Here is a 47,637-nt window from a genome sequence, read left to right as displayed (position 1 = left end):
ACGAAGCTGCTCGCGCACCGTCCGTAGCTCGCCCGGCCGAGGGCGCATTCACATCCCCATTCGCTATGCGCTGGGGCACCTTCCACAAGGGCATCGACATCGCCAACTCTCCCGGCACCCCAATCCTTGCCGTCATGGACGGCACCGTCATCGACTCCGGCCCAGCTTCCGGCTTTGGCCAGTGGATCCGCATCATGCACGATGACGGCACCATGACCGTCTACGGCCACATGCAGACCCTTGACGTTGCCGTGGGCGAGCACGTCCACGCCGGCCAGAAGATCGCTGGCATGGGCTCGATGGGCTTTTCCACCGGCTCCCACCTCCACTTCGAAGTTCACCCGAACGGTGGCGAGGCAATCGATCCGCAACCTTGGCTGGCTGAGCGCGGCATCGATATCTAAAGAGCCGCACACCGACTACCTTCTTGTTGAGCGCTGCAGAGAACTTCTCTGCAGCGCTTTGTCATGCCCACAGATACTCTCCCGTCACCTAGTGCACTCGCCCGGAAGATAGGATTGCATCAACTGCGCTCCAGACCGCCCCAAGGGCGCACTACACCGCGCTTGGCGCCGCCTGAGTACTCCGCTGCCACTAGCGAACACAGCACCAGCTAGACCCTCACCACGACCCCATAAAGGCGCCAGAAGCACATTCAGGCAAGTCCAGTGCGCAGACTTGTCGCAGGTGAGTGGATATTTTTAGCTTGCAGCCGCCGATACCGCACGAGACGGCAGCCCCAAGCCTTGGGCGCCACCCCCAAGGTCCACCCCCAGACCCTAAACCAGTACTTTACAGACGCCACTCCAATCACATTGGTAACACGCGCAACAAGCTGGCATGTTCGAATAATTTCGAATTATTTCCACCTCTACCAGCGTTTTTTAAGATTGCGCGGGCCGTTCGGGCGGGCTAACTTTTAACTCGTTGCCACAAGCGATTTCGGACGCAAGCATTTCAGCTTTCGGCGTGTCGCGGTTGGCAGTTGCAAGACGCCGCCCTCACTAGGGCACAAGCGTCCCGAGACCATGCACAGCCATGAAAAGGACTTAAGATATGAAGCGCATGAACCGCGCACGCAAGAACGTGGCGCTGAGCATCGTTACACTCGGCACCGTACTTGCTACCGGCACCACCGCTTTTGCTGCAGAGCCAGTGGCTAGCGTGGACGTATCGGACGGCTCCTCCGAGCCCACCGCTACCAATGTAGATAACGCCGGAGTGGTCGACGCCCTTGTTGGCCTAGCCACCACCTCGGTTGGCCTGCTCAACGGCGAGGCTACCCCGCAGGTAGATGGAAACGAATCCGGCGGAGTAAATATCGTCTTGGATCCTGGATCTGTACCGGGATTGAAGGAAGCATTCGCTCCACAGGGAAATCACTCCGGACTCACCACGAAGCGCGGCAAGGACTCCGCGGGCAATACCGTGGTCTTTCCTACCTCCGGCACACTTACTTCTGGCTTTGGCCAGCGTTGGGGCACGATGCACAACGGAATCGACGTAGCTAACCCGGTGGGCACCCCGATTCACGCGGTTATGGACGGCACCGTCATCAACTCCGGCCCAGCGCAGGGCTTTGGCAACTGGATCCGCATCCAGCACGATGACGGAACCATCTCCGTCTACGGCCACATGCCGGCAGACCAGCTCAAGGTAAATGTGGGCGAGCGCGTGACCGCGGGGCAGGAAATCGCCGGCATTGGCAACGAGGGCCACTCCACTGGCCCGCACCTCCACTTTGAGATTCACCCAGGCGGAGGCGCCCCCGTTGACCCAGTTTCCTGGTTCAACGAGCGCGGCATTTCGGTCTAAAGCTTTTCCATCGGCACTCCGCCGATGAGCATCAGCCGGACCTTACCGGAAGAACCAAAGTCCACGGTGACCGTGGCGCGCTTGCCGGAGCCGGACGTCTCAATGACAGTTCCGAGCCCGTACTTAGCGTGATTGACGCGGTCACCCACGGCTAGGTTGAGGTTATTGTTCTTAGGCATCGAGGTCGCCGCCGGCTTGCTGGTGCGCTGCGATGGGGAAGACGCAGCGCGCCCTGCACCGCGCGCCCCAGACCTGGAACCACCACTGCCCCACCCGGACCAATCGCGGCCGTAGGAGCGACCATATTGGTAGTCGTCCTCGCCCCACGCTCCGGTCAGGGAGCTATCGGAGTCTTCGCGCCGCCAGTTGATGAGGTCTTCTGGGACCTCGCCGAGGAAGCGGCTGGCGGGATTAGTCACCGGATTGCCCCACGCCGAGCGCAAAATGGCGCGGGTAAGATACAACTGCTCGCGAGCGCGGGTAATACCTACATAGGCGAGGCGGCGTTCCTCGCTTAATTCCTTCGGGTCACCCAGTGAGCGCATATGCGGGAATTGGCCATCCTCCCAGCCGGTCAAAAAGACCACGGGGAACTCAAGGCCCTTTGCGGTGTGCAAAGTCATCATGGTGACCACACCAGTCTCGGAATCAGGGATCTGGTCAGCATCAGCCACCAGCGATACCTTTTCCAGGAATGTCTGCAGCGAACCGGGCGAGGCTTCGCCCTCCTCTACTAGCTCAGAGGGGTCCACTGCATCCGCACCGGATGCAGCAAGCTGGTTGGCCGCCTCCGAGGTGAATTCGCGCGCCACCGATACCAACTCGTTGAGGTTATCTAGACGCGCGCCATCTTGCGGATCGTTGGAGTTTTCCAATTCCGCCTTGTATCCCGTGGCATCCAAAATGGCGGAAAGCAACTCGCCCAAATCCGGTTGGCCGGTAACCTCATCGCGCATGGACGGGATCTGATTACGGATACCCTCCATCATGTCGTTGAATTTGGTGACTGCGTTAATCGCCCGGGTGCCAAGGCCAGGGACGTCGCCCCGGGGGACATCGGCAAGCGCCTTGCCAAAACTAATGCCGTGGTTTTCCGCATGGAGGGCAATATGCCCCTGCGCCTTGTCACCAATGGCACGCTTGGGCACGTTGATGATGCGGCGCAGACTTACCGTATCGTCCGGGTTATCCAAGATGCGCAGGTAGGCCACCATGTCGCGGATTTCGCGCCGCTCATAAAAGCGCGTGCCACCCACCACCTTGTACGGAATTCCGGAGCGAATGAAGATATCTTCCAGCGCACGGGAGGCGTTGTTGGTGCGGTACATGACCGCGATATCGGAATAGCTGCGGCCCCTATCCGCCAAGGAGTCGATTTCAGAGGCGATGAAGCGCGCCTCGTCGTGCTCATTATCGGCAACGTAGCCTACGATCTGCTCGCCCTCACCGTGGGCGGTCCACAGGTTCTTTTCGCGGCGGTTCTCATTCTTGGCAATCACGGCATTGGCCGCGTTGAGAATGGTCTGCGTGGAGCGATAGTTCTGCTCCAGCAAGATGGTGTGCGCCTGCGGGTAGTCGCGCTCGAATTCCTGAATATTGCGGATGGTGGCCCCGCGGAAGGCATAAATGGACTGATCGGAATCGCCCACGACGCATAGCGCCGGCGCATCCGGACCGAGCTCTCCCCTGCCTACGAGCGCGGCAACTAGGGCGTATTGGGCGTGGTTGGTGTCCTGGTACTCGTCGATAAGCACGTGCTTAAAGCGCCGGCGATAGAAATCCACCACCTGCTGGTGCTGGGTGAAAATCCGCACCACCTCACCGATGAGATCATCAAAGTCCACGGCATTGGCCGCGCGCAGGCGGCGCTGGTATTCGGCATAGACCTGGGCCACGGTGGTCTCAAATGGATTCTTGGTCTGCTGCGCCTTCTCCAGCGCGGATTCGGGGCCGATGAGCTCGTTTTTGTGGTTAGAAATCTGATTGGCCAGCACGCGCGGGGTGTACTTCTTCAGATCCAGCTGCATGTCCTTGGCAATCATGGACAATAGCCGGCGGGCATCATCGCCATCGTAAATGGTGAAATTGGTATTAAGACCCGGCACCAGCTGCGCATTTTGGCGCAGGATGCGCACACAGATGGAGTGGAAGGTAGATACCCACATGCGCTCGGCCACGGGGCCTACTAGCCCGCCCACGCGCTCCTTCATTTCCGCAGCGGCCTTATTAGTAAAGGTAATGGCGAGGATCTCCCACGGATTTACCCCGCGATGGCGCATGAGATAGGCAATGCGGCGGGTAAGCACGGCGGTCTTGCCGGAACCGGCGCCGGCCACGATGAGCAGCGGGCTGCCCGAGTGGGTAACGGCCTCCAGCTGCTGTGGGTTGAGGCCCTCGGTCAAGGCATCGGGGGATTCGGATTGCGGGCTCGCTTCACGCGGTGCGCCGAAGCCGCCAAAGGGGCTAGGGTTCGAGGCACCGTCGGTGGACGGGGAAGGGCTAAAAGGAGAGTTTTCGTTCATAATGCCTTCCAACCTACTAGCCCCACCGGACACGCCCCGTATCCGCCGTGCGAGCTGCTATTTCCTTTTGCGCGGGCGGGTGGCACAATATGGTCTTATGACCGCAGAAGATAACAAGGACATCGTCGATAACGGCCTGGACATCCGCACGCCTTCGGGCACGGATGATCCCCTATCTGATGCGGAGATCCAACAGTATCGCGAAGAAATCAACCGCATGGACCGCATCATCTTGGATGCCGCTAAACGCCGCACGGAAGTCTCCCAGGCCATTGGCCGCACCCGCATGAACTCCGGCGGCACCCGCCTGGTCCACACCCGCGAGATCGCCATTTTGAATCAGTTCCGCGATGAACTCGGTGAGGAAGGACCCACCATCGCCTCGGCGCTGCTGCGCATGGGCCGCGGCCGGCTGGGTTAGCCGAATAATTACTGGCCAGCCGATACTATGCAGTACCCTGAATTAGCATGAATGCAGTTCTCGTCGCCGTCATTGTCATGCTCGTGCTCGCCCTCCTGCGCGTGCATGTGGTGGTAGCGCTCTTCCTAGGCGCCATCGTCGGCGGGCTCCTGTCGGGCATGGGGCTTGATGCCACCATGGTCGCCTTCCAAGACGGCTTGGGCGGCGGCGCCAAGATTGCCCTAAGCTATGCCCTCTTGGGCGCTTTTGCCATGGGCGTGGCCTCGGCCGGGCTGCCACAGGTCCTGGCTAACTTCCTCATCCGCAGGCTCGGCGGCAGCGGCGAAGCAGACCCTAAGACCGCCCTGGCCACCAAATGGATGCTCATCCTCGGGCTCATCGCCATGTCCGTGATGAGCCAGAACCTCATCCCAGTCCACATTGCCTTCATTCCGCTCATCATCCCGCCGCTACTTACGGTGATGAATAAGCTGCGCCTGGACCGCCGGCTGATTACTACCTGCCTGACCTTCGGCCTTATCACCACCTACATGTTCATTCCGGTGGGCTTCGGCTCCATTTACTTGAACGATATCCTGCTCTTTAATATCCAGCAGGCGGGGCTTGATACCTCCGATATCAATATCATGCAGGTCATGGGCGTGCCGGCGCTCGGTATGCTGGCCGGCCTACTCATCGCTATCTTCTTTAGCTACCGCAAGCCGCGCGACTATGAGAACCTGCCCATCACGGCTGAGGAGCACCAGGAAACCCCTTCCGCCTATAAGGTGTGGGTTTCCGTCGTGGCCATCATTGCCACCTTTGCGGTGCAGATCGTCATGCAGGCGCTCGACTTCGAATCCGATGGCCTCATGGTCGGCGCGCTGACCGGCCTGGGTATTTTGCTGCTTACCGGCGCGGTGGACTGGAAGCACGCGGACGATGTCTTTACCAATGGCATGAAGATGATGGCGCTCATCGGCTTCATTATGATCACCGCCCAGGGCTTTGCCTCGGTTATGACGGCCACCGATGAGGTCGGCCCGCTAGTCGATGCCACTGCCAACCTCTTTGGCACCAATAAGGTCCTCTCCGCCGGCGCGATGCTGGTGGTAGGCCTCGTGGTCACCATGGGCATCGGCTCGTCCTTTTCCACCCTGCCCATTATTTCCGTTATCTATGTGCCGCTGTGCATGTCGCTGGGCTTTAGCCCCGCGGCCACCGTGGCGCTTATTGGCACCGCAGGCGCGCTTGGCGACGCCGGCTCTCCCGCCTCCGATTCCACCCTCGGCCCTACCGCGGGCTTGGGCGCGGATGGCCAGCACGACCACATCCGTGACTCGGTTATTCCCACCTTTATTCACTTCAATATTCCGCTGCTTATCGCTGGCTGGGCAGGCGCGCTCATCCTCTAGAAGGCCCCGACGCGGTTGCCCTTTCTGGACTACGGTGGGAGGGGTACATGTTGCCAATGCGCTAGTTGCCAGAAAGGCCTACCACCATGGATATCACCGCATCTGCCCAGTGGAGCGAGCTCGCGAAGGTATATGAGGATAAAAGGGACCTCAACCTCCGCGAGCTTTTTGCCGCCGATGCAGACCGCGCCCGCAACTTCACCTTCGACGCCGCCGGTTTGCACGTCGATCTGTCGAAGAACCTGATCGACGGGGACATCGTCAAGCAGCTGGTTGAGGTAGCCAAGGCCGCCGACCTTGAGGCCCGCCGCGATGCCATGTTCGCCGGCGAGCGCATCAATAACACCGAGGATCGCGCCGTGCTGCATACCGCGCTGCGCATCCCGGCCGAAGATGACTTGAGCGTTGATGGCCAGGATGTTGCCGCCGATGTCCACGAGGTCTTGGGCCGCATGCGTGATTTTGCCACCGCGCTGCGCTCCGGCGCCTGGCTGGGGCATACCGGCCACACCATCAAAAAGGTGGTCAACATCGGCATCGGCGGCTCCGACCTTGGTCCGGCCATGGCGGCCAAGGCACTGCGTTCCTATGAGGTCGCCGGCATCTCTGCCGAGTTCGTCTCCAACGTGGACCCGGCCGATATGGCCGCCACGCTCGATGGCCTCGATGCAGAATCCACCCTGTTTATCATCGCCTCCAAGACCTTTACCACCCAGGAGACGCTAACCAATGCACACGCGGCGCGCCGCTGGCTCATCGAGCAATTCGATGGTGATGAATCCGCCGTGGCCAAGCACTTCGTCGCCGTGTCCACCAATGCGGAGAAGGTAGCCGAGTTCGGCATCGATACCGAGAACATGTTCCCATTCTGGAACTGGGTCGGCGGCCGCTACTCCGTGGATTGCGCCATCGGCCTGTCCCTCATGTGCACCATCGGCCCGATGGACTTCATGCGCTTCCTCGAGGGCTTCCACGCCATGGACGAGCACTTCCGCACCGCGCCACTGGAAGAAAACGTCCCAGCGCTCATGGGCCTCCTCGGTGTGTGGTACACCAACTTCTTCGGCGCCCAGACCCACGCCGTGCTGCCCTACTCGCAGGACCTCGGCCGCTTCCCGGCCTACCTGCAGCAGTTGACCATGGAATCCAACGGTAAGTCCGTGCGCCGCGATGGCACCGCGGTTACCGCCCCGTCCACTGGTGAAATCTACTGGGGCGAGCCGGGCACCAATGGCCAGCACGCCTTCTTCCAGCTCATGCACCAGGGCACCCGCCTCATCCCGGCGGACTTCATCGGCTTTGCTCGCCCGAAGCAGGACTTCCCCACCGCCGACGGCTCCGGCTCCATGCATGACCTGCTCATGGGCAACTTCTTTGCCCAGACCAAGGTGCTGGCCTTTGGCAAGACCGCAGAGGAAATCGCGGCCGAAGGCGTAGACGAGGCCGTCGTGCCGCACAAGGTCATGCCGGGCAACCGCCCGACCACCACCATCCTGGCCGAGGAGCTGACCCCTGCCGTGCTCGGCGCACTCATCGCCCTCTACGAGCACATCGTATTCACCCAGGGCGTTATCTGGGATATCAACTCCTTTGACCAGTGGGGCGTGGAGCTCGGCAAGCAGCAGGCCAATGACCTGGCCCCGGCCGTCTCCGGCGCTGAGGCCGCCGATTCCGGCGACCAGTCCACCGATGAGCTCATCGGTTGGTACCGCTCCAACCGCTAATGGCCCACTTTTAGCCGCGTTATCCCCGCCCAACCACTCGGCGGAGCGGATAACGCGGCCGCTTTTTGGCCTCGCTTGCCACACGGCTATGTAAAACAAGCACGTTCCGCCCAAAATCAGCGCGAAATCGGGCGAAACGTGCTTGTTTTGTCAGCGGAATGTGGTTTAGAGCTTGACCATCGGCTCCCAACCGAATGGGATATGGTCAGAGTCCACAATCTTGCGGCCGAACGGGAAGCAGGTAACCGGGATCATCTTCAGGTTGGCCAGGGCTGCCGGGATGCCCACGATGGTCACTACCTGTGCCGCCGCGGTGGTGACGTGGCCAATGGCCAGCCACAGGCCGGCGACCACGAACCAGACGACGTTGGAGAAGGTGGACATGGAGCCACTCCCCTTTACCGGCTGCACCACCGAGCGGCCGAATGGCCACAGGGCGAAATTAGCCATGCGGAACGACGCCACGCCCGCTGGAATGGTGACGATAAAGATGCAGGCGATAATGCCAAAGAGGAAGTAGGCCAAGGCTAGGAGGAACCCGCCGGTGATGAACCAAATGATATTGAGAAGGGTACGCATAGCCCCCACCCTAGCGGCCTACGCCGAGCGGTGAAGCGGCTGGCAATGCGGGCACCACCAGATGATGCGCTCGAGTTCGCCTTCGTCGCCGCCCAAGTCCACACCGCCGAGCGCGCCCTTGGTAATGAACGTGCCGCAGCGGCGGCAGCGCTTGCGATTGCGGCCGAAGACATAGGTGGTCTCCCCGGCGCGGCGCACACCGGTGGTCACGCGCACCGGGGAGGTGCGGTTAGCCCACATGATGCGCCGGGAAATATCGAGGATGCGGGCGGTATCGACCTCGGCTACTGGAGTGGCGGGATGCACGCCGGCGAGGAAACAAGCCTCGGCGCGGTATTCATTGCCGATGCCTGCAACGACCTTCTGATCGAGCAATGCCGCGCCGATGGCGCGCTGCGGCCGGGAGTTGAGCCGGCGCAGGGCTTCCTCGCGGTCCCAGTGGGGGTCGAGGATATCCGGACCGAGGTGCGCGATGCGCTGGTGGTAGTGGTCGGCGGGATAGATGTCCACGAAGCCTAGCTGGTGGCCGACGACCTCGATATCGCGCGGGGAGTTGGCCAGCTGCAGTACGATGCGGGCGGTATGCCCAGGCTTGCGCCAGCGATCGCCTGCGTAGTGGATGGCCCAGGTGCCCTCCATCTTGAGGTGGGTGTGCACGATGGTCTGGTCGAATTGCATGAACAGGTGCTTGCCGTAGGGCCAGACGCGCTCGCACACCATGCCGTCGAGGTGAACGGTGGCGTAGCGCGGCACGCGCACGGAACAGCCGGTGACCTCGCGGCCGGCCATAAACTGCAGGCGGTTGGATAGCTGCAGGACGGAATCGCCTTCGGGCATAACACCTCCTGTGGATCTTTAGCGGCGGTACCCGCCGCGCGGGTGGAAACCACCATTATTGCGCGGAGCGGGCGGAGGATCATCAAAGCTGAGTTCTTCGATGGCATCGGCGGCCCGGCGGCCTGCCCGCGGGGTGCGGGGAGCGGCGGCGCGAGCGGAGATGCGCACGCCCTTCGGCGTAATCCCGGCGCCGGCGTCGCGCAGGTGGGCCGCCACATCGGTTTTGTGGATGGGGCTGCCATTGCACTTTTCGACGACCAACGGGGACAACACTCCCCTTGCCACCATGTCCGTGAGCGCAGAGACCAAGCGGGGATAGACCTCAGCCGGGTCGATGCCATCGGGCAGCGATTCGATAAAGGTGGTGAGGGTTTTGCCGCCGCGGGTGAGGTGGGCGATGGGCAGGCCGTCGATAAGCACCACCAGCGCACCGGCCGAACGGGTGGGGCCGCCGGTGGCCTTGCCGTCGGCGTCGTCGCGCTGCGGCCAGGGCAGGGCCGCGCCGTAGGGATTAGCAGGGTCGCAGGCGGCGAGGACATAAGTCTCGGGCTCGGTGGTGCCAGAGGGCCAGCCGGTCACGTCCGGGGAATCGGCCAGCCCACGCAAGCGGTCGATGATGGCGGGCGTGGAAAATTGGGCGGCGCCCAGCCCATCGATGACGTAGCCGCGCATGGCCTTGCCGGATTCCTCGAAGCCGGAGAGCACCTTATAGGCCAGCGCGAAACCGCCGAGCACGTCCTCGGCCACGACGGAGCCGCGGGTGAGCACGCCGTAGCGGTCGAGCCAGGCCTCGCCGTGGGCGACGGAGCGGGAAGTGGCATCGGTGGCGGCAGGGACGGCGAGCGACCACCGGCCCATGACATCGGGCGGGGTCCCGGCGCCCGCGGCGTTCTGCGCTTGGGCGAAGGAGGTGCGCCCCATGCGCAGGCGGGAGCGGGTAGGCCGGCGCTTCGAGCGGTGCGCGGTGCGGCCTGAGCGCGAGCCGCCGGATGACAGCCGGGTGCGGATCGGCGCGAAGGAATCGGGGCTTACCAGGCCCATCTCCACTAACCCCCAGAGGGCCTCGCGGGTCTCCTCGGTGGTGCCGGGGGCCTCGGCGGCGATATCGGCAAAGAGGAAGCCACCGCCGCGGCCGAGGACGTCGAGGATGGCGCGCTGCAGCAAGCTGACCCCCTCGGCATCGGTTTCCGGGGCGAGTTGGGCGGCATAGTCCGAGGGCAGCAGCATGATCCAGGGGTCGGCCGCACCGGCCTTGCCGGCGCCTAGGATGAGCACCTCGCCATTGGAGGTGAGCTCATCGAGCATGGTGGGCGAATAATCGCCCACGCGGGCGGGCAGGATGAGCGATTCCCACGCGGAGGCGGGCAGGCGCACCCCGGCGAGCTGCTCGATGACGGAAAAGACGCCATCCGCCCCGCGCAGCGCGGGGCGCTTTCCGGCCGGGGCGATGCTATGCCACTCCGGCAAGAAGCGGGCGAAGGTAGCGCCCGAGACCGGCTCGGTGGCCGCCCTAGCTGCGGCGAGCGAGCGCGAACGAATCGTCTTCAGCACCGCGGCGGCGCAATACTCCTGCTCCTCCACTCCCTGGCGGTAGCGGCCTTCTACCACCCCATCGAGCGCGCCGAGGACGGTGTGCGCGGCGGAGACCGAAATGCCGAAGGCCTCGGTGAGATCGCGCAGCACAAACGGACCGCGGGTGCGCGCCCAGCGCGAGACCAGCTGTGGCAGGGCATCGGAAATGGTGGCCACTTGGGCGGGGATGCCGGGAGGGATGGGGATGCCCAGGGCGTCGCGAAGCAGGGGTGCATCCTGCGCTTGGGCTAGGTGCTCGCGGCCGCCAATGCGCACGCGCATAATCCGGGTGCCCAGCTGGTCCAGGGCGGAGAGAGGAACGTCGGTGTGCTCGCCCAGCTCGTCCACGGGAATCGGACCGAGCACGCGCAGCACGTCCGCCACCTCTTCGGTGGTGCGTGCCCGGCGCGAGGGATCGGTGCGTTGGAGCTGGGCGTGGACCTCGGCGATGATCTCCGGATCGAGCAGCTCGCGCAGCTCTACCGTGCCGAGCAGCTTGGCCAAAAGCGCTGGGTCGAGGGCCAAGGCGGCCGCGCGCTTTTCCGCCAGCGGGGAATCGCCCTCGTACATAAACGCGCCTGTGTAGTTAAACAGCAGCGAGGAGGCGAAAGGCGAAGGCTGCTCGGTGGTGACCTCCGCGATGCGGATGCGGCGGTGGCCCAGCTCCCGCATGACCTCCGTGAGCGCAGGAACATCGTAGACGTCCTGCACGCACTCGCGCACCGTCTCCAAGATGATGGGAAAGGACGGGTACTTGCGGGCAACGTCCAAAAGCTGCTCGGCGCGCTGGCGCTGCTGCCACAGCGGCGCGCGCTTGCCTGGATTGCGCCGAGGCAATAACAACGCACGCGCCGCGCACTCGCGGAAACGGGAGGCAAAGAGCGCGGAATTGCCCACTTGCTCGGCCACGATATCGGCGATCTCATCGGCGTCGAAGTCAAAGATGGATCCATCGGGCTCGGATTCTGCCTCCGGCAGGCGCAGCACGATGCCGTCATCGCCGGCCACGGCCTGCGGATCCATGCCGGTGCGCTCGCCTACCCTGGCCCCCACCGCCAACACCCACGCGGAGTTGACCGGCCGGCCAAACGGAGTATGCAGTACCACGCGCCAATCGCCCAACTCATCGCGGAAGCGCTCGAGCACCAAAGTCTTTTCATCCGGGATGACACCAGTGGCCTCGTTCTGCTCCTGCAGATAGGCCACGATATTGGAGCGCGCATTATCATCGGCATCCGCAATGATCTCCGGCGAGGAAAAGACCTCGCGGCGATACTCACCTAGCGCCTTGCCCAACTCATAGGGGCGGCCCGCGCCATCGCCATTCCAAAATGGCAGGCGCCCGGTATGCCCCGGCGCGGGCGTGACCAATACCTGGTCGCGCGTGATGTCTTCGATGCGCCAACTGGTAGCACCCAAGGTGAACACATCGCCCACCCGGGACTCATAAACCATCTCCTCATCCAGCTCGCCCACCCGGCGCGGAGCGCCACCGGAGCCCTCGCCCGAGCCGGTATAGAGGAATACTCCGAACATGCCCCTATCCGGAATCGTGCCACCGCTGGTCACGGCCACGCGCTGGGCGCCAGGCCGCGCAGTCATCACTCCCGTCACGCGGTCATAGACCACGCGGGGCTTGAGCTCGGCAAAATCCGTGGACGGGTACACGCCGCTGACCAAGTCCAGCACGGAGTCATAGACTTCGCGCGCCAGATCGCGGTAAGGCCAGGCCCGGCGGACCATCTCGTACCACCCATCGGCATCGAGCCCATCGTCCCCGGCCGCGGCCACGGCCGCCACCGTCTGCTGCGCCAGCACGTCCAACGGGTTGCGCGGGGTATGCATCTCTTCAATGAGCCCGGCGCGCATGCGCGCTACCGTCAGCGTGGACTGCACCAGATCCGCGCGGTGCTTGGGGTAAAAGGAGCCGTGAGAAACCGCGCCCACAAAGTGCCCGGCGCGGCCAACTCGCTGCAGGCCGGAGGCCACGGAGGGCGGCGATTCCACCTGCACCACCAGCTCCACTGCACCCATATCGATGCCCAGCTCCAGCGAGCTCGTGGCCACCACGGCCTTGAGCGTGCCCTCTTTCAGCATCGTCTCGGTCATGGCGCGCTCGTCCTTGGATACCGAGCCGTGGTGGGCGCGGGCGATGACGGCTGGGGCCTTGCCGGCGACGTCGACCTGCTTCATCAGTTGGGCTGGGTCGCGGCGGGTCTCCGGCGAGAGCGATTCCGGATCGTGTTCGGCCGCATAGAGCTCATTGAGCCGGCTGGTCAGCCGCTCGGCGGTGCGGCGGGAATTGACAAATACCAACGTGGAGCGGTGCGCCATGATCTCCGCATAGAGGTCATCCTCTATATACGGCCAGATGGACTTGGCCGTGGGCAGCGCGGATTCATCCACGGAAGGCGCGCTAATCCCGATGGCATCATCCACGGTCATCTCCCCGATGGTGGAGCCCTGCTCCGGCGTGGGGAGATCGGACATATCCTCCACGGGCACGTGCACGTCCAGCTGCCACTTCTTTTCCGCGGCTGGGGCCACGATCTCTACCGGCCGGTTGCCACCCAAGAAATTCGATACCGCAGACAGCGGCCGCACGGTGGCGGAAAGACCGATGCGCTGGAAGTCCCCCGCCACCTGCTGCAGGCGCTCCAAGGTCAGCGCTAGGTGCACGCCACGCTTGGTGCCGGCCAAGGCGTGGATCTCATCGATAATGACGGTATCCACCGTCTTCAAAATCCCCGCCGCCTTGGAGGTCAGCATCAGATAGGCCGACTCCGGGGTGGTGATCAAGATATCCGGCGGCTTGCGCACCTGCCGCGCACGCTCAGCAGACGGCGTATCGCCCGAGCGCACGCCTACCGATATATCCGGCACGTCCAGCCCTAGGTTCTCCGCGGTGCGCGCAATACCGGTCAGCGGGGCGCGCAGGTTATTTTCCACGTCCACGCCCAGCGCCTTGAGCGGCGAGATATACAGCACCTTCACCCCGGCGGCGGATCCAGCAGTCCCTGAGCCCACCGGCAGCGCCAGCTGGCCTTCGCGCTCGACCAAATTATTCAGCGCCCACAAGAACGCGGCGAGCGTCTTACCGGAGCCGGTAGGGGCGACTACGAGGGCGTGCTCGCCGCGGGAAATCTTCTCCCAGGCCTGCGCCTGCACGGCAGTGGGGGCGGCAAATACATCCCGAAACCACTGCGCTACTTGGGGCCGGAAGCGGTCGAGGATGTTTTCTGGCATGCCCACACTCTAGTCCGCGTTGTAATGTGGGCACCATGACCGTCGAGATTTCTGATTCCCGCCTGACCAATTCCCTCGCCCAGGGCTGCGGTGAGATCCTTAAGGGTGTGCGCAACGGGGGCCTGCTACGGGGCCTTTCGCTTGGCGACGCCGGCGATGAGGCCGCCCAAGAATGGATCGCCCGCGTCCTCGAGCAGCACCGTCCCCAGGACGGCATGCTCTCTGAGGAAGCCTCCGATGACCTGGCCCGTTTAAAGAAGGACCGCGTGTGGATCGTGGACCCGCTCGACGGCACCAAAGAATTTGCCACCGGCCGCCAGGACTGGGCCGTGCACATTGCCCTAGTAGAAAACGGTATCCCCATCCACGCGGCGGTGGGCCTGCCGGACAAGGGCGTAACCTTCAAATCCTCGGACGTACGCGCGGTCACCGGCCCGCTGTCCAAGAAGTTCGTCATCTCCCGCAACCGCCCGCCCAAGGTAGCTAGCTACATTGCGGAAAAGATGGGCTATGAAACCGTAGGCGTCGGCTCCGCGGGTGCTAAGGCCATGCACGTGCTGCTCGGTGATTATGACGGTTATATCCACGCCGGCGGCCAGTACGAGTGGGATCAGGCCGCCCCAGTGGGAGTCGCCCAAGCCTCCGGCCTGCACTGCTGCCGCCTCGATGGCTCCGAGATTCGCTTCAATAATGAGGACACCTTCATCCCGGATATCCTCATCTGCCGCCCCGAGCTCAAGGATGAAATCTTAGAGCACGCCCAGGCCTTTGCCGAGGAGAACGGCGGCTTCTAAACTAGTGCCCATGATTGAGACCCCGTATGAGGATCTGCTGAAGAAGGTCCTAGAGACCGGCACCCCCAAAGGCGATCGCACCGGCACCGGCACGCGCTCCATCTTTGGCGCGCAGCTGCGTTATAACCTGGCCGAGTCCTTCCCGCTGCTGACCACCAAGAAGGTCTATTTCCATGCGGTGCTGGGCGAGCTTTTGTGGTTCCTCAAGGGCGAGTCCAATATCAAGTTCCTGCAGGACAACAAGGTCCGCATCTGGAATGAGTGGGCGGATGATAACGGCGAGCTAGGCCCGGTCTACGGCGTGCAATGGCGCTCCTGGCCCACCCCGGACGGCCAACACATTGACCAGATCCAGCAGGCGCTCGACACTCTGAAGAATAACCCGGATTCTCGCCGCAATCTGGTCTCTGCATGGAACGTCGCGGAGCTAGATAAGATGGCGCTGATGCCCTGCCACCTGCTCTTCCAGCTCTACGTGGCCGATGGCACCTTGTCCATGCAGGTCTACCAGCGCTCGGCCGATATGTTCCTCGGCGTGCCCTTTAATATCGCCTCCTACGCGGCGCTGACCCACATGTTTGCCCAGCAAGCCGGCCTCAAGGTGGGCGAGCTCATCTGGACTGGCGGCGATTGCCATATCTATAACGACCACGTGGAGCAGGTCAAAGAGCAGCTTTCCCGCGAGCCGCGCCCCTACCCGCAGCTCAACCTCCACAAGGCGGAGGACATGTTCTCCTATGACTTCGCCGATTTTGAGATTGAAGGCTACGACCCCCACCCCACCATCAAGGCGCAGGTGTCCGTTTAATGTTGGGCGCAATCTGGGCGCAGTCTTTGGACGGCATCATTGGCGATGGCGAGCAGATGCCCTGGCACGTGCCGGAGGATCTCAAGCACTTTAAGGACGTAACCATGGGCGCGCCTGTCATCATGGGCCGCAAGACCTGGGAGTCCCTCAACCCCAAGTTCCGCCCACTTCCCGGCCGCGAAAACTACGTGCTCTCCTCCCGCACCCCCGGCCAGTGGTCCGCCGGCGCCCAGGTGCTCACCGCAATGCCCTCGCTTTCCGACGCCTGGGTTATCGGCGGCGGCCAAATCTACACCGCCACCTTGGACCAGGTGGACCGCATTGAGGTCACCCTCATGGGCGTTAATATCGGTAGCACCTACGGCGATAAATCGATCTACGCCCCGGCCATCCCTGATGAGTTTGGGCTTGCCCACAGCACCGACTGGCTCACCTCCGCCAAGGGCCACCTGGCCCTGCCAGATAAAGAGGCCAGCGATCTCCCCATCAAGTACCGCTTTTTAACCTACGACCGAAAGGATGCAGCCTAATGACTGTACAAACCCCCGAAACCACCGCTGACGTCACCATTTTCTACGCGGACTGGTGCCCTTTCTGCGCCAAGCTCATCAAGAACCTGGACCGCACCGAAACCCCGTACGCGCTTGTCGACGTCGAGGGCGACAACACCGACGACATCAACGCCTGGATTGAATCCGTCAACGACGGCAACCGCATCATCCCCACCGTCCTCTACTCCGACGGCACCCACGAGACCAACCCGCCAGCCTCCTCCGTGCGCAATAAACAGAAGGAATTGGCCGAAAGCTAACCCAGCCCCAGCCATTTCGGGGCGCTCCTGCCCCACTGCTATGATTAGCCAAGTTGCACACGCAACCCCGCCCCAGTAGCTCAGGGGATAGAGCACGGCTCTCCTAAAGCCGGTGTCGGTGGTTCGAATCCACTCTGGGGCACCATGTGAAGTCTCGAGACATCGTTCCTATGGTGTCTCGAGACTTTTGCTTTTGAATGGCCGGAGTGGCAAGAATTTCGTAGTATGGGCCCATGAAACTGCTTCTTGCCTCATTCCTGCACCCTGACTTAGGCAACTACATTTCGGGCCGTGTGCTATACATCGATGATGCCGCTTCAGAAATGCGCGATGCACCATTTGCGCAAGCAGAACGGAAAGCAATTGGAGAAGCAGCAGAGACTTTAGTTCCTCTCACCCTGTCACAAACAAAATCAAACGATCTTCAATATGAGATTGCGTCAGCCAACTGTATTTATGTCGCGAGCGGCGAGGTGTTCCACCTTCTTAATGCACTGAGATCAACGGGTGCCGATCGTCTGCTAACTGATGCGGTAAAACAAGGAAAGCTTTATGCTGGAAGTTCTGCAGGAGCGATTATTGCCGGCCCGTCAATTGAGCCGGCATCAATCATGGACGATCCCAAAACTGCACCGCAGCTCACCGACTACACTGGGCTAAACCTCACTCCACATGTCATTGTTCCCCATGCACAAGGAACAACCGGACCATATTCAATAGAGATCATCAGTAAGACTGTCCAGACCTACGGACGAGAATGGAATCTGCTTCTCCTGAGAGATGGGCAAGCCCTCCTTGTGGATGACGAAAAGTCGATTCTCATTTAATCTGCGATGACAAACACGCCAAGCCGACCAGGAAAGTTCAGTTTCCGCCTCAACTACCAGCACTTTCCTTGTGACCGAGCAGTTCCCTTAAAAATACTATGTAGGGACCATGGCGTTCATTTGTTGTGGTGAGCTCCCAGCTCGCAGAGCCGACGTCGTGGCGCTTTGAGACAGTCTCACTCATTGTTGTTCACCTGCTGCCTGGGACTTAGCTTCTTGGCTCTCGCTGATGGCATTGCCCAGCGCTGCGATGAATGCGATTAGACCCACCGTGATGAGGATGTGTCCAAGACCAGCGATACCAGAGATCATTGCAGACGATTCCTCTCCCAGTACGGTCAGGCATCCGTGCCAGATCATGACGCCGACGTTGGCGACCACGCCGACGTTATAGAGTCAGAACAACGCATTGAACTGACCGCGGCGGCGCGACAGACCAAAGACCTTCTCCAATACCAAGAAGATAAGGCTCATCATGAAACCGAGCGCTAGCAAGTGAGTGTGCGCCACGCTTAGCTGAGTGAACTCAGCCGCGGGGAAATCATTAGCCCGCGTGAATTCTCGATAGAACACGCCAACGCCCAAGCCCAACACGAGGTAGAAAATAGATGCCCTAACAAAGCTTTCATGGTCATTTTCCTCCCCCACCGCTGGCACGGCCGGATTAGCGATGAATCAATTACTCTAAGGACTTATCTTTCTATGTCTGGCCCGATTTTGAATCACAGGGCTGGTTGAAGCTGCAATCAACCAATCGGTTGACTGTTTGGCCCATTAGATAAAGAGGGGGCCGACCCTCGTTAGGGATTCCATCGATAACCACCGCATCCTCCGAACACCCGCTCAAGGAGCCTAAAAATTTACTGCACGTTTACATCGATCCCAAGTTTTCTTAACTTCAGTGCAGTTAGATTAATGTTCCTGATCACTACTCTCTCTGGAGGAACTCCCACGATGAAGTCGAAGCACACTTCTCTCTCTGCCATAGCCCTTGCTTCAACCGTCCTTCTTACTTCGTGCGGTGAGCCTGCGTCCAACCAAGAAGATTCACAGGCGACCAGCGATTCAACCTCCATTACCGTCTATACTTCCGAACCAGAAGAAAAGGTCGATGAGATCAATGCGGCCTTCAATGAGGAATACCCCGATATCGAGGTCAATGTATACCGCGCTGGTACCGGTGATTTGAACGCCCGCATCTCTTCAGAGAAGCAATCTGGCGACATTGAAGCGGATGTTTTCTGGGCGGCCGATGCACCTACCTTTGAAAATTACGCCGAGGATGGTGACCTCATCGAGCTTGCCGATGTCGATTCCGATGACATCATCGACGAAGCCAAGGACGACGAAAATTTTTATGTTGGCACGCGCATTATCCCTACGGTAATTGCTTATAACACCGACGAAATTGCAGAAGGCGATACCCCGACCTCGTGGGCGGATCTCACCGATCCGAAGTACAAGGACAAACTCGTCTTGCCTAACCCAGCAGTCTCCGGTGCAGCGGCATTCAACGCCTCTGCGTGGAAGAATAATTCAGACCTCGGAGAAGCGTGGATCGAAGATCTGGGCAAGAATTCCCCGATGATCGCAGAGTCCAATGGCCCTACCTCCCAAGAAATCGCCTCTGGTTCCAAGCCCGTGGGCGTGGTCGTCGATTACCTAGTCCGCGACCTCGCGGATAAGGGATCCCCAGTTGCCCTCGCCTACCCCACCGAAGGATCACCGTATATTTCTGAGCCCGCGGGCGTATTCAAAGACTCCAAGGCACAAGAAGCAGCACAAAAATACATCAACTTCCTGCTTTCAAAGAAGGCACAAGAAATCGCCGTCGAGCAGTCGTACCTCCCGGTGCGTGAGGACGTGGGAACCCCAGCGGACACCCCTGAACTCACAGACATTGAGCTCATGGACCAGGACTTGGGGAAAATCACCAAGGATAAAGACGCCGCCGTCGAGGTATTCCAAAAGGCAGTGTCTTCCTAGTTCTTGGTGGCCCACTTGTTGAAAAATCCCTCCATATCCGCGCTACGCATTGGCATGTGGCTGATTGCCATTGGCCTGTTCATCGCGCCTTTGGCCCTTGTTGTCTCCCTTGCACTGGGCGGAAACCAAATTCCTATCCTGCTAGAGCAAGGGCTCGGCATCGCCACATGGAATTCGCTATTTACCACGGCGCTTTCGGCTCTCGCTGCCGTCATCATCGGCACCGTTATTGCCATCGCGCTAGACCGCACAGATATCTACGGCTCTTCGGTACTGCGCCTATTCTTGCTTTCGCCCCTCTTGGTTCCGCCATTTATCGGAGCGATCGCCTGGATTCAACTCTTCGGCCCGAATCAGGGTTTGAATAAGCTCTTTGAGTTCGAATTATGGAATATCTACGGCGCAGACGGGGTCATTGCGCTGATGACTATCCATTCTTTTCCCACGGCATACGTCATAATTTCTTCAAACTTGCGCTCCATCTCCCCCGATTTTGAGCTAGCTGCCCGAGTATCTGGCGCGTCCGTGATGACAGTTCTGCGCACGGTCACCCTTCCGCTCCTGCGCCCCGCGCTATTGTCCGCGTTCACTCTCACAGCAATTGCTAATCTGGCTGATTTCGGGATTCCCGCCATTATTGGCTCGCCTGCTCGGTTCGAAACGCTCGCGACGATGATTTACCGGTTCATTGACTCCGGCACCGTATCCAACCCCTTACAAGTGGTCTCGACCATCGGCGTTGTCCTCTTATTTTTGGGAATTGGCGCAGTCATCATGGACTATCTCACCTCCCTGAAAAACTCGTCTTCTACACATGACTCCGGAAGTCCGGCGCGCTTTGCACTGCATTCGGCGCGCTGGCCGGTCACGATCATCATGTGGGTATGCGGACTCGCCATTTCCATTGGCCCGATCCTCGGTTTGGCCTACCGCGCATTGCTGCCAGCCCCTGGGGTTCCATTTACTCTTGAAACCATTTCGCTGGCGAACTTTAGCGCTGCTTTATCCAACCCGCGCGTTATCGACGGCCTAACCAATTCCGCGTTTTTGTCCATCACCGCAGCGATAATCTGCGGGATTCTCGGCTGGGTCATCGGAATTTTAGTGACTCGGACCCAGGCGCGGGGAAATACTCTTTTAACACTTTCTGCGCTGCTACCGAGCGCGCTGCCTGGGCTCATCATCGGCGTCGCCTGGCTGATCGCAGGGCGCTATACCGGGCTGTATAACAGCATTTGGATAATCCTTATCGCCTACGTCTGTGCTTTTACCGCACTCGTTGTCCAATCCGTGCGTGCACCGCTCATTAGCACCCCGGTCACCGTGGAAGAAGCAGCGCGTATTTCTGGTGCCACACCGCTTAAGGCGCTATTTACTACCACCGGCGCGATGACCATTCCGGCGGCAATCTCCGGCGCGGTGCTGGTCGCGGTGACCGCGATTCGAGAACTTACTATTTCCGTACTTCTCGTCGCCCCCGGAACCACAACACTGGGTGTCCAAGTATTCAACCTGCAACAGGCAGGAAATTATAACCAGGCATCAGCACTTGCCCTGCTCTTCGCGCTGCTGGGCATCATTGCCCTCGCACTGACTATCCGCGCTCCTAAGGTAAGGACATAATAATGGCGAAAATTGCAGCTTCCCACCTCACGGTCACTTTTCCAGATGGAACCACCGGCCTGCGCGATATCAACCTCTCCATCGAACCCGGAGAACTCATTGCACTCGTTGGCCCGTCAGGCTCCGGTAAAACCACGCTTTTGCGCACCATCGCTGGTTTTATTTCCCCGTCGTCAGGTGAGCTTTACATAGATGGCCGGCAGATGACTGCTATTCCTCCCGAGAAACGCGGCATCGGCATGGTTTTCCAACAGCACGCGATCTGGCCGCACATGTCTGTTAAGAACAATGTTGGCTACCCGTTGCGCCAGGCGAAAGTAGCAAAGCCCGAGCGCGAAGAGCGCATTTCTGAGACTCTAGCTCTAGTGGGCCTGCCAGGATTCGAGGACCGTAATCCGGACAGCCTTTCTGGCGGGCAGCGCCAGCGCGTTGCCCTAGCCCGGGCGATCGTCGCTAATCCCAAGGTTTTGTTACTAGATGAAGCTCTTTCAGCCCTCGATGAACCATTGCGCGATAATTTGCGCCGCGAGCTGGTAGCCCTGGCACAAAAGCAACGCCTAACCACGGTGCACGTCACCCACGATCGCGCCGAGGCGCTGGCAATCGCAGATAGAGTCGTGGTTCTAGACGGCGGCGAAATCCAACAAATTGCTACCCCACAACAGCTGCTGGAAAATCCCGCAAGCCCGCTGGTCGCGGAATTTATTGCGGATGCCACGATTGTCCAGGCCGTTATTTCAGGAGACCGTGTCGAGTGCCCCGCCCTTGGCATTTCTTGGCCATTGAGTAAAGTCTCCGTGCGGGGCGAAGGCACTAAGGCCGCCATCTTGCCGCACCACGCAACAATCGTGGAAGAAAACCATCCAGGCGCCACGGTTCCAGCGGTAGTTGACTCCGCCATTTTCGAAGACGGGCACTACTCCGTTACCGCCTCCCATGGATCTGGAGCCAGATTCCGCACCACCTCGGACGAAAAGCCTTCGATCGGACAATCGGTGCGCATCCGCTTCGCACCGCCCTTGGTTTTTTAGATCACCATCCCGCAGGAACTATGACCAGCTCAGGGATTGCAGAGTGCCGCAATTTTCCGCAACGGTTGCACCCGCCGTCTTAAACATAAAGTTTTAAACCAATGCCGACCACAGCCGACACGGGCCGCCGGTTATCGCAAGCATCTTTATCACCACGCCTCCGGAGAGCAGTGCCGTATACATTCCGAGCCCCCCTTTTAAGTTCTAAGCCATAGGTAAGAGCACTATGCAGTATTCCAATGACTTTAGCGGCGTAGAAACTTCGGCACACTGCGCCATCAATGCGGATGACGCCAGCATCACACCCGGCTGCCAGGAAAGACTTGTTATCGTTGGTGGAGTACCTACTCGCGACCGTAGCTGGATGCACCGCGGTGGACCTAGACGTCGTAACGTCCCGGCACGCGGAGCCGGAAACTTTTGATGTGCACGTAGAGGGTGACCGCGTAAGCGAAGATGGAGCGTCGCGTCTGTCGGAGGTGCGCGTGGGATTCGATCTATCGTTCCCGGATACGGCGGAGGGCAACCAAGCGCGCAAGCTGGTGGACAACCTGATTCGCATCTCCCACGAGAAGGACTGCACGGTATCGCGCACGGTTGAGAACCCCACGCGGGTGGAGTTCAGCAACGACTCGAAATAGCTCCCCGGTGTAAATCTGCGACATGCGGTTTCGCTTCGGAAATAATTCCAGACCTCTTGCTATGGTGCAGTTGTTAACTACTGTGACAAATGTGATTACTGCAGGAGCTCAACATGTCACCATCTTTCTCCCGTCGCGGCCTGTTTAAGGCTGGCGCTCTCGCCCTGACCGCAGGTGCTATCGGCGCTGCCGCACCGAGTGCAGCGGCGCTCGGACCGGTGCGCGGCACCATCATTGATTTCTCCGCCGGCGTACCTTCCCCGCAGGCAATTAAGAATGCCGGTCATATGGGTGCGATTCGCTACGTCTCTGACAAGCGCCCCGGCGCCGCCTGGATGACCGGCAAGCCCGTAACTCTCAAGGAGACTAAGGCCAATGCGGCAGCGGGTCTGCCCACTGCGTCGGTCTACCAATTCGGCCGTGCGGAAACCGCCGATTGGAAGCAAGGCGCAGCAGGTGCGGCAGTACACGCTCCGAAGGCAATTGCGCTGCACAAGAAGGCAGGCGGCCCCACCAATCGCCCGATCTACATCGCGATCGACGATAACCCCACCCGCGAGCAGTACACCCGCCAGATCCGCCCCTACCTGCAGGCATTCTCCAAGACGCTGGAGCTGGCCGGCTACCAGACGGGCATCTACGGCAATTACAACACCATTGAATGGGCGATCCAGGATGGCATCGGCAAGTACTTCTGGATGCATGACTGGGGATCCAACGGCAAGATTCACCCGCGCACCACTATCCACCAGCTGCCACACGGCAAGCAGCAGACGATTGGCGGCGTCATCGTTGACGTCAATGAGGTCTACGCCGAAGACTGGGGCCAGTGGACGCCAGGCAAGTCCGCGGCTCCTGCACCGGCAAAGAAGCCGACCGCTAAGAAACCACAACCTAAGCCGCAGCCGCAGCCGCAGACCAAGGCCCCGAGCAATGGCTCGTCGGACCTGGTCAATCAGCTGAGCTCGCAGCTGCAGAGCACGCACCCGGAGTTACCAGAGCTGCCGCAGGTCACCGCCAATGGCGTGAGCTTTAATGGCAAGACGTTGAGCAACGATCAGATTCGCCAGCTAGCAAAGATCGTCGCAGAGACGGTCTCTAAGGCGCGGTAGTACTACTTCTTAGAGGGCTCGGAGGTTTTCTCCGAGCCCTTCTTTTTGTCTGCGGACTTCTTTTTGGACGTGGTGGATTCGCTGGTGGGCTCCTTGGACGAGGACTTTTTCTCCTTGTCCTTCTTGCTCGAGGAGGTGGTAGAAGTCTCCGAGGTGGAGGTCTCAATCGGTGGGACGTCCTCGCCGTCTTTGTACTTGAGGAAGCGCTCGGTGGCCTTGCCCAGATTCTTACCCGTCACCTCGTCCTTGACGTAGTCGGTGAGGTCATCGGATGAGCCGGTGATGGAGGCGGCGGCGACGAAGTTCTCGCCAAAGGAGACCGAGGAGTTAATGGACTTGTCATTGGACCAGCCCCACTTGCTGCCCACCACGTTGGAGAGCTTGGCGGTGCCGTAATCCTGGCGGTAGCCATCCTCAGAGATGGGATCGGCATGCGCCATGGCTACAAGCACTGGGTGGGTTTCATCGCGGTCGATGAGCTGCGAGATGAAGCTGGCGACGTCATACGTGGAGGTTTGCGAGTAGCCCCACTGCTCGCCGGCCTTGGTGGATTCGAGATTGAATTCATCCGCAATCGTGTCGATGGAATCCGGGTACTTGTCAAAGAGGTCTTCGGCGGACTTATCAGAGGAGCTAGCGATCATATCCAGCGCCTCGTATTTATCCTCGTACTCGCCCTTTTCCATCACGTAGGTGGCGATATAGAGCTTGATGAGGCTTAGCGCCGGGCGGGCTTCGTGCTCCGAGGCAGAGCCCATGTGCATGCCATCGTGCAGGCGGATATAGGTAATTGAATGCCCCTCATCGCCCTCGAGGAACTCATTGGTTTCCGGTGGGACGTCGCGGTTGGTGTCTGTTGCTTTTAAGGGGGCGTCGGCAAGCGCATCGCTTTCGCGCTCGCTATTGCTGCACGCGGTGGTGGTCAAGGCGAGCATGCATACGGCCAAAGCGGCACCAGCCTTAACTGATGCCGCCTTGCGGGTCACGGACGTTCTAAGCACGTCCAACCACATTACCGGGTGAATGCACTTTTCAAGCAATTAATGCTGCACGGGTGCCTCCACGCCCACGCCAGTAAGCGAGCGAACCTCCATCTCTGCAGAAAGCTCCTCAAAGTTGTCCGGCTTGGTCATGGTGGAGACCAACCAGCCGACAAAGAAGGACAGCGGAATGGAGACCAAGCCCGGCGAGGAAAGCGGGAAGATGGCCCAGTCCGCACCTGGGAACATGGAGCTCTCAGAACCGGAGACTGCCGGGGAGAAGAAGATAAGCACCAGGCAGGACACCACGCCGGTATACATGGAAGCCACCGCGCCCGCGGTGTTGAAGCGGCGCCAGTACAGGGAGTACAGGATGGTCGGCAGGTTGGCGGAGGCCGCCACCGCAAACGCCAGGGAGACCAGGAAGGCCACGTTCTGGGTCATGGCCAGGATGCCCAAGATGATGGAAACGATGCCAAGAACCACCACGGTGGCCTGGGAGACGCGGACCTGCTCGGCCTCGGTGGACTCGCCGTTACGGATGACCGCGTGGTAGATATCGTGCGCAATGGACGCCGAGGCGGTAATGGCCAGGCCGGCCACCACGGCGAGCACGGTAGCGAAGGCCACGGCAGAAATAATCGCCATGAAGATGGAGCCGCCAATCTCCATTGCGAGTAGCGGCGCCGCGGCATTGGCCCCGCCCGGCGCGGCCAGGATACGGTCCGGCCCCACCAGCGCAGCTGCGCCGTAGCCCAGAACCAGGGTCATGAGGTAGAAGGCACCGATGATGACGATCGCCCAGGTAACGGACCGGCGCGCCTCAGTGGCGGTGGGCACGGTGTAGAAGCGCATCAGCACGTGCGGCAGGCCGCCCACGCCGAGTACCAGGGAAATGCCCAGGGAGATAAAGTCCAGCTTGGTGGCGGTGGTGGCGCCGTACTTCAGGCCAGGGGCCATGATGTCCTTGGCCTCGTAGCCCTTCTCCTTAATCTGCTCGGAGGCGGCGTGCATGTCGATGGCGTTATTAAACAGGGTGCTAAATCCGCCGCGCAGGGCAATGAAGACCAAGAAACACATGATGACCACGCCGGCGACCAGAAGCACGGCCTTAATCATCTGCACGTAGGTGGTGCCCTTCATGCCGCCGACCAGGACGTAGACGATCATGAGCACACCCACGATGCCCACGACGAGGGCCTGCCACTTGAAGTCGTGGATATCCAACAGCACGGCCACCAGCGAGCCGGCGCCGGCCATCTGCGCGATGAGGTAGAAGAGCGTGACGAAGAGGGTGGCGATGGACGCCGCCACGCGCACGGGCTTTTGCTTCAGGCGGAAGGATAGGACGTCCGCCATGGTAAAGCGGCCGACGTTACGCATGGGCTCGGCGACGAGCATGAGTGCTACCAGCCAGGCGACGAAGAAGCCCACCGAGTACAAGAAGCCGTCGTAGCCATTGAGCGCCACCGCGCCGACGATGCCGAGGAAGGATGCGGCGGAGAGGTAGTCACCGGAGATGGCCAGGCCGTTCTGGCGTCCGGAGAAGCTGCCGCCACCGGTGTAGAAGTCCGAGGCTTCCTTGGTGGTTTTACCGGCGCGCAGCACCACCGCCATGGTGACGATAAGGAAGATGGCGAAGATGGAAATATTCAGGATGGGGTTGCCGGCGGAAGACTCGGCGGCAAGGGTGGTGGTAGTCATTAGATGCCCTCCAGTTCTTCACGGATGGCGGCCGACTTCGGCTCGATATTCTTATTGGCGTACTTCACGTAAATCCACGTGATGATGAAGGTGGTGAGGAACTGGGCAAGGCCGAAGACTAGGCCGATGTTCCAGCCGCCGCCGAGCTCGGTTGCCATGAAGCCTGGGGCAAACACGGCGGCAAGAACGTAGACCACGTACCACACGAAGAAGGCCACGGTCATAGGGAAGGTAAAACTCCGGTAGGTGCGGCGCAGCTCGCCGAATTTGGCGGAGTCGCGCATCGCGATGAACTCGCTACCGGTGGGTTCACGGCGCGAGACAGGAGTTGCAGCTACGTCACTCATAGAGCATCGTCTCCTTGGGTGAGAGGAACTTAGGTCACACGAGATAGTGTGTCACTTCTCACTATCCACGTTGATCTGTAAGTTACAGAACATTTTCTGCAAGGTTGTAAACTCTGCCAAGAAAACCTTCCACTCCCCCACCCTTTTAACCCCATAGGCTTCACTGAACTGGAATAACATCTTTAGCAAACTACCCCCGAGGGAAGAATTTTTTACCCCTTGTAAAGATTGTTAACAGCCGCTTGGCAAAAGAAAAAGCCCCCGTGAGGGGGCTTAATCTGCGGTTGACGTTACTCTTCGTTGCCTGGGAACTCACGCGGGTCATTGAACATGCGGCCAAAGCCCTCCTGGCCCTCAAGGGCGTCAATAGCGGATACTTCCTCTGCCGTGAGCTCCAGCTCGGCGGCGGCCAAGTTTTCCTTCAGGCGCTCGGTGCGCGCGGACTTCGGGATGACAGAGATGCCCTTAGACATAAGGTACGACAGTACTACCTGTCCCTCGGTGGCCTCGTGGTCAGCCGCAGCCTGCTCAATGACGGGGTTATTGAGCACAACGCCGCGCGCCAGCGGGGCCCATGCCTCGGTGACGATGTCATTATCGTGATGGAAGGCGCGCAAGCTGGACTGGGTAAAGCCCGGGTGGATCTCCACCTGGTTGAGCACCGGAGAAATGCCGGTGGTGGAAATGAGGTCCTTGAGCACGTCCTCGTAGAAATTGGCCACACCGATGGACGCAATCTGACCCATACCCTGCAGGCGGGCGATAGCCTCAAAGGTCTCGTTGTACAGGCCGCCCTGCGGCCACGGCCAGTGGATAAGATACAGGTCGAGGTAGTCCAGCTGCAGATCCTTAAACGACTGCTGGAATGCCTCTTCCACCTTGTGCTCACCCTGGTGGGAGTGCCACACCTTGGAGGTAATAAAGAGCTCATCGCGGGTGACGTCGCCGGCATCCATTGCCTGCTTCAGGGCGGTGCCTACCGCCTCTTCGTTCTTGTAGAGCGTAGCGGTATCGAAGTGGCGGTAGCCCAAATCGATGGCCTCGCGGATGACGCGGATGCATTCCTCGTCATATAGCTTGTACGTACCCAAGCCCAGCTGGGGCATTTCGCGGTCATCATTGAAAGTTACGGTTGGCACAGTCATGCCCTCCATTGTGCCGCAGTTTTTCTGACCGCGCCGAAAACGACGAAACCCCAGGGCGAACCCTGGAGTTGAGCGCCTTTAGTCGGCGCGGATGAGGTCAATAATAAAGACCAAGGTGCGGCCGGACAGCGGGTGCGCACCACCTGCGGGACCGTAGGCCTTTTCCGGCGGAATGATGAGCTTGCGGCGACCGCCCACCTTCATTCCCGGAATGCCCTCTTGCCAGCCGGCGATGAGACCGGTCAGCGGGAACTCGATGGACTGGCCACGGTCCCACGAGGAATCGAATTCTTGGTTGGTCTCGTATTCAGCGCCGACGTAGTGGACCTCCACTACGGCACCAGGCTGCGCCTCAGCACCGTCGCCGACGACGATGTCTTCTACGACAAGGTCGGTCGGCGCTGGGCCAGACTGGGCTTCAATAACAGGCTTATCCATGGGGATTATTCTCCTTGGGAAATCTAGTTTGTTCGTGCGGTCGCATTAAAAACCGAACCGAGCTGCACCTATTATAGGTGCTACCACCCGATTCGGCTTAATTAGGCTGACCGCGGAGCGCTTTAACGCTCGCTACGCGGGGTGACCTTACGCAGGGACTCGCCGGTGTAAATCTGGCGCGGACGGTTGATCTTGGTGTTGATCTCCAGCTGCTCGCGGTACTGTGCAATCCAGCCTGGCAGACGGCCGATAGCGAAGAGGACGGTAAAGAAGTCCGTCGGGAAGCCCATAGCGCGGTAGATCAGGCCGGTGTAGAAGTCCACGTTCGGGTAGAGCTTGCGGGAGACGAAGTAGTCGTCATTCAGCGCAATATCTTCCAGCTTCATGGCCAGATCCAGCATTGGGTCGCCGCCCAGGTGCTCAATGATCTCGTGCGCGGTCTCCTTAACGATGGCCGCGCGTGGGTCGTAGTTCTTGTACACGCGGTGACCAAAGCCCATGAGGCGAACGCCCTTTTCCTTATTCTTCACGCGGTTCATGAAGTCGGTAGCGTCACCATCGTGGTTGTTCTGGATATCTTCCAGCATCTCCAGAACTGCCTGGTTTGCGCCGCCGTGCAGCGGACCGGACAGGGCGTTAATGCCGCCGGCGATGGAGACGAACATATTGGCCTGAGCGGAACCAATCATGCGCACGGTGGAGGTGGAGCAGTTCTGCTCGTGGTCAGCGTGCAGAATGAGCAGCTTATCCAGCGCCTTAGCTACAACCGGGTCCACCTCGTACTCCTCGGTGGGGTAACCGAACATCATGCGCAGGAAGTTCTCGCGGGCGTTCAGGCTATTGTCCGGGTACATATAAGGCTTGCCCTGAGACGCGCGGTAAGCATACGCAGCCAGCATTGGAACCTTAGCCAGCAGGCGGACGGTGGCCTTATCCAGCTGCTCCGGGTCCAGCGGGTTGAGCTGGTCCTGGTAGTACGCGGAAAGAATGTTAAGGGAGGAAGCCAGCACGGCCATTGGGTGCGCGTTGCGCGGGAAGATATTGAACGCGGCCTTGAAGTCCTCATCCAACAGGGTGTGGTGGCGGATTTCGCGGTTAAAGTGGCTGAGCTCTTCCTCGTTTGGCAGATGACCCTTGATCAGCAGATAGGAAACCTCGTTAAAGGAAGCGTTTTCCGCCAGGTCCGCGATATCGTAACCGCGGTGGCGCAGGATGCCCTCTTCACCGTTAATGAAGGTGATCTTGGACTCGGTGGAACCGGTGGAGGTATAACCAGGGTCGAAGGTAACGAGCCCGGTCTCGTTACGGAGCTTGGAAATGTCAAAGCCGGAGTCGCCCTCGGTGGACTGCTTGATGTCCATCTCGTACTCGCCGCCTGGGTACTGGAGCACTACCTTGTTGTCTTCAGAAGCCACGGAAGTTCCTTTCTCTATGTGAAGAGTCACTATTAAGCACTAACTTAAGGAAGCTAGCTTGATACCTCTTCACACTTTAGCAAACTTTGTGACGCCGCCAACAGGATTTGGCCGACTAAAATAACTGCCGTTCGACCGGAACTGTTCTACACTGACTTGCATGAGTACACCCGAACTTACGCTGCCTGCCGACCTCCTGCCTGCCGACGGCCGCTTTGGCTGCGGCCCCTCCAAGGTTCGCCCCGCCCAGCTTGCGGCCATTGACCCCGCGATCATGGGCACCTCTCACCGCCAGCCGGCAGTAAAGAACCTCGTAGGTTCGGTGCGGGAAGGCTTAAGCGATCTCTTCTCCCTACCAGAGGGCTACGAGATTATCCTTTCCCTAGGCGGCGCCACCGCCTTCTGGGATGCTGCCACCTTCGGACTCATCGAGCGCCACTCCGCCCACCTCACCTTTGGTGAGTTTTCCACTAAATTTGCCAAGGCCGCTGCGGGTGCACCCTGGCTCGATGCCCCCTCCATCGTGGAGTCCCCCGCGGGCACCGCGCCCGACCCACGCGAACTTTCTGCAGAGGCGGACGTCGTCGCTTGGGCACACAATGAAACCTCCACCGGCGCGATGGCAGAAGTCACCCGCCCGCACCCCCGCAATGATCAGCAGCTGGTGGTCGTGGACGCCACCTCCGGCGCGGGCGGCCTGCCCGTGCACATATCCGATACGGACGTCTATTACTTCTCGCCGCAAAAGTGCTTTGCTTCCGACGGCGGCCTGTGGCTCGCCGCCATGTCCCCCGCCGCGCTGGAGCGGATTGAGAAAATCAACGCCTCCGAGCGCTATATCCCCACCTTCCTCAACCTGCAGACGGCAGTAGATAACTCCCGCAAGAACCAGACTTATAACACCCCGGCAATCGCTACCCTGCTCATGCTGAATAACCAGGTCCAGTGGATGAATGCCAACGGCGGCCTCGACGGCATGGTTGAGCGCACTACCGAATCCTCCACCACGCTGTATCGCTGGGCCGAATCCCGCCCGGAGGCCACTCCCTTCGTCGCGGAGCCTGCGTCCCGCTCGCTCGTGGTGGGCACCATCGACTTCGCCGAGTCCGTCGATGCCGCAGCGCTCGCCGCTACCCTGCGCGCCAACGGCATCCTGGACGTGGAGCCGTACCGCAAGCTGGGTCGCAACCAACTGCGCATCGGCATGTTCTCGGCCATCGATCCGGCCGATATCGCCAAGCTGACCCAATGCATCGACTACGTCTTGGATGCGAAATAACGCATCTCACCCAACATGCCCCGCCGCCTCGCAGGCCGCGGGGCATTTTCACGTTATAGTTGAATGCATCACAGATATGTCCGCCGTCGATAGGCAAAAGGAGCGCCCTATTATGCGCGAGCTGTTCCCAGTTGACAGCGAGTCGACCGAAACCTCTTTGGTGCTGCGCACCGAAGACGGCGAAGAGTTTTTCCTCTCCATCACCGATGAGCTGCGCGAGGCCCTGCAGGGCGAGCAGGAGGAAATCCCCGAAGAGGAACAGGCGGCTCCGGCCATCAGCCTGGCCAAGCCCTCCAAACCGGAACCGGTGGAAGAGACGAAGATCCGCCCGGCGGAGATCCAAAACCGCATTCGCGCCGGCGCCTCTGCGGCGGAGCTGGCGGAAGAAATGGGCGTGACCGAATCTCGCATCGAGCCCTTCGCTTACCCGGTCATGCTGGAGCGCAATCGTATCGCGGAGATTGCCAAGCAGGCCCACCCGGTCCGCGAGGATGGGCCGGCCAAGCTCACCTTGTGGGAGGTTCTGGCCACCGCCTTTGCCGCCCGTGGGCACTCGCTCTCCGAGTCCACCTGGGACGCCTACCGCCACCAGGGCGAAGCCTGGATCGTGCGCGTGACGTGGAAGGCCGGCCTGTCCGAGAACGAGGCCGAGTGGTACTTCAAGCAGTCCATGTCCTCGCCCGCCACGGTGGAAGCGCGCAACTCGGTGGCCGCGGACCTGACGGACCCGGATTTCGTGCAGCCGGTGCGCTCGCTAACCTCGCTGGGCAGCGGTCGCTATGACGAAGCTATCGATGGCGACCAGCCCAGCAACGTCACTGACCTCACCGCGCCGACCACCCCTCCGGAAGAGCCGGAGGAAGAGGAGTTCCTGCAGAACCCCTCGCCAGAAGAAAAGCCCACCAAGCGCCGCCGCAAGGCCGTCACCCCACATTGGGAGGACGTGCTGCTCGGCGTTCGCTCCAATACCAAGCGCCCTAGGGACTAATCGTGGACATCTCTCACGCAGTACTTACTCTCTGGTACATCTCTCAGCCCAACGCGGAAGAGGTGTTGAAGACCGAGCCCAAGGCGGATCGCGGCTTTGGACGGAAATTCCTCGCCCAGCTGGACCCGACCTTCCCGGTCACGCCGATTGGGCAATTCCCGCTCAACCGCTCCGCACAAACGGATCCGAACGAGTACTACATCGGCGGCTACCCCGGCATCACCGTGGTGCAAACAGTCTGCGAGGGGGATTCTGTTCTCCTTTCCCAGCTGCCGGACACGCTCCTTAATGCGGTGCCAGCCCAGCGCGTCATTGCGCTGGCGAGCAATGAGAAGGAAGGCTACGCCGGCTTCGCCCTGTGGGAGGGCGGCGAGCTCAAGCGCTGCCTATGCGCTACGCGCGAGCACCTCTACGAGGACACCGGCCTGCCCGAGCCCTTCGAGGCACCCTACTGGGCGGGCGAAAAGTACGAGCCGCTCGGCGGTATCTCCCTTCCCTTCGAGCCGCAGGGCATCATGGAAGCGGCGCAGGAATACTGGCTTGGCATTGAGGTCGGGCACGATGGCCCGGACCTAGACGTCGTGGGCTACGCCGTCGATGGCCGCCCAGAGCCAAAGATCGACCCGCCGAAGCCGAAGCGGACCGTGGGAGAACTAGCCGCGCAGTCCGCCAATAAGCTGGGTCTGAACGACTATGACGACTACGAGGACCACAGCGCCGAGCCGGAATCCACCGGCGAGGAAATCATCTCCACCGCCAAGCACTTGGGATCGCTCATTGGCAATTGGAGCGCTCAGACGTTTAAGTCGCTCAAGGAGCGCTGGCGCTCATAAAAGGAAATGGCGGCGGCGGTCGCCACATTAAGAGAATCGGTGCCAGGGGCCATCGGTATGCGTGCGCGTATATCGGTGGCCTTCATTGCGTGTTCGGTAAGCCCGGGGCCCTCCGCGCCAACGAGCATCGCCACCTTATCCAGGCCATGCATGGCCTCGGCCAAGTGCACCGCTTCGGGGTTGGGGGTTAGGGAAATGAGGGTAAAGGAGGCGTCGGCAAGCGCCTGCAAGGAACGCTGCCAGGTAGTAAACCCGCCTTCTAAATGGGCAAAGGGCAAGCGCAGCACGTGCCCCATGGACACGCGCACCGAGCGCCGGTAGAGCGGATCCGCCGCACCGGAGCCGAGCAACACCGCATCCACGCCCATGCCGGCGGCATGGCGGAAAATGGCGCCGATATTTTCATGATCGCCCACGCCCTCGAGCACGGCGATGGTCTGGGCGGAGTCCACGATCTCGCTCACCTCCGGCTCAGGGGCGCGGTCCGCAGCGGCGACCAGCCCGCGGTGCATATCGAAACCGGCCACCTCCGCTAGGGTCTCGCGAGAGACCTCGTAGATGGGGCATTCCGGCTCGCCATACTCAGAAATATAGGCCTCCACTTTCTTGGGAAAACCCACGAGGCAGCGCATGGGGAACCGGGATTCGGCCAGCCGGGAGACCACCAGCGGGCCCTCAGCAATGACGAGACCCTCGCCGGACCTATCGGATTTGTTGAGGTTCCGAATATCGTCCAGGCGAGGGTCTGCGGGGTCAGTAATCAGCATGCCCTTAGGCTAGCCGATGGCATTGGAAATCGGATCCATGCCAAAGAAAATCACGAAGAGGCCTGCCAAGAGCCACATGATCCAGTGCACGTCCTTGGCCTTGCCGGCGAAAGTGGACATGAGCGCGAAGGAGATGAAGCCCACGCCGATGCCGTTGGCAATGGAATAGGTAAACGGCATGGTCACAATGGTCAGGAAGGCGGGGATGGCGATCTCCATCTTGGTCCAGCGGATCTCGGTCAGCTGCGCGGCCATCATTACGCCGACGATGACCAAAACCGGAGAGGCGGCCTCGATGGGCACGATTTCATACAGCGGCGTCAAGAACATCGCGGCGAGGAACAGCACGCCGGTCATGAGGTTGGCCAGGCCGGTGCGGGCGCCATCGGCAATGCCGGCGGAGGAATCCGCAAAGACGGTATTGGAAGAAGCAGAGCCCAGGCCGCCGGCCACGGCGCCAAAGCCCTCGACGACGAGGGCCTTTTTCATATCGGGGAGGTTGCCGTCGGCGTCGACAAGCTTGCCCTGCTTGCCCAGGCCGGTCATGGTGCCCATCGCATCAAAGAAGTTGGTCAGCAATAGAGTGAAAATCAGCAGCACCGTAGAGACCACGCCGATCTTGGTAAAGGCGCCCACCAGGTTCACATCGCCCACGATGGACAGATCCGGAATGCCGCCGAGCGCCTCCGGCTTCACGGGCGCGGCCATGCCCCAGTCCTCGGAGCCGGTAAACGCCTGGATAATAAACGCGATGATGGTGGTGAGCACGATGGCGATAAAAAGCCCACCCGGCACGTTCCGGATAACCATGAAGGAACAGATAATGAGGCCGATGACAAAGACCAGCGCCGGCCAGGTAGAAATCGAACCATTGACGCCCAGGCTCACCGGGACGGTGGTGTGCGCGGCGTCCGGCACGCGGGTGACAAAGCCGCCATCCACGAGGCCGATCATGGCGATGAACATGCCGATGCCCACGCCCATCGCCGCCTTCATGGACTGCGGGATGGCGTCAAAGACGGCGGTGCGGAAACCGGAGATGGCCAGCAGGACGATGATAATGCCCTCGATGACCACCAGGCCCATGGATTCTTGCCAGGTCAGCCCGCTGGTGGCAACCATGCTCACGCCCACGAAGGTATTCATGCCCAGGCCTGCGGCCATGGCGAAGGGATACTTGGCAATGGCGCCGAAGAGGATGGACATGACGCCGGCCACCAACGCGGTGGCGGCGGCGACCTGTGGCACGCCCAGCGCGTAGCCTTCCGCGTCCTCGGTAGTACCGAGGATGAGCGGATTCAAGAGGATGATATAGGCCATGGCGAAGAACGAGACCGTTCCCGCGCGTAGCTCGGTTCCGATGGAGGAACCACGTTCAGAGATATGGAAATAGCGATCGAGAGTGGCTTTCAACGCCTGCGCCTTTCACGTACAGCGAGTCTTACGCCATAAGTGTGCTGCCTTAATCCTCGATTTCAAAATCCTGGAAGATGGGCTTTTCATCATCGAAGGCCACTTCCGGGTTCTTTTCTTCCCGCACGCGCGTCTGCGAATGCGCACCGCAGCCATAGCGCGAGTGCACCACCCGGCCGTCCGCCGAGTACTCATTGGCGCAGACGCCATAGTTGTCCAACAGCTGCACATAAAACGCACAGGTGCGGCACTGCAGGCGCGCCTTGGCCGCCATATCCGTATTGGGCCCGAATTCGGTGCGCCAGCGCTTCTTGGCGTCTTCTAGGCCGGATTTAGACAAAGTTTCCCCATCCAGGCGGGAATCATCCACGGCCGGTGGCATCAGGTCTCCGGGGCCGAGGTCACCGGGGCGCACGCGATCCTCATAGGGCACCCATTCCGGCGGCTGCAGGGCCTCCCCTCCCGGCACCAGCGCCACCTCATTGACGGTGACGTAGCGCGATCCCTCCGCGCAGGCGAGCACCGCCTGCCATTCCCAGCCAGGGTAGCCAGGCATTTCTGCTTCAAATCGGTGGGTAGCAACGTTTCGGCCCATCCCGGCGACGCCGATATGCTTGCCGACGCCCCCTTCCCCCACCTCATCCAACGCCTCGCGCGCAATGCGCACGGCGCGGGAATCGATCAACGGATTTGCTTTTCGCTTACTCACGCCCCTCATTATTCATTATGGAGCGCACCCGGTGGTACATATGGTGCATGTCGTTTCTTTCCCGCGCCGCCTGCATTCTCCTCCCCTGCACGCTCGTCGCTTGTTCCTCTACCCCAGCAGAACCCGAAGTAGAACACCTCTCCGTCGAGGTTCTCGGCACCGCTTCCCTGCCGCCCAATTCCTTTACACAAGGCCTCGAAACCGATCCGGACGGCAACCTGCTCCTGGGAACCGGCCAGTGGGGCGAATCCCGCTTGGAGCGCTTCTCCCCCGAAACCGGCGAGACCTTGGCCGAAACGCGCCTGGACAAGCGCTACTTTGGCGAGGGAATCACCCAAGCCGGCGATTCCATCTGGCAGCTGACTTGGAAGTCCGGCCAAGCCCTGAAATACGACCACGACCTGCGCCAGGTAGATACGGCCACCTACTCGGGCGAGGGTTGGGGCCTGTGCAATACCGGCGAGGATCTCCTCATGTCCGATGGCTCCGCGACCCTGCGGCACATGGACCCAGAGACCTTCGCGGAGCGATCCACTACCGACGTCACCCTGGAGGGAAAGCCCCTCGAAGACATCAATGAACTCGAGTGCGTGGGCGATGCCGTCTACGCCAATGTGTGGATGGATGACAACATCTACCGCATCGATCCGTCCACCGGCCGCGTAACCGCCGTCATCGCTACCGACGCGATTGATAAGTCCCGCTATACCGACCCCGATGATGTCCTCAACGGCATCGCACACATTAAAGACGATGAGTTCTGGCTTACCGGCAAGCGGTGGGAAGAACTCTTCCACGTTCGAGTAAGGTAAAGGCCCATGGCAACCCGTAAGGAAGCAAGGAAAAAGTCGCTGCTGCAGATCTTGGCCCTCATCGTGGTCGTGGCGGTCATCGTCGCCGCCGTAGTGATCTTCCAGAACTGGTGGAACCAGCGCCCGGGTCCCGATCCCCGCGACATCACGGTCACCGCCTCCGTGGGCGATAAGTCCATCGACGTCGCCCCCTACATCGCATGCGAGCCCGGCACCGAGTGCCCAGAAGGCGAGGTCCCGAACCTCACCGTGGGCGATGATGACACCCTCAAGCTCGATATCCCCGAAGAAATCTCCGACCACGAGTGGAAGATTCTTTCCATCTACGATGACCCCGCCGCCAACGATGAAACCGCGCACGGCGCGAACGAGACCACCGAGGTATCGATCCCCGGCTCGGTAGACCCCATCAAGGCCTCTACCGGCAAGCGCCCCCGACTCAAGGTGGTGGAGATTTCCTCCATGATGATCGGCACCGATGACAACGGTGACGAAACCCCCTTGGCCACCGTGTGGTCGCTGACCACGATGACCGATAAAGAACGAGAAGCCTCCGCGGAGGAATCCACGAAGGCTTCTGATTAGCTATCCAAATCCTTCGCGATTGCGCGGAGGATTTCTGCTACCTGGCGCCCAGTCTTGCGCTCTGGGTAGCGGCCGGAATTGAGCACCGGCTGAATCTGCGACTCCAGCAAGGTCATCACGTCAGAGACCATGCTGCCGAGCTCTTCCGGCTTGCGGGCCGGCGTGCGGCGACGCGGCTTATCCAATACCTTGACCCGCAGCGCCTGCGGACCGCGGCGCCCGGCCGCGAAATCGAAGTCGATGCGCTGGCCGGGGAACAGTTCCTCTACTCCCTTGGGCAGCACGTTGCGGCCAACATAGACGTCTTCATCGCCCGGGTTGCTGACGAAACCGAAACCTTTCTCGGCGTCATACCACTTCACTTTGCCAATAGGCATAGGTACCCACCTCTTCTCTAGGGGAAAATCTTTATTTTAGCCGCCTGGTCAAAACAACAGAAGTTACGCGCACTAGCGCGACACACCCGCGTTATATGGCACAGATCACACTTCGCCACTCACCTGCACAAATGCCCCTACACTCGCCACATTCGCCCCATTTCTTTCCCATTTAGTGCCCATAACGTGACACTTTCGTTATAAACCGCTACGCTGTCCCACAGACATTTAAGAGCCGTTAAGAAAGTTGCCCTCGCCCGCCCTTTCTTTTTGGTACATATTCTTTGCACTTAATGCGGGCACACAGAGAGGACTAACTACATGGGACGCCACTCCGCTAAGAACCGTATGGCCGCTAAGTTCACCGCCGGCACCGTCGCCTTCGGCGCCGCCGCTGCCATCATGGCACCGACCGCATCCGCTGCCCCAGATTCCGACTGGGACCGTCTGGCACAGTGCGAGGCCGGCGGCAACTGGCACATCAACACTGGCAACGGCTACCACGGCGGCCTGCAGTTCAACCCGCAGACCTGGCAGGCCAATGGTGGCGGCCAGTTCGCTGCTACCGCTGACCAGGCTACCCGCGAGCAGCAGATTGTCGTCGCCGAGCGCGTGCTTGCTTCCCAGGGCTGGGGCGCATGGCCGGCTTGCTCCGCTTCCCTTGGCCTGAACTCCGCTCCGACCCAGCGCACCGCTCCGTCCGCTGCCCCTAAGGCTCCGGCCCAGGCACCGGCTCCGGTCAAGCAGGCTGCCGCTCAGAAGTCCGATGAGCTGGCCGTTGATGCTCTGTACAACACCATCAAGAATGCCGCTAACTCCTACGGCCTGGCTCTGCCCCCGCAGTTCACCGAGCTGTACAAGGCTAACCGCCACGACTTCAACAACTTCTACTCTGCCAACCGCAACGTCATCGACCCGATTGCGCAGATGATTGAGAACATCACCCGCTAAGACATAGCGAGAAAGGGCCCCTTTGCAGTAGCAAAGGGGCCCTTTTTGTATGAAAGAAAAATCCCCGCACCAAGGCGGGGACATACTCTAGCGATTGATGCGAGTATAAGGGTGAACGTAGTTCAGCTTCTCTGCCGGCATCGGCAAGATCAGATCATCGCCGTAGGGGCTGGATGCACCAGCAAAAGGCGCAGAGATTTCCGTGATTGCGTGCTCGCGATTTTCGTTCTTCGGCCAAGCCGGGGAAACGTGACCCTTCTTCTGATTCGACATAGCCCTTATTATTTCAAACCTTGCGCAAAAACGTAACTCAAACGATAACTAAACTGGGGTGACATCATGACTCAGTCTTCCCACCTCCCGCATTTCCGCACGTGGCTCGCCTCCCTTGAGGAAGAAGAGCTCGCCACCATCCTCCGCAACCGGCCGGATGTGCTCAATCCGCTACCCCCGAGCATCGCTGCGCTCGCCACCCGCCTACTACTGCGCACGTCTATCGCGCGGGCGCTCATGAACTGCACTGCACGGCAGCTTGCGGAAATCGAAGATATCGCGCGCCGCGGCGGAGAGCTCCAAGAGGTAGAAGACCTTAATCCGGATATCACCCGCCAGCTCAAGGAACGTGGCTTGGCCTACGGCAACATCCTCATCCCGCCCGAGGTCATGCCCGCCCTTCCCACGGGCTGGTCCCTCCTCGACCAGGTCCAGGTCAGCCCGGAGGACATCGCCGAGCTGCCGGACGAAGAACGGAAGGTTCTCCTGACCCTGTCGCGTTCCAATGGCCTGGGCACAACGCGAGATGCAGCCATCGATGCGGATCCGGCCCGGCCGATTCCGCGGCTCATCGCCAAGCAGCTGCTCCAGCGCGTGGACGCCACCACCGTCCGCCTGCCGCGCGCCGTGCACCTTGCGCTCAACGGCAAAACCACCGCACCGATTCCGGTGGAGGGAATCACCGAATCCCCTGCCCCGAATTCCAAGGCCGATGATGCCGGTACCGCGGCCGGACTATCCGCCGTGCGCGGCATGCAGCGCGTCATTGACGCCCTAGGCGCGCGGCCGATAGAACTGCTCAAGGACAAGACCGTCGGCGTTCGCCAGCTCACCAACCTGAGCAAAACCCTCACCATCGATGAAGGAGAGCTGCGTCGCCTCATTGAGCTCGGCATGAGCGCCCGTCTGCTCAGCCGCGGCGAACCGAAAAACTTCGAGGGCAACTTCCTCGCGCCAACGGAGCTTTCTCAGGACTGGCTCGATGCGGGCCTCGCGGAAAAATGGCAGCTTCTGCTCGAGGCCTGGACTGCCTCCCCATGGACCAAGGAAGGCCGCACGCTAGCGCACACTAATGACCGGCTGCCGGAATTTAGGCAAAAGGTCCTGCAGGTCTACCTGCGCGGCGCGAAGCCCACCTTCGAAGAATCCCTACGCTTCCACTTTCCGCTCTTTGCCACGCACACCTCGGACGAGACCATCGCCGAACTCCGCGCGGAAGCCGAGTGGATCGGCGCCATCGCCCTTGAGCGCCCCACCAGCGTGCTTATCGACGCCCCCGACGCCGCCGCCCGCCTCACCCCCGACACGGTCGATTACTTCCTCATCCAAGCGGATATGACGGTACTGGTTCCCGGCCCGCTCGATCCGGAGACCCACCAGCGGCTCGAAGCAGTCGCCGACCTCGAGTCCCCCGGCCTGGCCAGCGTCTACCGCATCTCGGACGCTTCCCTGCGCCGCGGCCTGGATCGCGGCATGACTGGGGAGGAAATCCAGGCATTCTTCGCCGCCCACGGGGAGGTGCCGCAGACGCTGGAGTTCCACATCGGGGACGTCGCCAAGCGCCATGGCACCCTGCGCTCCGGCCCGGCACTGTCCTACCTGCGCAGCGAGGACCCGGCTCTCCTCCAGATTGCGCTCAAGGCGGCGCCCCTGCGCCTGCTCGCGCCCAGCGTCGCGGTGTCCCAATTGCCGGTGCACGACTTGCTAGAGCGCCTGCGCGATCACGGACTTTCCCCTGCCGCAGAGGACGAAAGCGGCGCCAGCCTTACAGTCGCGCCCGAACCGGCCACCCTGCCGACGCCCACCGCCCGCCGAGCCACCGCTTCCCCGGACATCGCGAAGGCCATGCGCACCCTGCGCGACGACGCCGCGCCTTCCACGCCCAGCCTCGATGTAGTCCACGCCGCCGCGCGCACTGCCCGGCCAATCACCATCGGCTATGCGGATAAGAACGGCAACGAAAAGAAACGCACCGTCACCCCGCTGACCGTGGCGGGCGGGCAGATCGACGCTCGCGCGGCCGATGGCTCTACCATCCGGTTTCCCTTGCACCGGATCACCTCCGTTACGCTGGAGCCATGAATGGACCATTGATTGTGCAGTCGGATAAGACCGTCCTGCTCGAGGTGGATCATGCCCAGGCCGCCGAGGCCCGCGCCGCGCTCGCTCCCTTTGCGGAGCTCGAGCGAGCCCCCGAGCACGTGCACACCTACCGCATCACCCCGCTCGCGTTGTGGAATGCCCGCGCGGCCGGGCACGACGCCGAGCAGGTCGTCGACGTCCTGGAAAACTACTCCCGCTTTCCAGTCCCCCAAGCCCTGCTTGTCGACGTCGCCGAAACCATGTCCCGCTACGGCCGCGTCCGCCTCCACGCCCACCCGGCCCACGGCCTCATCCTCGAGTCCGATGAGCCGCCCATCCTGGAAGAACTTACCCGCGGCGCTACCGGAAAACTCCTCGGCGCGCGCATCGACGAGAACTCCATCGCCGTCCCGCCCTCCGAGCGCGGCCGCCTCAAGCAGGCCCTTCTCAAGGCAGGCTGGCCGGCCGAGGATCTCGCCGGCTACGTCGATGGTGAATCCCATCCCATCGCCCTCAATCACGACGGCTGGCAGCTGCGTGACTACCAGCAGTACGCCACCGAAGCCTTCTGGTCCGGCGGCTCCGGCGTCGTCGTGCTGCCGTGCGGCGCTGGCAAAACGATCGTCGGCGCGGCTGCGATGGCCAAGGCGGAATCCACCACACTCATCCTGGTTACCAATACCGTCGCCGGCCGCCAATGGCGCGACGAGCTCCTGCGCCGCACCACCCTGACCGAAAACGAAATCGGCGAATACTCCGGCGAAAAGAAGGAAATCAAACCCATCACCATCGCCACCTACCAGGTGGTCACGCGCAAAACTAAGGGCGAATACCGCGCCCTCGAGCTCTTCGATTCCCGCGACTGGGGCCTCATTATCTACGACGAGGTGCACCTCCTTCCCGCCCCGGTATTCCGGATGACGTCGGACCTTCAATCGCGACGTCGGCTAGGGCTTACCGCTACCCTCGTGCGCGAGGACGGCCGCGAGGGCGACGTCTTCTCCCTCATCGGCCCCAAGCGCTACGACGCCCCGTGGAAAGAGCTCGAGATGGCCGGCTATATCGCCACCGCCGAATGCATCGAGGTCCGCGTGGATATGGACGCCGAGGAACGCATGCTGTACGCCACCGTCCAACCTCGCGACCGCTACCGCATCGCCGCCCAAGCCGCCGCCAAACTCCGTGCGGTGGACAAGATCCTGGCCCGGCACCCACAGCAGGCGCTCATCATCGGCGGTTATGTCGACCAGCTCAAAGAGCTCGGCGCGCATCTCGACGCCCCCGTTATCGACGGCTCCACCTCCACCGCCAAGCGCGAGCGCCTCTTCCAACAATTCCGCGACGGCACACTTCCTGTTCTCGTGGTGTCCAAGGTGGCCAATTTCTCCATCGACCTTCCCGAGGCGGCCCTAGCTATCCAGGTCTCCGGTACCTTTGGCTCCCGCCAAGAAGAGGCCCAACGCCTCGGTCGGCTGCTGCGCCCCAAGGAAGAGGAAGCTCTTTTCTATTCGCTGGTCACCCGCGATAGCCTCGACGCGGACTACGCCGTGCACCGCCAGCGTTTCCTCGCCGAGCAGGGATATGCCTACCGGCTTATCGACGCACTAGACTTGGAACAATGAAAATCTTCAAGTTCGACGTAGACGAGTCCTTTGCCAAGGCCAATAACGAGCTCTTGCGCGATTCCAACCGCCTTCGTATCTCCGGCCTCGTGCTGGGCATCCTGCTCATCATCGGCGGCGCGGCCATCTGGTGGGGATTTTCCTGGGGCATTACCATCGGTCTCGGCATGATCCTTTTCGGAATCATGGTGGCCATCGTCGGCTTCGCCGCCGCCCGTAAAGTCGGCACCGCCCAGCAGCTCTATGACTCCTACCCCCTCGCCCCGGCCGTCATCGCTGAGGTCAACGAACGCGACATGGTCCTGCTCGCCCTGGTCAACACCAACGTGGATCCTTCCCTGCCTCCCCGCTGGGCCGCTTGCCTGCGCACCGTGACCGCTATTCCCGGCACCCAGCGCACCGTAGGCACCAAGGTTCCCGTTGCCGCTGTGTCCGGCCGCGCGGACAACAACCACTGGCAGCAAATCACCCCTATGCCCATTGCTTGGGGCACCCCCGACGCCGAAACCGTCACCATCGCCCGAAAGTCCATCCCCCAGGAAGAATGGCAGCGCCTCGAGCGCGCCCGCAAGCGCCTTTCGGACGTGAAGGCCACGAAGTTCGACCTCCTCGTACTCTAAAGCACCATAAGGCTATTTGGTTCACTACCACGTGCTCATGAGAAATAACCGATGCTCCACTTCCATGAGATCTCACCCATTAGCCTGAATAAAGCCCCATCTCCTGCCAAGGACAGCGCGAACGCGCAATGCACTCGGATACTCGGTTTAGGGCATGCTTTGCAGCTCGGTCGCCCTCGAAAAGGGACCGAGTAAAGCACTGAACATGCAGCCATGCCTGCGCGACCAAACCGCTGGGCTTGGGGTTCTATCTTTTCCCTTCATTACTTTTTGTTCGTTGTTGTTGGTGTGTGAGGTATTGGGCCCAGGTGTGGTTCCAGTGGGTGTGGTGTGTGGCTAATGGTCCCGTGGGGTGGTCTAGTTGGTAGGTGCCATCGCGGTGGAGCCAGGCGATGGTTCCGGTAATCGGGTCGAGGATGTAATGGACTCTGCGGTCGGTTTTGATGTTGTGGTGGTGTTGGCAGAGGTTTACTAAATTATCTGGGCTGGTAGGCCCGCCAAAGTGGTATTCGATGCGGTGGTCGAGTTGGCACCTAGTGGCGGGGACGGTGCAGCCGGGCCAGCGACAGGTGGCGTCTCTGCCTTGGGTGTAGGCGCGGATGTCAGTGGTGGGGGTGTAAGAGTCTATGTCGTCGGCGTTAAGCCTACGGATGAAGGTGTTGTCTGTGGGTGCGTGGTTGAGGTTTATCCATCCGGCACCGGGGTGAAAGACGAGGTTGGTGTCAGGGTTGGTTGTAAAGGTGTGAAGTGCCCCAGGTTTTGTTCCGTTTAAGTAGATGGGAAAATCTGGAATATGCCAAGAAAATTTGACCAGGATGCAAAGGACCGTGTGGTCCGTCTCGTGGAAGATCGCATCTTGGCAGAAAATATGTCGATGCAAGCCGCGTGCCAGGCAGTAGCTCCAAAGCTGGGGGTTTCATGGCATACGGCCCGTCAATGGACTCAACAGGCCCGTCGTGCGGGAAACATCCCAGAACCTGTGCCTGAAGATTTGGCCGCGGAAAACGCGAGGCTGCGTCGTGAAAATCAAGAGCTACGCGACACTAATGAGCTGCTGAAGGCCGCTTCAGCTTTTTTCGCGTCGGAACTCGACCCAAAACGTCGGAAATGATCCGGTTCATCGATGAATACCGGGTTCGTTTCTCTGTCGAGTTCATCTGTAAGACGTTGAAGAATAACCGGGCTGGTGGGTTCATCACCTCGCGTGGCTATCGCCAGTCCAAAGCCCGTGGGTTAAGTGCTCGTCGCCTTCGTGATGCTGTGCTGGTCGAACGCATTAGAACTGTTCATCGGGATAATTACGGTGTCTACGGTGTACGGAAAATGTGGCATGCTCTCCGCCGTGACGGAATTGATATCGGTCGTGAACAAACTGCCCGTTTAATGCGCTTGGCCGGTGTTTCTGGCAAAGGCAAAGGCAGATCACCTCTTACAACCCGTAAGCCTAACGTGCCTGATCTGCGCCCAGACTTGGTCGAGCGTGAGTTCAAAGCCCCCGGCCCGAACAAACTGTGGGTGGCTGACATTACGTATGTGCGCACGAAGAAAGGCTTTGTGTATGCCGCGTTTGTCACCGACGTTTACTCCCGACGGATCGTTGGGTGGGCGTTATCAGACTCCATGCGCACCGAAGCGTTGCCGCTGCAAGCTCTTAATCAGGCGATCGTGTGTGCTGAGGAAACAACAGGTCTCATTCACCATTCGGATCACGGCTCGCAGTACGTCAGCGTGGTCTACAACGAGCGCCTTGCCCAGCACGGGATTGCCGCTTCCACCGGAACTGTCGGGGATTCTTATGACAATGCTCTGGCTGAAAACGTTAACGGCTCCTACAAGAACGAGCTGATCCATACTCGCAGGTGGGATGATGTTGTCGAGGTAGAAATCGCGACGTTCGAGTGGGTGTCATGGTGGAACGAGATGAGGCTTCACCAAAGCTTGGGATACCGAACCCCAGTCGAAGTGGAAACCGATTTTTGGAAGCAGAACCCGCCGCAAGAAATAATAGAAATCAAGGCAAATGCCTAGGAACAAAACTCGGGGCACTTCAGTGTTGATGGCAACGCTGGTGTGGGTGTCTTCGAGGATGAGGTCGATGAGTCCTTGTGCTGCGGTGGTTGCGGTCTGGTTGGTGTAGGCGTCGATGTGGCGGGCGATGATGGTGGCGGTGGCGCTATCGCAGGTCAAAGATAGTGTGGTGGTGTTATCGGGGTTGTAGTTGATGCGCAGGCGTGGTTCGGGTTGTTGTTCTTTGTCTTCGGGGCGCAGGTGGGTGTCGATGAAGGTGCGGATGAAGCGGCGCAGATCTGCGTCGGTGGGGACGGTTTGGTTGGGTGTGGTGGGGGTGAGGAAGTCTGCGAGTGCGGCGTCGATGGCTTCGAGGTGGTCTGGGTTGTTGTCTAGGGGGTTGAGTTCGCGGTCGATGATGCGCAGTTTGGTCAGGTCGAGGATCCAGTGCTGGCCTTGGACTTGTGTGACGAGGGGTAGTTGGCGCATGCGGAAGTGGGCGCGGAGGAAGCCTAGGAGTTTGTGGTAGGAGATGCCGAGGTCTTTGGCGAGGCTGGTCAGGCTCAGGTCAACGTCGTCGTCTAGTTGGGGGAGGATGGCGCGGTAGAGGAACCAGGAGGTTTTGCGTGTGTAGGTGCCGGCTTTGCCGATGTGGTTGCCGGGAGCGTTCGTGGTGTAGAACGCTTCCGGGCTGTCTTGGTCTCCATCGGTGTCGTAGGCCGCGTCGGGGTGGTCACCGATGAGGAGGGTGTCTGGGTAGTCGAGGGTGGTATCTGGTTCGGGCGGGGCAAGTGTGGCAGTCATAAGCAGGGCACTCCAGAAGAGAAGAACAGAGTTCGTATGTGTTTTCTAACGAGTGCCTTTATAGTATCCCGACTAGTGGACATATACCTTGGGTGGGGGTGTTTATGTTCGAATAGGATACCCTAAACCCGCAGGGATCCCGAGAGTCCCACCCCACACACTAGCGGGGGTGAAAGCAAAGGTTTAGGGTTGGGCGGCGTCGGAAAGCTGGTTGCGAATTTCAGGGCAGTCAGCAAACTTCCGCTGTAGGCGACCTAAGAAGTCCTCAAATGAAGCCGGCTCAGCTGCTTTCTGAACTTTCCCGAGCAACTCATACGCTTGGTCGCGACCATAGGCATCTTCTGTCTCCAGCTTCTCCTCGATAAGCTGCATAAGAACGGGAATGGTTTCGACCGGCAGGTGCGGAAGAAGTCGTTCTGCCACATTGCGTTGGAGCCCGGCGTCCGAGGCTGTCGCCCATGCTCGTTGCGGATCGCGTAGGCACTGATACTGAAACATTGAAAGATCCCAGGGCCTATCGCGCAGCCGAGCCTCGATGTGCTCCACTGCGCTATCCCCCACCGCCGCAAAAAGACCTTTCGCTGCCGAAAGCCGTGGAAACGCGTCGAATACTCGCTCATTGACGTAAGGGCTGCGGTGAGGAAAGTGGACGTCGGTAATCGCGGCCCAACCACCAGCAATGTTGAACGTTTCCTCAGCGGGGAGGATTCGCATCGCTTCTTCCGAGTACGTGTAGGCAAGGTCGAACCGGCCGATCTCCGAAAGCCCGCTAATGAGCTGCTCGTATCCGTCCGTGTGGGTACGAAATACCTCCTCGACAGAACCGGAAAGCACCGCTAACCGACGACCGACAAACTCACCCTGCGCACGCCCGCGCAGCTCTTTGAGGCCTTCAGGTCCTAGAGCCTGCGCGTACTGTACGGGGTCGATATAAACCTGCTCCGCATACGGCGACTCGAGAACGCCCAAAAGCCACTCGGCCAAGCGCAGACCGTCAACCTGGGCCAATTGGGCGGCCTGAGGTAGTTCCTGGGCCAAGCGTTCCGCGCTCCAGATCAAGGACCCAACTGGATCATTAACCAGCGGCAACTGTAGCAGAACCTCTTCTAGCGCCCGTTGCGCGACCGGGAAGACGTCGCAAGGCTCTATTGACTTGACGCCTTCGCTGGTCAAGTGTTGAGGCTCATCAATTGCCACATTCAAAAGCACACCCGCCTGCCACACCTGGTCGGCGTACGCCCGTGAATCGTCGGGATCAGTCAGATTCAAACCTGAGGGGGTTACAAGGGTGTTGGTTGCTTCGTCAAGCGTCTGCACTACTTCTGGCATTCCTTTAGATCCGCGAGAAACTCCTTAAGCGCTTCCGTGAGCTCCCATATTTGGTTACGCTCCTCCTCAAACATGCGGTCAACGAGGAAATCCACGCCGGCCAAATCATCCGGATGCAGGCTGTCCAAGTAAGCCAGCAGCTTATCGACGCCTTCGAGGCCAAGAATTCCTTGCTCGACCCGGTCCGCCACATAAGAAATTTGCTTTTGGTCCATGGTGAGGAGAATAGCAAAACATAAAAAGAAGGAGACGGTGTTTAACCGTCCCCTTCTTATTGTTTCTGTATTTTGTTGTGTTTTTGTTGTTTGGTGTCGGCGGTGACTTACTCTCCCACAACCTCCCGGTTGCAGTACCATCAGCGTGTGCAGGCTTAGCTTCCGGGTTCGGAATGGGACCGGGCGTTTCCCTGCAGCT

At 60.4% G+C, this 47,637-nt stretch carries 43 protein-coding genes, 1 tRNA gene, 1 rRNA gene and 1 pseudogene; 26 read left to right on the top strand and 20 right to left on the bottom strand.

Annotated elements, in window-relative coordinates; all coding sequences use genetic code 11:
- On the top strand, positions 1-404 hold a 404-nt coding region (locus MHX61_RS08820; RefSeq protein WP_239194206.1), incomplete at its 5' end, for a M23 family metallopeptidase.
- 652 nt (positions 405-1,056) lie between these two features.
- Positions 1,057-1,815, top strand: coding sequence for a M23 family metallopeptidase (locus MHX61_RS08815; protein ID WP_204609805.1), 759 nt, complete (start codon positions 1,057-1,059; stop codon positions 1,813-1,815).
- On the opposite strand, the gene pcrA is transcribed toward MHX61_RS08815, so the two are convergent.
- A complete protein-coding gene (gene pcrA, locus MHX61_RS08810) occupies positions 1,812-4,337 on the bottom strand; it encodes a DNA helicase PcrA (protein ID WP_239194204.1) in 2,526 nt (841 codons plus the stop codon). The two genes, MHX61_RS08815 and pcrA, sit on opposite strands and share 4 nt — an antisense overlap.
- A 97-nt stretch (positions 4,338-4,434) precedes the next feature.
- Here pcrA and MHX61_RS08805 point away from each other — a divergent pair, with 97 nt between their 5' ends.
- The 3 genes from MHX61_RS08805 to pgi all read left to right on the top strand — a co-directional run bounded on the left by MHX61_RS08805 (position 4,435) and on the right by pgi (position 7,876).
- Positions 4,435-4,758 carry a chorismate mutase gene (locus MHX61_RS08805; RefSeq protein WP_005323805.1) on the top strand — a complete coding sequence of 108 codons (324 nt, stop codon included), beginning with the start codon at positions 4,435-4,437 and terminating at the stop codon, positions 4,756-4,758.
- Between the two features lie 47 nt (positions 4,759-4,805).
- Positions 4,806-6,152 carry a Na+/H+ antiporter family protein gene (locus tag MHX61_RS08800; RefSeq protein ID WP_239194202.1) on the top strand — a complete coding sequence of 449 codons (1,347 nt, stop codon included), beginning with the start codon at positions 4,806-4,808 and terminating at the stop codon, positions 6,150-6,152.
- 86 nt (positions 6,153-6,238) lie between these two features.
- Complete coding sequence (gene pgi / locus MHX61_RS08795) at positions 6,239-7,876, top strand: glucose-6-phosphate isomerase (RefSeq protein ID WP_239194200.1); 1,638 nt, start codon at positions 6,239-6,241, stop codon at positions 7,874-7,876.
- Between the two features lie 165 nt (positions 7,877-8,041).
- On the opposite strand, the gene MHX61_RS08790 is transcribed toward pgi, so the two are convergent.
- The 3 genes from MHX61_RS08790 to MHX61_RS08780 are packed head-to-tail and all read right to left on the bottom strand — an operon-like array spanning position 8,042 to position 14,110.
- Positions 8,042-8,455, bottom strand: coding sequence for a YccF domain-containing protein (locus MHX61_RS08790; protein ID WP_239194198.1), 414 nt, complete (start codon positions 8,453-8,455; stop codon positions 8,042-8,044).
- 18 nt (positions 8,456-8,473) lie between these two features.
- Positions 8,474-9,292, bottom strand: a complete 819-nt coding sequence (locus MHX61_RS08785) for a DNA-formamidopyrimidine glycosylase family protein (protein WP_239194196.1) — start codon at positions 9,290-9,292, stop codon at positions 8,474-8,476.
- 18 nt (positions 9,293-9,310) lie between these two features.
- Positions 9,311-14,110, bottom strand: a complete 4,800-nt coding sequence (locus MHX61_RS08780) for an ATP-dependent helicase (protein ID WP_239194194.1) — start codon at positions 14,108-14,110, stop codon at positions 9,311-9,313.
- A gap of 35 nt (positions 14,111-14,145) precedes the next feature.
- On the opposite strand from MHX61_RS08780, the gene MHX61_RS08775 reads away from it, so the two are divergent.
- From MHX61_RS08775 to MHX61_RS08750, 6 genes are all read left to right on the top strand, one after another.
- Positions 14,146-14,904 carry a 3'(2'),5'-bisphosphate nucleotidase CysQ gene (locus MHX61_RS08775; RefSeq protein WP_239194192.1) on the top strand — a complete coding sequence of 253 codons (759 nt, stop codon included), beginning with the start codon at positions 14,146-14,148 and terminating at the stop codon, positions 14,902-14,904.
- Between the two features lie 10 nt (positions 14,905-14,914).
- Positions 14,915-15,712, top strand: coding sequence for a thymidylate synthase (locus MHX61_RS08770; protein WP_239194190.1), 798 nt, complete (start codon positions 14,915-14,917; stop codon positions 15,710-15,712).
- Positions 15,712-16,242, top strand: a complete 531-nt coding sequence (locus MHX61_RS08765) for a dihydrofolate reductase (protein WP_239194188.1) — start codon at positions 15,712-15,714, stop codon at positions 16,240-16,242. The genes MHX61_RS08770 and MHX61_RS08765 overlap by 1 nt, the downstream gene beginning before the upstream one ends.
- The gene (locus tag MHX61_RS08760) at positions 16,242-16,523 is read left to right on the top strand and encodes a glutaredoxin domain-containing protein (protein ID WP_200436020.1); all 282 of its coding nucleotides are present in this window, start codon (positions 16,242-16,244) and stop codon (positions 16,521-16,523) included. The genes MHX61_RS08765 and MHX61_RS08760 overlap by 1 nt, the downstream gene beginning before the upstream one ends.
- A 69-nt stretch (positions 16,524-16,592) precedes the next feature.
- Positions 16,593-16,668: transfer RNA gene (locus tag MHX61_RS08755), tRNA-Arg, on the top strand.
- An 88-nt stretch (positions 16,669-16,756) separates the two neighbouring features.
- Complete coding sequence (locus MHX61_RS08750) at positions 16,757-17,350, top strand: Type 1 glutamine amidotransferase-like domain-containing protein (protein ID WP_239194186.1); 594 nt, start codon at positions 16,757-16,759, stop codon at positions 17,348-17,350.
- A gap of 180 nt (positions 17,351-17,530) precedes the next feature.
- Here the strand turns inward: MHX61_RS08750 and MHX61_RS08745 are convergent.
- Positions 17,531-17,923, bottom strand: a pseudogene (locus MHX61_RS08745) (DUF2871 family protein).
- A gap of 381 nt (positions 17,924-18,304) precedes the next feature.
- Between MHX61_RS08745 and MHX61_RS08740 the strand changes: the two are divergent.
- The 5 genes from MHX61_RS08740 to MHX61_RS08720 all read left to right on the top strand — a co-directional run bounded on the left by MHX61_RS08740 (position 18,305) and on the right by MHX61_RS08720 (position 23,743).
- Entirely contained in the window at positions 18,305-19,336 is a 1,032-nt protein-coding gene (locus MHX61_RS08740) for an ABC transporter substrate-binding protein (RefSeq protein WP_239194184.1), read from the top strand.
- A gap of 54 nt (positions 19,337-19,390) precedes the next feature.
- Complete coding sequence (locus MHX61_RS08735; RefSeq protein WP_239194210.1) at positions 19,391-20,959, top strand: iron ABC transporter permease; 1,569 nt, start codon at positions 19,391-19,393, stop codon at positions 20,957-20,959.
- 2 nt (positions 20,960-20,961) lie between these two features.
- Positions 20,962-21,990, top strand: a complete 1,029-nt coding sequence (locus MHX61_RS08730; protein WP_239194182.1) for an ABC transporter ATP-binding protein — start codon at positions 20,962-20,964, stop codon at positions 21,988-21,990.
- Between the two features lie 335 nt (positions 21,991-22,325).
- Entirely contained in the window at positions 22,326-22,631 is a 306-nt protein-coding gene (locus MHX61_RS08725) for an OsmC family protein (protein WP_239194180.1), read from the top strand.
- A gap of 113 nt (positions 22,632-22,744) precedes the next feature.
- Complete coding sequence (locus tag MHX61_RS08720; RefSeq protein WP_239194178.1) at positions 22,745-23,743, top strand: DUF1906 domain-containing protein; 999 nt, start codon at positions 22,745-22,747, stop codon at positions 23,741-23,743.
- A gap of 2 nt (positions 23,744-23,745) precedes the next feature.
- Here the strand turns inward: MHX61_RS08720 and MHX61_RS08715 are convergent, their stop codons facing one another.
- The 6 genes from MHX61_RS08715 to MHX61_RS08690 all read right to left on the bottom strand — a co-directional run bounded on the left by MHX61_RS08715 (position 23,746) and on the right by MHX61_RS08690 (position 29,772).
- A complete protein-coding gene (locus MHX61_RS08715) occupies positions 23,746-24,744 on the bottom strand; it encodes a hypothetical protein (protein WP_239194176.1) in 999 nt (332 codons plus the stop codon).
- A gap of 39 nt (positions 24,745-24,783) precedes the next feature.
- On the bottom strand, positions 24,784-26,427 hold the full coding sequence (locus MHX61_RS08710; protein ID WP_239194174.1) for a cation acetate symporter: 1,644 nt from the start codon (positions 26,425-26,427) through the stop codon (positions 24,784-24,786).
- A complete protein-coding gene (locus tag MHX61_RS08705) occupies positions 26,427-26,774 on the bottom strand; it encodes a DUF485 domain-containing protein (protein ID WP_005328356.1) in 348 nt (115 codons plus the stop codon). The genes MHX61_RS08710 and MHX61_RS08705 overlap by 1 nt, the downstream gene beginning before the upstream one ends.
- Before the next feature lie 290 nt (positions 26,775-27,064).
- Entirely contained in the window at positions 27,065-27,928 is an 864-nt protein-coding gene (locus MHX61_RS08700) for an aldo/keto reductase (protein ID WP_239194172.1), read from the bottom strand.
- Between the two features lie 69 nt (positions 27,929-27,997).
- The gene (locus MHX61_RS08695; RefSeq protein ID WP_005323855.1) at positions 27,998-28,357 is read right to left on the bottom strand and encodes an FKBP-type peptidyl-prolyl cis-trans isomerase; all 360 of its coding nucleotides are present in this window, start codon (positions 28,355-28,357) and stop codon (positions 27,998-28,000) included.
- A 122-nt stretch (positions 28,358-28,479) separates the two neighbouring features.
- Positions 28,480-29,772 carry a citrate synthase gene (locus MHX61_RS08690; RefSeq protein ID WP_204609838.1) on the bottom strand — a complete coding sequence of 431 codons (1,293 nt, stop codon included), beginning with the start codon at positions 29,770-29,772 and terminating at the stop codon, positions 28,480-28,482.
- 160 nt (positions 29,773-29,932) lie between these two features.
- Here MHX61_RS08690 and serC point away from each other — a divergent pair, with 160 nt between their 5' ends.
- From serC to MHX61_RS08675, 3 genes are all read left to right on the top strand, one after another.
- Complete coding sequence (gene serC / locus MHX61_RS08685) at positions 29,933-31,051, top strand: phosphoserine transaminase (protein ID WP_239194170.1); 1,119 nt, start codon at positions 29,933-29,935, stop codon at positions 31,049-31,051.
- A 112-nt stretch (positions 31,052-31,163) separates the two neighbouring features.
- Positions 31,164-32,039 (top strand): septation protein SepH, encoded by an 876-nt coding sequence (gene sepH / locus MHX61_RS08680; protein ID WP_239194168.1) that lies wholly within the window; start codon positions 31,164-31,166, stop codon positions 32,037-32,039.
- A 2-nt stretch (positions 32,040-32,041) separates the two neighbouring features.
- Entirely contained in the window at positions 32,042-32,872 is an 831-nt protein-coding gene (locus tag MHX61_RS08675) for a hypothetical protein (protein WP_239194166.1), read from the top strand.
- Here the strand turns inward: MHX61_RS08675 and MHX61_RS08670 are convergent.
- From MHX61_RS08670 to MHX61_RS08660, 3 genes are read right to left on the bottom strand one after another with little or no spacing between them, the layout of a single operon-like run.
- Positions 32,833-33,639, bottom strand: coding sequence for an RNA methyltransferase (locus MHX61_RS08670; RefSeq protein ID WP_204609844.1), 807 nt, complete (start codon positions 33,637-33,639; stop codon positions 32,833-32,835). The genes MHX61_RS08675 and MHX61_RS08670 overlap by 40 nt on opposite strands.
- Before the next feature lie 9 nt (positions 33,640-33,648).
- On the bottom strand, positions 33,649-35,052 hold the full coding sequence (locus tag MHX61_RS08665) for an NCS2 family permease (RefSeq protein WP_239194164.1): 1,404 nt from the start codon (positions 35,050-35,052) through the stop codon (positions 33,649-33,651).
- Positions 35,053-35,101: 49 nt separating this feature from the next.
- Positions 35,102-35,770, bottom strand: coding sequence for a DUF3027 domain-containing protein (locus MHX61_RS08660; RefSeq protein WP_204609848.1), 669 nt, complete (start codon positions 35,768-35,770; stop codon positions 35,102-35,104).
- A gap of 38 nt (positions 35,771-35,808) precedes the next feature.
- Here MHX61_RS08660 and MHX61_RS08655 point away from each other — a divergent pair, with 38 nt between their 5' ends.
- The gene (locus MHX61_RS08655; protein WP_239194162.1) at positions 35,809-36,573 is read left to right on the top strand and encodes a glutaminyl-peptide cyclotransferase; all 765 of its coding nucleotides are present in this window, start codon (positions 35,809-35,811) and stop codon (positions 36,571-36,573) included.
- Positions 36,574-36,579: 6 nt separating this feature from the next.
- Entirely contained in the window at positions 36,580-37,158 is a 579-nt protein-coding gene (locus tag MHX61_RS08650; RefSeq protein WP_239194160.1) for a DUF2771 domain-containing protein, read from the top strand.
- On the opposite strand, the gene MHX61_RS08645 is transcribed toward MHX61_RS08650, so the two are convergent.
- Positions 37,155-37,535 (bottom strand): cold-shock protein, encoded by a 381-nt coding sequence (locus tag MHX61_RS08645; RefSeq protein WP_005323875.1) that lies wholly within the window; start codon positions 37,533-37,535, stop codon positions 37,155-37,157. The genes MHX61_RS08650 and MHX61_RS08645 overlap by 4 nt on opposite strands.
- Positions 37,536-37,856: 321 nt before the next feature.
- Here MHX61_RS08645 and MHX61_RS08640 point away from each other — a divergent pair, with 321 nt between their 5' ends.
- On the top strand, positions 37,857-38,486 hold the full coding sequence (locus MHX61_RS08640; protein WP_275435529.1) for a resuscitation-promoting factor Rpf1 domain-containing protein: 630 nt from the start codon (positions 37,857-37,859) through the stop codon (positions 38,484-38,486).
- 87 nt (positions 38,487-38,573) lie between these two features.
- On the opposite strand, the gene MHX61_RS08635 is transcribed toward MHX61_RS08640, so the two are convergent.
- Positions 38,574-38,759, bottom strand: a complete 186-nt coding sequence (locus MHX61_RS08635) for a hypothetical protein (RefSeq protein ID WP_005329460.1) — start codon at positions 38,757-38,759, stop codon at positions 38,574-38,576.
- A gap of 66 nt (positions 38,760-38,825) precedes the next feature.
- On the opposite strand from MHX61_RS08635, the gene MHX61_RS11355 reads away from it, so the two are divergent.
- From MHX61_RS11355 to MHX61_RS08620, 3 genes are read left to right on the top strand one after another with little or no spacing between them, the layout of a single operon-like run.
- On the top strand, positions 38,826-40,841 hold the full coding sequence (locus MHX61_RS11355; RefSeq protein ID WP_304504374.1) for a helicase-associated domain-containing protein: 2,016 nt from the start codon (positions 38,826-38,828) through the stop codon (positions 40,839-40,841).
- Positions 40,838-42,463 (top strand): DNA repair helicase XPB, encoded by a 1,626-nt coding sequence (locus MHX61_RS08625; RefSeq protein ID WP_204609858.1) that lies wholly within the window; start codon positions 40,838-40,840, stop codon positions 42,461-42,463. Before MHX61_RS11355 ends, MHX61_RS08625 begins: the two co-directional genes overlap by 4 nt.
- Complete coding sequence (locus MHX61_RS08620) at positions 42,460-43,083, top strand: DUF3239 domain-containing protein (protein WP_150851107.1); 624 nt, start codon at positions 42,460-42,462, stop codon at positions 43,081-43,083. Before MHX61_RS08625 ends, MHX61_RS08620 begins: the two co-directional genes overlap by 4 nt.
- Positions 43,084-43,330: 247 nt before the next feature.
- Here MHX61_RS08620 and MHX61_RS08615 read toward each other — a convergent pair whose 3' ends face one another.
- Entirely contained in the window at positions 43,331-43,963 is a 633-nt protein-coding gene (locus MHX61_RS08615) for an HNH endonuclease signature motif containing protein (RefSeq protein WP_370658415.1), read from the bottom strand.
- On the opposite strand from MHX61_RS08615, the gene MHX61_RS08610 reads away from it, so the two are divergent.
- Positions 43,877-45,111, top strand: a protein-coding gene (locus tag MHX61_RS08610) for an IS3 family transposase (RefSeq protein ID WP_239194158.1) whose coding sequence is annotated in 2 segments (ribosomal slippage) — positions 43,877-44,165 and positions 44,165-45,111 — 1,236 coding nt in all. Because the reading frame shifts where the segments join, the coding sequence is not laid out codon by codon here. The two genes, MHX61_RS08615 and MHX61_RS08610, sit on opposite strands and share 87 nt — an antisense overlap.
- Positions 45,112-46,077: 966 nt before the next feature.
- On the opposite strand, the gene MHX61_RS08605 is transcribed toward MHX61_RS08610, so the two are convergent.
- The 3 genes from MHX61_RS08605 to rrf form a co-directional block, all read right to left on the bottom strand.
- Positions 46,078-47,211, bottom strand: coding sequence for a hypothetical protein (locus MHX61_RS08605; protein WP_239194156.1), 1,134 nt, complete (start codon positions 47,209-47,211; stop codon positions 46,078-46,080).
- Positions 47,211-47,438, bottom strand: a complete 228-nt coding sequence (locus MHX61_RS08600; RefSeq protein ID WP_239194155.1) for a tRNA 2-thiouridine-synthesizing protein — start codon at positions 47,436-47,438, stop codon at positions 47,211-47,213. Before MHX61_RS08600 ends, MHX61_RS08605 begins: the two co-directional genes overlap by 1 nt.
- A 94-nt stretch (positions 47,439-47,532) precedes the next feature.
- A 5S ribosomal RNA gene (gene rrf / locus MHX61_RS08595) occupies positions 47,533-47,637 on the bottom strand; the annotation flags it as partial.

Source organism: Corynebacterium sp. ACRPF, from assembly GCF_022347395.1.
GTDB lineage: Bacteria > Actinomycetota > Actinomycetes > Mycobacteriales > Mycobacteriaceae > Corynebacterium > Corynebacterium tuberculostearicum_D.
This window is presented reverse-complemented; position numbering and strand designations above follow the sequence as displayed.

Excerpts from the sequence above, each read along its gene's own strand:
- MHX61_RS08815 (WP_204609805.1), top strand. The coding sequence starts at position 1,057 with ATGAAGCGCATGAACCGCGCACGCAAGAACGTGGCGCTGAGCATCGTT.
- pcrA (WP_239194204.1), bottom strand. The coding sequence starts at position 4,337 with ATGAACGAAAACTCTCCTTTTAGCCCTTCCCCGTCCACCGACGGTGCC.
- MHX61_RS08805 (WP_005323805.1), top strand. The coding sequence starts at position 4,435 with ATGACCGCAGAAGATAACAAGGACATCGTCGATAACGGCCTGGACATC.
- MHX61_RS08800 (WP_239194202.1), top strand. The coding sequence starts at position 4,806 with ATGAATGCAGTTCTCGTCGCCGTCATTGTCATGCTCGTGCTCGCCCTC.
- pgi (WP_239194200.1), top strand. The coding sequence starts at position 6,239 with ATGGATATCACCGCATCTGCCCAGTGGAGCGAGCTCGCGAAGGTATAT.
- MHX61_RS08790 (WP_239194198.1), bottom strand. The coding sequence starts at position 8,455 with ATGCGTACCCTTCTCAATATCATTTGGTTCATCACCGGCGGGTTCCTC.
- MHX61_RS08785 (WP_239194196.1), bottom strand. The coding sequence starts at position 9,292 with ATGCCCGAAGGCGATTCCGTCCTGCAGCTATCCAACCGCCTGCAGTTT.
- MHX61_RS08780 (WP_239194194.1), bottom strand. The coding sequence starts at position 14,110 with ATGCCAGAAAACATCCTCGACCGCTTCCGGCCCCAAGTAGCGCAGTGG.
- MHX61_RS08775 (WP_239194192.1), top strand. The coding sequence starts at position 14,146 with ATGACCGTCGAGATTTCTGATTCCCGCCTGACCAATTCCCTCGCCCAG.
- MHX61_RS08770 (WP_239194190.1), top strand. The coding sequence starts at position 14,915 with ATGATTGAGACCCCGTATGAGGATCTGCTGAAGAAGGTCCTAGAGACC.
- MHX61_RS08765 (WP_239194188.1), top strand. The coding sequence starts at position 15,712 with ATGTTGGGCGCAATCTGGGCGCAGTCTTTGGACGGCATCATTGGCGAT.
- MHX61_RS08760 (WP_200436020.1), top strand. The coding sequence starts at position 16,242 with ATGACTGTACAAACCCCCGAAACCACCGCTGACGTCACCATTTTCTAC.
- MHX61_RS08750 (WP_239194186.1), top strand. The coding sequence starts at position 16,757 with ATGAAACTGCTTCTTGCCTCATTCCTGCACCCTGACTTAGGCAACTAC.
- MHX61_RS08740 (WP_239194184.1), top strand. The coding sequence starts at position 18,305 with ATGAAGTCGAAGCACACTTCTCTCTCTGCCATAGCCCTTGCTTCAACC.
- MHX61_RS08735 (WP_239194210.1), top strand. The coding sequence starts at position 19,391 with ATGTGGCTGATTGCCATTGGCCTGTTCATCGCGCCTTTGGCCCTTGTT.
- MHX61_RS08730 (WP_239194182.1), top strand. The coding sequence starts at position 20,962 with ATGGCGAAAATTGCAGCTTCCCACCTCACGGTCACTTTTCCAGATGGA.
- MHX61_RS08720 (WP_239194178.1), top strand. The coding sequence starts at position 22,745 with ATGTCACCATCTTTCTCCCGTCGCGGCCTGTTTAAGGCTGGCGCTCTC.
- MHX61_RS08710 (WP_239194174.1), bottom strand. The coding sequence starts at position 26,427 with ATGACTACCACCACCCTTGCCGCCGAGTCTTCCGCCGGCAACCCCATC.
- MHX61_RS08705 (WP_005328356.1), bottom strand. The coding sequence starts at position 26,774 with ATGAGTGACGTAGCTGCAACTCCTGTCTCGCGCCGTGAACCCACCGGT.
- MHX61_RS08700 (WP_239194172.1), bottom strand. The coding sequence starts at position 27,928 with ATGGAGGGCATGACTGTGCCAACCGTAACTTTCAATGATGACCGCGAA.
- MHX61_RS08695 (WP_005323855.1), bottom strand. The coding sequence starts at position 28,357 with ATGGATAAGCCTGTTATTGAAGCCCAGTCTGGCCCAGCGCCGACCGAC.
- serC (WP_239194170.1), top strand. The coding sequence starts at position 29,933 with ATGAGTACACCCGAACTTACGCTGCCTGCCGACCTCCTGCCTGCCGAC.
- sepH (WP_239194168.1), top strand. The coding sequence starts at position 31,164 with ATGCGCGAGCTGTTCCCAGTTGACAGCGAGTCGACCGAAACCTCTTTG.
- MHX61_RS08670 (WP_204609844.1), bottom strand. The coding sequence starts at position 33,639 with ATGCTGATTACTGACCCCGCAGACCCTCGCCTGGACGATATTCGGAAC.
- MHX61_RS08660 (WP_204609848.1), bottom strand. The coding sequence starts at position 35,770 with ATGAGGGGCGTGAGTAAGCGAAAAGCAAATCCGTTGATCGATTCCCGC.
- MHX61_RS08655 (WP_239194162.1), top strand. The coding sequence starts at position 35,809 with ATGTCGTTTCTTTCCCGCGCCGCCTGCATTCTCCTCCCCTGCACGCTC.
- MHX61_RS08650 (WP_239194160.1), top strand. The coding sequence starts at position 36,580 with ATGGCAACCCGTAAGGAAGCAAGGAAAAAGTCGCTGCTGCAGATCTTG.
- MHX61_RS08645 (WP_005323875.1), bottom strand. The coding sequence starts at position 37,535 with ATGCCTATTGGCAAAGTGAAGTGGTATGACGCCGAGAAAGGTTTCGGT.
- MHX61_RS08640 (WP_275435529.1), top strand. The coding sequence starts at position 37,857 with ATGGGACGCCACTCCGCTAAGAACCGTATGGCCGCTAAGTTCACCGCC.
- MHX61_RS08635 (WP_005329460.1), bottom strand. The coding sequence starts at position 38,759 with ATGTCGAATCAGAAGAAGGGTCACGTTTCCCCGGCTTGGCCGAAGAAC.
- MHX61_RS11355 (WP_304504374.1), top strand. The coding sequence starts at position 38,826 with ATGACTCAGTCTTCCCACCTCCCGCATTTCCGCACGTGGCTCGCCTCC.
- MHX61_RS08625 (WP_204609858.1), top strand. The coding sequence starts at position 40,838 with ATGAATGGACCATTGATTGTGCAGTCGGATAAGACCGTCCTGCTCGAG.
- MHX61_RS08620 (WP_150851107.1), top strand. The coding sequence starts at position 42,460 with ATGAAAATCTTCAAGTTCGACGTAGACGAGTCCTTTGCCAAGGCCAAT.
- MHX61_RS08600 (WP_239194155.1), bottom strand. The coding sequence starts at position 47,438 with ATGGACCAAAAGCAAATTTCTTATGTGGCGGACCGGGTCGAGCAAGGA.